The sequence below is a fragment of the Laribacter hongkongensis DSM 14985 genome (assembly GCF_000423285.1).
Lineage (GTDB): Bacteria > Pseudomonadota > Gammaproteobacteria > Burkholderiales > Aquaspirillaceae > Laribacter > Laribacter hongkongensis.
The window spans coordinates 1-53,454 of record NZ_AUHR01000018.1 but is presented as its reverse complement, the minus strand read 5'-3'; the positions used below and the strand labels follow the sequence as shown (position 1 = coordinate 53,454).

General features: G+C 63.3%; 60 protein-coding genes and 3 pseudogenes. 28 read left to right on the top strand and 35 right to left on the bottom strand.

The features are described 5' to 3' along the window. From G542_RS0112690 to G542_RS16875, 8 genes and pseudogenes are all read right to left on the bottom strand, one after another. Window positions 1–386 (bottom strand): annotated as a pseudogene (locus G542_RS0112690) (phage late control D family protein); the annotation flags it as partial. Beyond that, window positions 368–835 carry a phage tail protein gene (locus tag G542_RS0112685; RefSeq protein ID WP_012695878.1) on the bottom strand — a complete coding sequence of 156 codons (468 nt, stop codon included), beginning with the start codon at window positions 833–835 and terminating at the stop codon, window positions 368–370. The pseudogene G542_RS0112690 and the gene G542_RS0112685, both read right to left, overlap by 19 nt. A 4-nt stretch (window positions 836–839) precedes the next feature. Continuing rightward, complete coding sequence (locus G542_RS0112680) at window positions 840–3,428, bottom strand: phage tail tape measure protein (RefSeq protein ID WP_034985831.1); 2,589 nt, start codon at window positions 3,426–3,428, stop codon at window positions 840–842. Then, window positions 3,429–3,542 carry a GpE family phage tail protein gene (locus tag G542_RS18120; protein ID WP_012695880.1) on the bottom strand — a complete coding sequence of 38 codons (114 nt, stop codon included), beginning with the start codon at window positions 3,540–3,542 and terminating at the stop codon, window positions 3,429–3,431. It abuts the gene before it with no gap. A gap of 8 nt (window positions 3,543–3,550) precedes the next feature. Beyond that, window positions 3,551–3,844 carry a phage tail assembly protein gene (locus G542_RS0112670; RefSeq protein WP_027824303.1) on the bottom strand — a complete coding sequence of 98 codons (294 nt, stop codon included), beginning with the start codon at window positions 3,842–3,844 and terminating at the stop codon, window positions 3,551–3,553. 14 nt (window positions 3,845–3,858) lie between these two features. Then, window positions 3,859–4,368, bottom strand: coding sequence for a phage major tail tube protein (locus tag G542_RS0112665; protein WP_027824302.1), 510 nt, complete (start codon window positions 4,366–4,368; stop codon window positions 3,859–3,861). A 13-nt stretch (window positions 4,369–4,381) separates the two neighbouring features. Continuing rightward, the gene (locus tag G542_RS0112660; RefSeq protein ID WP_027824301.1) at window positions 4,382–5,557 is read right to left on the bottom strand and encodes a phage tail sheath protein; all 1,176 of its coding nucleotides are present in this window, start codon (window positions 5,555–5,557) and stop codon (window positions 4,382–4,384) included. A 54-nt stretch (window positions 5,558–5,611) separates the two neighbouring features. Continuing rightward, complete coding sequence (locus G542_RS16875) at window positions 5,612–5,932, bottom strand: hypothetical protein (RefSeq protein WP_034985829.1); 321 nt, start codon at window positions 5,930–5,932, stop codon at window positions 5,612–5,614. Window positions 5,933–5,936: 4 nt separating this feature from the next. Here G542_RS16875 and G542_RS0112655 point away from each other — a divergent pair, with 4 nt between their 5' ends. Further along, entirely contained in the window at window positions 5,937–6,374 is a 438-nt protein-coding gene (locus tag G542_RS0112655) for a hypothetical protein (protein WP_034985853.1), read from the top strand. Window positions 6,375–6,450: 76 nt separating this feature from the next. On the opposite strand, the gene G542_RS0112650 is transcribed toward G542_RS0112655, so the two are convergent. The 6 genes from G542_RS0112650 to G542_RS0112625 are packed head-to-tail and all read right to left on the bottom strand — an operon-like array spanning window position 6,451 to window position 11,088. After that, entirely contained in the window at window positions 6,451–6,990 is a 540-nt protein-coding gene (locus G542_RS0112650) for a DUF4376 domain-containing protein (protein ID WP_027824299.1), read from the bottom strand. A 17-nt stretch (window positions 6,991–7,007) separates the two neighbouring features. Continuing rightward, entirely contained in the window at window positions 7,008–8,546 is a 1,539-nt protein-coding gene (locus tag G542_RS19305; RefSeq protein ID WP_051190055.1) for a phage tail protein, read from the bottom strand. Further along, the gene (locus G542_RS0112640; protein WP_027824298.1) at window positions 8,546–9,172 is read right to left on the bottom strand and encodes a phage tail protein I; all 627 of its coding nucleotides are present in this window, start codon (window positions 9,170–9,172) and stop codon (window positions 8,546–8,548) included. Before G542_RS0112640 ends, G542_RS19305 begins: the two co-directional genes overlap by 1 nt. Continuing rightward, window positions 9,165–10,079: a baseplate assembly protein gene (locus G542_RS0112635; RefSeq protein WP_373279786.1), complete on the bottom strand. Its 915-nt coding sequence runs from the start codon at window positions 10,077–10,079 to the stop codon at window positions 9,165–9,167. The genes G542_RS0112640 and G542_RS0112635 overlap by 8 nt, the downstream gene beginning before the upstream one ends. Beyond that, entirely contained in the window at window positions 10,076–10,426 is a 351-nt protein-coding gene (locus G542_RS0112630; protein WP_027824296.1) for a GPW/gp25 family protein, read from the bottom strand. The genes G542_RS0112635 and G542_RS0112630 overlap by 4 nt, the downstream gene beginning before the upstream one ends. Beyond that, on the bottom strand, window positions 10,423–11,088 hold the full coding sequence (locus G542_RS0112625) for a phage baseplate assembly protein V (protein WP_027824295.1): 666 nt from the start codon (window positions 11,086–11,088) through the stop codon (window positions 10,423–10,425). The genes G542_RS0112630 and G542_RS0112625 overlap by 4 nt, the downstream gene beginning before the upstream one ends. Window positions 11,089–11,281: 193 nt before the next feature. Here G542_RS0112625 and G542_RS0112620 point away from each other — a divergent pair, with 193 nt between their 5' ends. Continuing rightward, a complete protein-coding gene (locus G542_RS0112620; RefSeq protein ID WP_027824294.1) occupies window positions 11,282–12,409 on the top strand; it encodes a porin in 1,128 nt (375 codons plus the stop codon). 72 nt (window positions 12,410–12,481) lie between these two features. Here G542_RS0112620 and G542_RS0112615 read toward each other — a convergent pair whose 3' ends face one another. The 13 genes and pseudogenes from G542_RS0112615 to G542_RS0112560 form a co-directional block, all read right to left on the bottom strand. Then, the gene (locus G542_RS0112615) at window positions 12,482–12,922 is read right to left on the bottom strand and encodes a phage virion morphogenesis protein (RefSeq protein ID WP_027824293.1); all 441 of its coding nucleotides are present in this window, start codon (window positions 12,920–12,922) and stop codon (window positions 12,482–12,484) included. Continuing rightward, entirely contained in the window at window positions 12,919–13,368 is a 450-nt protein-coding gene (locus G542_RS0112610; protein WP_027824292.1) for a phage tail protein, read from the bottom strand. The genes G542_RS0112615 and G542_RS0112610 overlap by 4 nt, the downstream gene beginning before the upstream one ends. After that, entirely contained in the window at window positions 13,361–13,567 is a 207-nt protein-coding gene (locus tag G542_RS0112605; RefSeq protein WP_027824291.1) for a TraR/DksA family transcriptional regulator, read from the bottom strand. Before G542_RS0112605 ends, G542_RS0112610 begins: the two co-directional genes overlap by 8 nt. Further along, window positions 13,564–13,806 (bottom strand): Rz1-like lysis system protein LysC, encoded by a 243-nt coding sequence (lysC, locus tag G542_RS19655; RefSeq protein WP_373279785.1) that lies wholly within the window; start codon window positions 13,804–13,806, stop codon window positions 13,564–13,566. Before lysC ends, G542_RS0112605 begins: the two co-directional genes overlap by 4 nt. Continuing rightward, window positions 13,697–14,080: pseudogene (locus G542_RS17615) on the bottom strand (Rz-like lysis system protein LysB); the annotation flags it as partial. The pseudogene G542_RS17615 and the gene lysC, both read right to left, overlap by 110 nt. Continuing rightward, window positions 14,077–14,880, bottom strand: a complete 804-nt coding sequence (locus G542_RS0112595; protein WP_027824290.1) for an N-acetylmuramidase domain-containing protein — start codon at window positions 14,878–14,880, stop codon at window positions 14,077–14,079. The gene G542_RS0112595 and the pseudogene G542_RS17615, both read right to left, overlap by 4 nt. Beyond that, a complete protein-coding gene (locus G542_RS16860) occupies window positions 14,868–15,152 on the bottom strand; it encodes a phage holin family protein (RefSeq protein ID WP_034985827.1) in 285 nt (94 codons plus the stop codon). The genes G542_RS0112595 and G542_RS16860 overlap by 13 nt, the downstream gene beginning before the upstream one ends. Next, window positions 15,149–15,517: a phage holin family protein gene (locus G542_RS0112585; RefSeq protein WP_012698049.1), complete on the bottom strand. Its 369-nt coding sequence runs from the start codon at window positions 15,515–15,517 to the stop codon at window positions 15,149–15,151. The genes G542_RS16860 and G542_RS0112585 overlap by 4 nt, the downstream gene beginning before the upstream one ends. 6 nt (window positions 15,518–15,523) lie before the next feature. Then, complete coding sequence (locus G542_RS0112580) at window positions 15,524–15,721, bottom strand: tail protein X (RefSeq protein WP_373279784.1); 198 nt, start codon at window positions 15,719–15,721, stop codon at window positions 15,524–15,526. Between the two features lie 8 nt (window positions 15,722–15,729). Continuing rightward, window positions 15,730–16,197 carry a head completion/stabilization protein gene (locus tag G542_RS0112575; protein ID WP_027824288.1) on the bottom strand — a complete coding sequence of 156 codons (468 nt, stop codon included), beginning with the start codon at window positions 16,195–16,197 and terminating at the stop codon, window positions 15,730–15,732. A gap of 92 nt (window positions 16,198–16,289) precedes the next feature. Beyond that, window positions 16,290–16,982: a phage terminase small subunit gene (gene gpM, locus G542_RS0112570; RefSeq protein ID WP_027824287.1), complete on the bottom strand. Its 693-nt coding sequence runs from the start codon at window positions 16,980–16,982 to the stop codon at window positions 16,290–16,292. Then, window positions 16,979–18,007, bottom strand: a complete 1,029-nt coding sequence (locus G542_RS0112565) for a phage major capsid protein, P2 family (RefSeq protein WP_027824286.1) — start codon at window positions 18,005–18,007, stop codon at window positions 16,979–16,981. The genes gpM and G542_RS0112565 overlap by 4 nt, the downstream gene beginning before the upstream one ends. Before the next feature lie 12 nt (window positions 18,008–18,019). Then, a complete protein-coding gene (locus G542_RS0112560) occupies window positions 18,020–18,841 on the bottom strand; it encodes a GPO family capsid scaffolding protein (RefSeq protein WP_027824285.1) in 822 nt (273 codons plus the stop codon). 143 nt (window positions 18,842–18,984) lie between these two features. Between G542_RS0112560 and G542_RS0112555 the strand changes: the two genes are divergently transcribed. Next, window positions 18,985–20,715, top strand: a complete 1,731-nt coding sequence (locus G542_RS0112555) for a terminase large subunit domain-containing protein (protein WP_444542968.1) — start codon at window positions 18,985–18,987, stop codon at window positions 20,713–20,715. Further along, complete coding sequence (locus G542_RS0112550; RefSeq protein ID WP_012695907.1) at window positions 20,712–21,746, top strand: phage portal protein; 1,035 nt, start codon at window positions 20,712–20,714, stop codon at window positions 21,744–21,746. The genes G542_RS0112555 and G542_RS0112550 overlap by 4 nt, the downstream gene beginning before the upstream one ends. A 49-nt stretch (window positions 21,747–21,795) precedes the next feature. On the opposite strand, the gene yjjJ is transcribed toward G542_RS0112550, so the two are convergent. Continuing rightward, window positions 21,796–23,139 carry a type II toxin-antitoxin system HipA family toxin YjjJ gene (yjjJ, locus tag G542_RS0112545; protein ID WP_027824283.1) on the bottom strand — a complete coding sequence of 448 codons (1,344 nt, stop codon included), beginning with the start codon at window positions 23,137–23,139 and terminating at the stop codon, window positions 21,796–21,798. 801 nt (window positions 23,140–23,940) lie between these two features. On the opposite strand from yjjJ, the gene G542_RS0112540 reads away from it, so the two are divergent. The 4 genes from G542_RS0112540 to clpX all read left to right on the top strand — a co-directional run bounded on the left by G542_RS0112540 (window position 23,941) and on the right by clpX (window position 28,419). Next, the gene (locus G542_RS0112540; protein WP_027824282.1) at window positions 23,941–24,966 is read left to right on the top strand and encodes a GGDEF domain-containing protein; all 1,026 of its coding nucleotides are present in this window, start codon (window positions 23,941–23,943) and stop codon (window positions 24,964–24,966) included. Between the two features lie 223 nt (window positions 24,967–25,189). Beyond that, window positions 25,190–26,500 carry a trigger factor gene (gene tig, locus G542_RS0112535; protein WP_012696347.1) on the top strand — a complete coding sequence of 437 codons (1,311 nt, stop codon included), beginning with the start codon at window positions 25,190–25,192 and terminating at the stop codon, window positions 26,498–26,500. Window positions 26,501–26,504: 4 nt separating this feature from the next. Continuing rightward, on the top strand, window positions 26,505–27,143 hold the full coding sequence (clpP, locus tag G542_RS0112530; RefSeq protein ID WP_012696348.1) for an ATP-dependent Clp endopeptidase proteolytic subunit ClpP: 639 nt from the start codon (window positions 26,505–26,507) through the stop codon (window positions 27,141–27,143). A 7-nt stretch (window positions 27,144–27,150) separates the two neighbouring features. Then, complete coding sequence (gene clpX, locus G542_RS0112525) at window positions 27,151–28,419, top strand: ATP-dependent Clp protease ATP-binding subunit ClpX (RefSeq protein ID WP_012696349.1); 1,269 nt, start codon at window positions 27,151–27,153, stop codon at window positions 28,417–28,419. 70 nt (window positions 28,420–28,489) lie between these two features. Here the strand turns inward: clpX and G542_RS16855 are convergent, their stop codons facing one another. The 3 genes from G542_RS16855 to aroA all read right to left on the bottom strand — a co-directional run bounded on the left by G542_RS16855 (window position 28,490) and on the right by aroA (window position 31,158). Next, window positions 28,490–29,125 (bottom strand): DUF2076 domain-containing protein, encoded by a 636-nt coding sequence (locus tag G542_RS16855; RefSeq protein ID WP_012696350.1) that lies wholly within the window; start codon window positions 29,123–29,125, stop codon window positions 28,490–28,492. 315 nt (window positions 29,126–29,440) lie between these two features. Next, the gene (locus G542_RS0112515; protein WP_012696351.1) at window positions 29,441–29,875 is read right to left on the bottom strand and encodes a nucleoside triphosphate pyrophosphohydrolase family protein; all 435 of its coding nucleotides are present in this window, start codon (window positions 29,873–29,875) and stop codon (window positions 29,441–29,443) included. Then, on the bottom strand, window positions 29,872–31,158 hold the full coding sequence (gene aroA / locus G542_RS0112510; protein WP_012696352.1) for a 3-phosphoshikimate 1-carboxyvinyltransferase: 1,287 nt from the start codon (window positions 31,156–31,158) through the stop codon (window positions 29,872–29,874). The genes G542_RS0112515 and aroA overlap by 4 nt, the downstream gene beginning before the upstream one ends. Window positions 31,159–31,320: 162 nt before the next feature. On the opposite strand from aroA, the gene cmk reads away from it, so the two are divergent. The 9 genes from cmk (at window position 31,321) to G542_RS0112465 (ending at window position 39,125) form a co-directional block, all read left to right on the top strand. Next, window positions 31,321–31,986 (top strand): (d)CMP kinase, encoded by a 666-nt coding sequence (gene cmk / locus G542_RS0112505; RefSeq protein WP_012696353.1) that lies wholly within the window; start codon window positions 31,321–31,323, stop codon window positions 31,984–31,986. Between the two features lie 108 nt (window positions 31,987–32,094). Continuing rightward, window positions 32,095–33,774 (top strand): 30S ribosomal protein S1, encoded by a 1,680-nt coding sequence (rpsA, locus tag G542_RS0112500; RefSeq protein ID WP_012696354.1) that lies wholly within the window; start codon window positions 32,095–32,097, stop codon window positions 33,772–33,774. Between the two features lie 11 nt (window positions 33,775–33,785). Beyond that, window positions 33,786–34,085 (top strand): integration host factor subunit beta, encoded by a 300-nt coding sequence (locus G542_RS0112495; RefSeq protein WP_012696355.1) that lies wholly within the window; start codon window positions 33,786–33,788, stop codon window positions 34,083–34,085. Between the two features lie 125 nt (window positions 34,086–34,210). Continuing rightward, window positions 34,211–34,507: a LapA family protein gene (locus G542_RS0112490; RefSeq protein ID WP_012696356.1), complete on the top strand. Its 297-nt coding sequence runs from the start codon at window positions 34,211–34,213 to the stop codon at window positions 34,505–34,507. A gap of 67 nt (window positions 34,508–34,574) precedes the next feature. Continuing rightward, a complete protein-coding gene (gene lapB, locus G542_RS0112485; RefSeq protein ID WP_051190053.1) occupies window positions 34,575–35,747 on the top strand; it encodes a lipopolysaccharide assembly protein LapB in 1,173 nt (390 codons plus the stop codon). Between the two features lie 11 nt (window positions 35,748–35,758). Continuing rightward, a complete protein-coding gene (pyrF, locus tag G542_RS0112480) occupies window positions 35,759–36,487 on the top strand; it encodes an orotidine-5'-phosphate decarboxylase (RefSeq protein ID WP_027824279.1) in 729 nt (242 codons plus the stop codon). A gap of 9 nt (window positions 36,488–36,496) precedes the next feature. Beyond that, window positions 36,497–37,489: a D-glycero-beta-D-manno-heptose-7-phosphate kinase gene (rfaE1, locus tag G542_RS16850; protein WP_012696359.1), complete on the top strand. Its 993-nt coding sequence runs from the start codon at window positions 36,497–36,499 to the stop codon at window positions 37,487–37,489. Then, window positions 37,486–38,481: an ADP-glyceromanno-heptose 6-epimerase gene (gene rfaD, locus G542_RS0112470; RefSeq protein WP_012696360.1), complete on the top strand. Its 996-nt coding sequence runs from the start codon at window positions 37,486–37,488 to the stop codon at window positions 38,479–38,481. The genes rfaE1 and rfaD overlap by 4 nt, the downstream gene beginning before the upstream one ends. Further along, window positions 38,481–39,125 (top strand): MBL fold metallo-hydrolase, encoded by a 645-nt coding sequence (locus G542_RS0112465; protein ID WP_034985825.1) that lies wholly within the window; start codon window positions 38,481–38,483, stop codon window positions 39,123–39,125. Before rfaD ends, G542_RS0112465 begins: the two co-directional genes overlap by 1 nt. 66 nt (window positions 39,126–39,191) lie before the next feature. On the opposite strand, the gene G542_RS0112460 is transcribed toward G542_RS0112465, so the two are convergent. Both G542_RS0112460 and gloB read right to left on the bottom strand, forming a co-directional pair. Continuing rightward, the gene (locus tag G542_RS0112460; RefSeq protein WP_027824277.1) at window positions 39,192–41,069 is read right to left on the bottom strand and encodes a lytic transglycosylase; all 1,878 of its coding nucleotides are present in this window, start codon (window positions 41,067–41,069) and stop codon (window positions 39,192–39,194) included. Window positions 41,070–41,264: 195 nt separating this feature from the next. Continuing rightward, window positions 41,265–42,044, bottom strand: a complete 780-nt coding sequence (gene gloB, locus G542_RS0112455; RefSeq protein ID WP_211218831.1) for a hydroxyacylglutathione hydrolase — start codon at window positions 42,042–42,044, stop codon at window positions 41,265–41,267. Window positions 42,045–42,182: 138 nt separating this feature from the next. Here gloB and G542_RS16845 point away from each other — a divergent pair, with 138 nt between their 5' ends. From G542_RS16845 to ppx, 8 genes are all read left to right on the top strand, one after another. Next, entirely contained in the window at window positions 42,183–42,950 is a 768-nt protein-coding gene (locus G542_RS16845; RefSeq protein WP_012696364.1) for a class I SAM-dependent methyltransferase, read from the top strand. After that, a complete protein-coding gene (rnhA, locus tag G542_RS0112445; protein WP_012696365.1) occupies window positions 42,934–43,383 on the top strand; it encodes a ribonuclease HI in 450 nt (149 codons plus the stop codon). Before G542_RS16845 ends, rnhA begins: the two co-directional genes overlap by 17 nt. A gap of 45 nt (window positions 43,384–43,428) precedes the next feature. Continuing rightward, window positions 43,429–44,151, top strand: a complete 723-nt coding sequence (gene dnaQ / locus G542_RS0112440; protein ID WP_012696366.1) for a DNA polymerase III subunit epsilon — start codon at window positions 43,429–43,431, stop codon at window positions 44,149–44,151. Then, window positions 44,148–44,840, top strand: a complete 693-nt coding sequence (ispD, locus tag G542_RS0112435) for a 2-C-methyl-D-erythritol 4-phosphate cytidylyltransferase (RefSeq protein WP_012696367.1) — start codon at window positions 44,148–44,150, stop codon at window positions 44,838–44,840. Before dnaQ ends, ispD begins: the two co-directional genes overlap by 4 nt. 15 nt (window positions 44,841–44,855) lie before the next feature. Continuing rightward, a complete protein-coding gene (gene ispF, locus G542_RS0112430; RefSeq protein WP_012696368.1) occupies window positions 44,856–45,344 on the top strand; it encodes a 2-C-methyl-D-erythritol 2,4-cyclodiphosphate synthase in 489 nt (162 codons plus the stop codon). A 73-nt stretch (window positions 45,345–45,417) separates the two neighbouring features. Continuing rightward, the gene (rpiA, locus tag G542_RS0112425; protein ID WP_012696369.1) at window positions 45,418–46,080 is read left to right on the top strand and encodes a ribose-5-phosphate isomerase RpiA; all 663 of its coding nucleotides are present in this window, start codon (window positions 45,418–45,420) and stop codon (window positions 46,078–46,080) included. A gap of 142 nt (window positions 46,081–46,222) precedes the next feature. Further along, window positions 46,223–46,924, top strand: a complete 702-nt coding sequence (gene phoU / locus G542_RS0112420) for a phosphate signaling complex protein PhoU (protein ID WP_012696370.1) — start codon at window positions 46,223–46,225, stop codon at window positions 46,922–46,924. A 90-nt stretch (window positions 46,925–47,014) separates the two neighbouring features. Then, window positions 47,015–48,538 (top strand): exopolyphosphatase, encoded by a 1,524-nt coding sequence (ppx, locus tag G542_RS0112415; RefSeq protein ID WP_012696371.1) that lies wholly within the window; start codon window positions 47,015–47,017, stop codon window positions 48,536–48,538. Between the two features lie 201 nt (window positions 48,539–48,739). Here the strand turns inward: ppx and G542_RS17610 are convergent, their stop codons facing one another. Continuing rightward, window positions 48,740–49,480, bottom strand: a complete 741-nt coding sequence (locus G542_RS17610; protein ID WP_012696372.1) for a response regulator transcription factor — start codon at window positions 49,478–49,480, stop codon at window positions 48,740–48,742. A gap of 126 nt (window positions 49,481–49,606) precedes the next feature. On the opposite strand from G542_RS17610, the gene G542_RS0112405 reads away from it, so the two are divergent. Beyond that, the gene (locus G542_RS0112405) at window positions 49,607–51,673 is read left to right on the top strand and encodes a sensor histidine kinase (RefSeq protein WP_162142364.1); all 2,067 of its coding nucleotides are present in this window, start codon (window positions 49,607–49,609) and stop codon (window positions 51,671–51,673) included. Between the two features lie 170 nt (window positions 51,674–51,843). On the opposite strand, the gene G542_RS0112400 is transcribed toward G542_RS0112405, so the two are convergent. Further along, window positions 51,844–52,734 carry a universal stress protein gene (locus G542_RS0112400; RefSeq protein WP_027824274.1) on the bottom strand — a complete coding sequence of 297 codons (891 nt, stop codon included), beginning with the start codon at window positions 52,732–52,734 and terminating at the stop codon, window positions 51,844–51,846. Window positions 52,735–52,895: 161 nt separating this feature from the next. Between G542_RS0112400 and G542_RS19300 the strand changes: the two genes are divergently transcribed. Next, window positions 52,896–53,087, top strand: a complete 192-nt coding sequence (locus tag G542_RS19300; RefSeq protein WP_244878712.1) for a hypothetical protein — start codon at window positions 52,896–52,898, stop codon at window positions 53,085–53,087. Next, a pseudogene (locus tag G542_RS16835) lies at window positions 53,069–53,454 on the top strand (phage late control D family protein); the annotation flags it as partial. The gene G542_RS19300 and the pseudogene G542_RS16835, both read left to right, overlap by 19 nt.

The following is a 53,454-nucleotide window of genomic DNA, read 5'->3' as shown; positions in this document are numbered from 1 at the left end:
CGGATGGACAGGGTGTCCGGGCTGCCGCTGTGCTCAACCTCGTCGACGGTGTATACGCCCTTGTCCACCAGGGGCTGCCCCTTCCAGCCGATGGCCACACGCAGGCGGGCACCCCGGTTGGGGATGTCCAGCAGGCCGTCGCTGTCATCCAGTGACAGGTCCAGCATGTCGGCCTCGAGGCTGCGGTTGTCGGTCAGTGTGAGCGAGACCAGCCGGCCGGCAAACACCGGCGTCAGGTCGGTGCTGTTGCCGTCCTTGTCCTCGATGGTGATGCGGTAGTCCGGCTGCAATACCGGCTGGCCGTGCAGCGCCTGGCTGGCCAGCGTCTGCATGTCGAGGCCCGTCTGCGTGTTGAGCAGGGCATCGATCACGGCATGGCCTCCCATGCCATGTTCAGCAGCTGCTCTGAGAGATTGCCGAGCTTTGCCAACCGGTCGGCGGCATCGTCCTCGACCCGGGCCAGACTGACGGTGAACTCGATGCGGCGGGCGGCACCGTCCTGAAAGAACAGGGTCCGGCTGGTTTCCAGACCGGTAACGACAAACAGGCCGTGGACCTTGCCGTCTGCCCCGTCGATCAGCGGCCATGCCCTGGCCTGGTCCGCCATGCTGCGCAGCATGTCCAGCGACTTGTCTCCTCCGGTCAGCTCGGGCAGCAGCACGCCGGTCAGCGTGATGGTTTCATCGTCCGGCCCCGTGTACTGCCGGGCCGGTCGGCGGCCGACGCGGCTGGTGGTCGGGTACCGCCAGCCGAGCTTCTGCTTGAGGTCCTGATACGGCAGGGTGTCGAGGGTAAAGACGAACAGGCCCAGGGCCATCATGACGGGCATGATCATGCGCTTACTCCCGGTCCTTGAGGCTCGAGCGTCCGCGCGCGGCCTGTGCCCGTGCTGCCGCCTCGACCTCACGCCGTACCATGGCCGCCAGGGTGCGTTCGTCCATGCCTGGCGCGGCGTAGATGTTGAACACCTGCTGGACGATGGCGCCGCTGCCCGATGCTGCCGGTGCGGCCATGGCCACCGGTGGCCGGTTGTCGATGCGGATGGCGTCAGCCTGCGCCAGTCCACCGCCGACCAGCACCCCGGCGCCGATGGCGGTCAGCTTGCCGGCGAGGCTTTGCACGGCCCCCAGCGGGCCGGCCTGCCCTTGTTCCAGACCCTGAGCAAGGCCGGCCATGGTGAAGCCGCCCAAGGCAGCAAATACGCGACTTGGCGAGTGGATGCCGAGCTTCTGCTTGAACCAGCCTATCGTGGCTTCGCCGGCGTGGATGATCGCGTTTTTGACGTTGGCAAGGCCGCTGGTGATGCCATTGACGAGGCCGGCCATCAGGAATTCGCCAATCTGCGCAAACACGCGGCTGGGACTGTTGATTCCAAGGATATTCATGACGAGGCTGATGACACCGCTGATGATGCGCTTGAGGGTGCCGTAGAGCCCCATCGTCATCGCATTCAGACCGGCTTCCAGCCCTTGCAGGATAAAAATGCCAATCCCCCGCCAGTCGCCCTGGGTCCACATTTGCCGGAGGCGGCCCCAGTGGGTGATGAAGTGCGTGACGAAGCCGGCGAGGAACGTGGCAAGTGCAAAAAACGGGTTGGCTCGCAGCAGGGTGAAAAAGCCCTTCAGCAGACCGCCACAAAAACGGATGGCACTGCCCAGGCGGCCAAGGATGCCGATGCCGCTGGCGAGTTTGATACCGAGTGTGGACATGCTCAGCTTGACCAGTGCCATGGGGCCGATCACGGCAGCAAGCGCCATGGAAAGCCCGCCGATTGTCGTAACGATCACGGCTACGACAGCCAGCACCTTGATGAGCGTAGAGACCAGCTCCGGGTTGGCCTTGATCCAGTTCCCGGTTTTCCTGATCATGTCTGTCATTCCTTGGGTTACCGCACGCAGACCACTGTTGCCGCTGTCAAAAATCTCGATGCCGACGTCTTCCCATGCTGACTTGAGATTGCTGATGTCTCCGGTCAGGTTGTCCCCCATGGTTTTGGCTACCTTGGCCGCGGTACCGTTGGCTTGTTGCAACTGGCCAATCAGCGCTTGCAGCTCCCCGCTGCCTGCATTCTTGACCAGCACTTCCAGTCCGGCGAAAGCCTCTTCTCCGGCAATGGCCTTGAAGTAATCGGCACGAGCTGTATTGCCGAGTTTGCTGGTTTTCTGGTGTAACTCGCTCAGGATGTCGACTACCGGCCGCAGGTTGCCTTTTGCATCTTTACTCTTGATCCCCAGCTCTTTCATGGCCAGCGCTGCGGCTTTGGGAGGAGCGGCAAGCCTGCCGAGTATGGCCCGCATCGCCGTGCCGGCCATACTGCCCTGAATACCGGCATCCCCGAGCTTGCCTGCCATGGCCGAGGCCACCTCGATCTGCGTTCCCATGGCGGCTGCCACAGGCCCGACATATTTCATGGTCTCACCCAGCATGCGAAGGTCGGTGTTTGAACGGGTAAACGTGGCAGTCAGCACATCCCCTACACGGGTCATTTCTCCAGCCTTCAGGTTGAATCCGGTCAGGATGTTGGAACTGATATCTGAAACCTCGCCCAGTTCTTCCATGCCTGCTGCTTTGGCCACGTCCAGCATGCCCGGCATGGCTGCCCGGATAGCATCCGGCGTAAAACCGGCCATGGCCAGAAATCCTTGCCCCTGCCCGACCTGGTTGGCCGAGAACGAAGTACTGGCCCCCAGCTCACGGGCCTGTTGCCGTAGCTTATGCATGGCATCACCGTTTTTATCGAGTCTGGCCAATGCCTGCACTTTGGACATCTGGGTATCAAATTCGACACCGGGCTGGACCAGCCGCTGTCCTGCCAGCAGCATGCCCCCTCCTGCGGCACCGGTTGCCACACCGGCCCCGGCCACCTTGTCGCGTACGGCAAGGGTCTTGTCGTAGCGGCCTTTGGCGGCATGCAGCGCCTTTTGCCGGTCACTGACCCGCTTGAGCTGTTCGGACTGGCGGGCCAGTGCCTGGCTGGTGGTGTCGATCTGCCGGCCGAGGCGCTGTTCGTGGCTGGCCAGCTTGCTCACGCTCAGCCCCTGCGCTTCCAGTTCGGTCCGGTTGTGACGCAGGGTGGCCAGCTGCATCTTGTGCGCGGACGAGAGTTTGCTGACCGCGGCCTGGGCCGTGGCCAGCTTGCGGGTCATGCTGCTGGTGACCGTCCCGGCGCTGGCCATCTGCTGTTGCAGCCCGGCCAGAGTCTGGCGGGCAGCCTTGAGCTTGAGGGCGGTGTCCTTTGTTTCGCGGCTGAGATCACGGAAGGCGGTCAGGCGCTGCTGCTGGCCTTGCAGCTCCTTGAGTCCGGTCTGCGATGCGCGAACGGCCGCAGCCAGCCCCTTGCTGCCGGCCATGGCCTTTTTGAGCGGGCCGGTCAGTTTGTCGGTGGCGGCAAGGATGACTTCCAGCCGCAGGTTTTTGGACAGGGCCATTTACTCCACCTCGGTACGTACCCGTGCGCGTTCGCGCCATGCCGCCAGTTCGGACAGGGACATGCCGTCCATGTCGGACGGCCGCCAGTGAAACGTCACGGCCAGATCGGCCATGGCGTCTTCTACTCGCCCGGGGAGAGCGAGGCCCGCTCGGCTTTCTTCAGCAAAAAACCGGCGACCTCGCTGGCGAGTTCCGTGAGGTCAGCCAGATCCATGCTGCTGACTTCGTGCTCGGTCAGCGACGGGGTGCTGATGCGCGGGATGACCCGCACGAGGGTGGCGACGTCCATGCGGGCCAGATCGGAAATGGCGCAGCCGCGCAGTTCGCCGGCACCCGGCTTGCGCAGGGTCAGGCTGTCGATCAGGGTGTCACCGCGCTTGATCGGGGTGTCGAGAGTGAGGGTCTTGCTGGTCATGGCTGGACTCCTGGTTAGCGGCCGATGGCGGCGCGGTGGGCTGCGAGGCGATCGACACCGTTGACGGTGTAAATCTGGTTGAGGGTGTCGACCTCGAACAGGGTGCTGCCGTTGACGGTCAGCTTGTAGTAGGCGATGTTGGTCTTGACCTTGAATTCGGTGTCGTCACCGGCCTTGGCGCTACCGGGATCGATTTCGACGTGGCGGCCACGGACGGTGATTTCCACGGCGTCGACTTCGCCGGTGTCCTCGCGCTGGTAGCTGCCCATGAAGCGCAGCAGGGTGCCGTCCATTTGCGTGATGCCGAAGTCCTTGAAGATGTCGTACATCAGTCCGCCGTAGCTGTGTTCCAGTTCGAGCTTTTCCAGACCGAGGTCGATGTCGACTTCGGCCACCATGCCGCCACCCCGATAGGCTTCGGTCTTGACCGCCAGTTTGGGCAGGGTCAGTTCGGTGGCTTCGCCAAGGAACTGGTCACCGTTATGGAACACGCTGAAGAATTTGAGCTTGCGTGGCAGTGCCATGAGTGGTCCCCCTTTACAGGCCGGTCTGGCCGGCGAAGTTCATCAGGTAGCGGTCGGTGATGCGCTGGCGGAAGGTCAGGTCCTCGAGCGGCGGGACCGGGGTGTAGTCGTAGTCGATGGTCAGCTTGCCGGCCTTGAGCGTGTCCTTGCTGTTGGCAGCGTCATCGATCCAGGCATTGAAGCCCATGAGGTAGCCGGCATTGACCCATGCACGGCCCTTGGCCAGCAGCCCTTCGACAATGTCGCGGGCCAGCGTCGGGTGCAGCGGCTTGTCGACTGCCCACATGTGCGCCTCTGCCATTGTGTCGGCGATGATCTGCGCGGTGCGGGTGTAATTCTCGAACTGGAACAGGGGGTCGTCAGAACAGGTGCGGCTGCCCCAGTAGCGGTAGCCATCGCACTGCACCAGCGTGGTGATGTCGTTTTTGTTGAGATAGCCGGCATCGGTGTCGGGGTCTTGCAGGTCCCACGTCACGTCACGGCTCATGCCCAGCACGCCGTTGACGCCGACGTTTGAGAGCGTCTTGTGCCAGCCGGTGTCCTGGTCGATCTTCGCGCGCAGACCGAGTGCCCTGGCCGTGGCAAAGGCGGTGGCTTCCTTGTTGGCAACCGTGTCCCAGCTGATGAAGTCCGGCCACATGACCATCGCCTCGCGCTGGCTGAAATTCTCGCGGTAGGCGACGGCCGCTTCCTTGTTGTCGCACTCGTAGGCCGACAGGTAGGCAAAGCCTCGCAGCTGCTGGGCAATGGCCGCGAGTTCGGTGGCCACCGGCAGGCTGTCGAGGCCGGGTACACCGAGGATGCGCGGTTTGACCTTCAGGGTGTTGTTGGCGGTCAGCAGTGCTTTCATGCCTGTCAGCCGCCCTTGGGCATTGGTGGTGCCGATAAGGTTGGACGTGGTGGCTTCGTCAGACTCGCCCTTGGCCACGCGCACGACCACCACGACGGGTTTGCACTGGTCGGCGATGGCATCCAGGCTGGCGGCCAGCGTGTCCTTGCTGCCGGCCTTGCCGATGGCGGCATCGATGTCGGTAATCAGGACCGGCTTGTCGAGGGGAAAAGTAACGGCGTCGGCATCGTCGGCCACTGCCACCAGTCCGATCACCGCCGAGCTGGCTGTGCGGATGGTGCGGGTGCCTTCGTTGATTTCGAGGACGCGGACGCCGTGGTGGTAATCGGACTGGGCCATACCAAACTCCGGAGATAACGTATCTCCGCAGATTGCCGCCAGCCCGCGCGCGGGTCATGCGCTTTGCGGCGGGGTGGTGGCTGGCCCGACTGAAACCCTTGAATGAGGGGTGTCATTCACGATCCGGATGACGATTTCCGGCGTGTTTGCGGCTATTGCCCGGCATGCCGGACGGCAGCGCTCCTGATAGGCTCCCGAACACAAGGCCCGGATCAGTGCCTCGGTCAGGATGTCCGGCGGCGTACTGGCGATGACATGATCCCAGTAGCGTTTTGCGGTGAGGTGGTCAAAGTCCCGGCGGATGAATCCCCCGATAGTCTGGACGATGCCGGTTATGGCTTGGTCTCTTTCTTCCCTGTTCATTCCGGAGTTCATGCTTATGCCCTCTTCAAACATTGAACGATTTGATGAAATCACCGCGCAATTGTTCAGCACCCTGTACCAGAACTTTCCTGTCCCTGTTTTTTTGGCGGCTGGAAATTTTGTTTCGCCTGCGACGCAGTACAGCAAAGTCAGGGGATATGACGTTGCCAGTGATGAAGCAGAGTTCTGGGCTGCCTGTGTGATCTGGCTACAAGAAGCTGGCTACATCCGGTATGAAAGCCACGAATCTTTAACAGCCAGCTTTTGGGAGGTCGTACTTTCACCCAAAGGGCTGGAAGTGCTGAAGTCCATCCCTGACAGCCTGAGCGGAAAAGACACCATCGGTGACCAACTGGTGGATGCCGCCAGAACCGGAGCAACCGATCTCCTGAAAGAAGGCGTTAAAACGGCATTGGCCAAAGGGGCCATGCTGATGGGAGCGGCATTCAGTTAACATGACGTTGCGCGATACACCACGCCCGGTGCATCGCGCTCTCCTCACATGGCCCGTTATCGGGCCATGTTCCATTTCATGGCGCCGGTTCTGGTGCTGGCCAGCCGGGCTGGAAAGCTTCCAGCTGCTCGCGGTCCATCCCGGCAATCTGTCGCTCCATTTCCAGCCGGTGCTGGTAGATGGCTGCCCCACGCGCCGTGATGGCCTGCCACAGCGATTGCAGGCCAACAAAAGTCATCGGCACGATCTGGCGGTCTGCCGTCACCCACTGCTCACCCGGCACCGCTCCGGCCAGCAACACGTCGCGGATGTCCTGCAATGCTGCCGATGTCGTCAGCCAGCGCTGGCCAGCGTGTTCGATTCCGGCTGCGCGCTCGGATTTTTCCCATGCCGGGAGATGGTCCAGCGCACGGTCGCGCAGGGCGTCGAGAGAAATGGTCGGCGGATCGGCGAGAACGGGATGGCCATGCTCATCTGCGGTGATAATCCTGCCGGCTGATTGGCCTGCCAACAGTGCGGCATGCTGTTCGGCGGTGATTTCGACTGCATCATCCGGAACGCCATTGCCATGGATTTCACGGGTGTAAAAGCCGCCGGCGAATCTTGAGTAAAACATGGAATCCCCTCAGTATCTCAGTATCCGAACGCAATCCAGCGGGTGTTTATGGTTCCGCTGCCGTTGTTGCAACTGGCTTGATAATTAGACACACCCGCGGGCCCGAACCCGTGAATGTTTATGTCAGCAAACATCGCGGTACCGACTGATGCCCATCCCTTTGAAACAACCCCAAGGCATGCGACGGGAAATACAATCGGAAAGGTGAATGACTGGGCAGTAGCGTTGTATGCAATACCTGAAATTGTTCCCCACTGTATGATCAATCCTCCGGGAAGCTTCTGGTATCCATTCCCGGCCAGAAGCTGGTTTGACCCGGTAAACGACGCCAGCTCGACTTTTTGCGCCCACAGCCGGGCAACTTCGGTCGCCAGTTGGGCGGCATCAGCAGACCCCGGATTTGTCACTGCGCCGAAAAGACGGCAGACCCATACGCCCGTTACATTAAGCGGGCGGGTTTCTGCTCCGCCAGTGGTTGATGTGTTTGTAGATCCAGAGCCGTAAGCAAGCGTTGTGCCGCTGGATGATGCAACCGGAAACTGTAGGTTTGAGTAAGGAATCGTGTGCGCATGACTCCGAATCTCATCTGGTTGCATCAGCCCCGGCGTTCCTGCCGACAGCACCCCGTCACCCCGGACAAACACCGCCCCTTTCGAGCCTGCCGACTTGCCGTTCCAGTCCGGCATGCGGAACGTGGTTGTACCGTTGCCATATGTCCATGCACCCCGCTTGAGCGGGTCAGCTTGCCATTCGGCTTCGGTCACGACTGGCACGGCCCCGGCCTGAATAGCGGCCCAAGCATCCGGATACAGCGCACGGCTCAGCTCTTGTCCGTCGAGCGGCGCATAGCCGGCCTGAATGTGGGTGCGGGATGGTGAGGTACGTGGCCACAGCAGCGGGTCGCCGCCGACTTTTGCCAGATCATCTGCCTTGGCAAAATAACTGGCCGGGTGACCCTCCAGTTTTGCCGAGTCTGCGGCCGTTTCGGTCTTGCCGAGCTTGCTGGCCAGTCCTTGCGTCAGGGCCTCGTCCGTCGCGTACTGCGGGTGCGGATCAGGTTGCTTCAGGTGGTCGCTGACGGCTTTGGCCACGGTTTCGGTGACATGCTGTTTTGTTGCCAGTACCACCGACGGGTCGATTTTCAGGGTGACGGCATCGGTCGAGCTGACGATCAGCACCATCCGGATGATCTGTGTACGTCCACTTCCTTCTGCGAGCACCGGCTTGTAGGACTCCGGGCAGTTGCCGACTGCGATCAGGTCGCCGTCCGCGTCAAAGGCTCCCACCTCCCTGATCCACCAGCCTCCCGCCTCTTCCGGAATCACCTGCTCGATGATGATCTGGTTCGCGTTGAGCGGATCGACCTTCAGTTCGTTGACAAGGCCGCGGCGGACTTCGTGCTTCAATGCGGTCTGGTCCGGCTCCGGCTGTGGTACCGAGCCGCCGCCGTCCCCGACGGCCAGATGGGTGATGGCCAGCCGGGTGCCGAGTGCGGTGGCCTTGGCCAGTTTGGCTTCCCCGATACGGGTCAGCAGGCAGTAATAGGTGGCAGGCATCAGGTGCTCTCCTGCAGTGAAAGGGTGAGGGTGTCGATCAGGTGGAGGCCGGCGCCGGCACCGGGTTGGCCGATGGTCGTGACGGCATCCGGCATGTAGGGATAAACGGTCGTGACGTCGCCACCGAAACCGGATGCCGCCACGTGGATGTTTCCGTGGCAGGCCAGGCTGACGGCCAGTCCGGTGAGGTGGCGCGATACCGGTCTGGCGTCATCGATCAGGCGTTCCAGCTCGCGGAAGGTGGCTTCGCTGATGCCGGCATCCTGCACGCCGATCTTGAGGCGGAAGGTGCCCCGGCGGCCCGGTGGCTGTTCCTGCCACCATTCGATCACCTCGATCAGGTAGCCGAACGGCTCGACCACCCGGCGCACGGCATCAATGGTGCCTTTGCGCTGGTGGACGGCGAAGGCATCGGCTACCACCTTGCGGCGGGTGGCCACGGGCCAGCGGCTGTCCCAGCGGTCCACCGACCACGCCCAGGCGAGGTACGGCAGCAGCGGTTCCGGGCAGCGGTCCGGACTCCACAGGTCGCGCAGCGGGACCGGCAGTACCATTGCGACCGCCAGCGTGCCGGCCACGGCATGTTCAAGGCGGCTGGCATTGGGGGGCAGCAGCGAGTCAGGCATCTTCCGTCCCCGTGCCCAGTTCGATGGCCGTGCAGTGCCCGGCCTGGTGGCGTTCCAGCCGCATGTCGGCAGCCGGCTGCCGCAGCTCGACCCGCTTCACACCCTCGACATGAAGGGCGGCAAACAGGGCCGAGCGGTCAATGTCCCGTCCGATGCGCCGCTGGCGGCGGGCGTAGGCTTCGGCCTGCTGGCGGGCAGCCTTGATGACCGGTTCGCTTTCCGGGCCGGATTCCAGCAGCAGGGTGGCGTCGATCCGGTAGTCCACGATGGTGGCACCCTGTACGGTCAGCCGGTCACCGATCGGGCGCACGGTCTCGGCACTGAGCGCCGTCCTGACGATCGCCAGCAGGTCCTCGCCGGCGGCACCGTTTCCGGCCTGGGCCAGTACGGTCACCACTACCTCGCACGGATCCGGGCTGTGTACGTCCACGTCGGCCACCCGGCCATCGGCCGACAAGGCATGCCAGACATAGGCTGCCCGTGGTCCGGCCACCGACAATCCCTCGAACGCCATCTGGGCACGGGTGCGCAGGCTGTCGTCGGTCTCCCGTGCTGGTGGTACCGGCGGCCAGGCGTCGGGCTTGCCCGGATCGATCAGCAGGCGTGCGACATTGACATTGGCAGCGAGCTGCTCAAGATCAGCGCCCCCGGCATATGGCAGCATCACGGCTCTGGCGGCTTCGTTGATGCGTTGGCGCAGCAGCAGTTCGCGGTAGGCGTTCTCCTCGAGCAGCTTGGTCAGCGGCTCGGATTCGAGCGAGAGCGTATTGGCCACGCTCTCGCGCATGTCCTCTGGCAGGCTGGCCAGCAGGGCAGCCTTGCGCCGGTCCAGCAGGGTTTCAAGGTCGACTGCTTCCACCACGTCCGGTGGCGGCAGCATCGACAGATCGATCAGGCTGCGGGTCACAGGGCGGTCCTCACGGTATCGGCGGTGCCGGCCAGCGGGCCGGTCAGGTACTCGACCGACAGGTCACAGGTCCAGCGGCCGTGCTGTTCGTCCTGGCTGAAGCTGACTGCCGTGATGCGGATGCGGGGTTCGTGCCGGGTCAGGGCCATGTGCGCGGCGGCCATCAGCTGCATGCGCAGGTGGGCATTGGCCGGCCAGTCGATCATCGAGGCCACGGCCGAGCCGTAGTCGCGGCGCGCAATGCGTGAACCGACCGGCGTCAGCAGTACGTCACGGACGGATTGCCGCACATGGTCGCGGTCGGTAACGGCCCGACCGGTGGCGGCGTGCATGCCTTGCCACTTCATGCGTTCGGCTTCCCGGTGGTGCCGCCCGAGTCGCCCGGATGAGTGTGATCGTCTACGCCAACGCCGTTGGATTCGATGCGGCCGGTATTGCTCAGGGTGCCGAGGTGCCGGATGTCGCCCTCGATGACGGTCTGCCCGCCCGCGCCGTTCTGACCGGACAGTCCGGCCATGTACGAGAGCAGCGATTTCACCAGCGCCTCGCCGTCCACCGTCAGGTTGCCCCTGATCTGCACGTCACCGGTGAACTCGGTCAGCGGGCAGTCAACGGTGCATTTGTCCGCTGCCTGCACCAGTGCAGTGTTGATGCCGGTGGCCGACAGGGCGCCGGCGGCATGGTTGTAGGTGAGGCGGGCACCGTCCGGCCAGACGCGCACGCACAGGTCAGGACTGCCGGATGGAGGGGGAAATGCGTCAGAGTAGAGCCCGGTCAGCACAAAGGCGGTGGTCAGCTCGCCGCTCGGGCACAGCAGGATGCACTGCTCGCCCGCGACCGGCGGGTCCCAGTCGCGGGTGGTGCCGGCGCGCGGCACCCAATAGCGCAGCCAGTCGGTCGTGTTGCCTCCGGTTTGTACGCGCACGCGCGGTGGTGCGTGCTGCACCCCGGTCACGGTGCCGTGGCGGATCAGGTTGGCCAGCCGGCGGTTGAGTTCTGCAATGTCCATGGCCGCAAGCGTGCCGGGCCTGCGTGCGCGGGTCAGCTGGTTTGCGGCGGGGTGATGGCTGGCCCGACTTGAAGGTCGGAAGGTTCAGGCAGGAATCACATGAGCATGACTTTTTTGTAACAAAAGGCCGGGCATAAACGTCAAATTGATAGACTCGGTTTTATACCTAATCCATAACCATCCGGTTCTTTTCATGAAAAAAAGCCTCATTCTTGCCCTTGCCGCCCTGCCTGCCAGTGCCTTTGCCTCAGAGGTGGAGATCTACGGCAAACTGACCGCTGCCGTCCAGAGTACCCGCAGCACCTATTCTGACGCCGATCCTGGCACTACCACCAAAGTGGACAGCTATGACTCCTATCTGGGCTTCCGGGGCACGGAAAATCTCGGTAACGGGCTGAAAGCCATCTGGCAGGTCGAACAGGCCATTGCGCTGGATGGCGATACACCAGCCGATGTCTGGACCATGTATCACATAAGGTCTGTCAATACGTTTGCCTCTCGCGATACTTTTGTCGGCCTGAGTGGCCCGTGGGGCACCCTCCAGGCAGGCTATCTGAGCAACTTCCAGAACAAGTATTCGCGGCTGAATCCGCAGAAGGCTACCGGCTGGATAGGGTTGTCACACATGGACAGCAGGTACCCATTCCAGACTGCCGCCAGCACCCAGACACGCATTGCCAATGCGCTGGCGTATACCTCACCGGAATGGAACGGCCTGACGGGGCGGGTCATGTATTCGGCAGCGGGTGAGAAGCACTCTGTCCATGGAGACCGTGAAAGCCTGTATGAGATCGGCCTGCGCTATGCCCGGGCCGGGTTCTACGGACAATATGCCTATACCCGCTCCAATAACGGCCTGCCTTTCCCGATACTTATGGGAGATGATCAGCCTTATACGACCAGGATTCACTATGCAGAGGCGGGTTACGAAGCCAATGGCTGGCTGGTCGCCCTGACGTATGTCACCCAGCGGCATGACGGTGATGCCTATACCGATCCGGGTTCGGGTTTTCTGAGCCGGGCCTCCGAGAACAGATCTCGGGCCATGGGGGTCAATCTGGCCTATACCCTCGGGCGCTGGACGCCGCATTTCCAGTATCAGCACGGCTGGGAGCCCACTCAGTGGATAGAGGGCAGCGGAAATAGCGACTTCTCAGGGCAGACTTTCAACCAGTATGTGCTGGGGGTGGACTATGCTCTCTCCAAACGCACCGAACTTCAGGCGGCCGCCGGCTATGTCAAGACCGGCAATGATCCGCGGGTAAACAAGCCTCACCTGAAAGGCCACACCCTGTCGCTGGGACTGAGTCACCGCTTCTGATACTCAGCCCGCATCCATCCGCACAAGGCAGCTTCGGCTGCCTTTTTGCATGAGGCCATCTACGGCGCCGGTTTACGCCCCGGCCAGATGCCTGAGCACCGCCGCCTCTATCCGTCCGATGTCTTCCTCTGTCAGCCCGAGCAGTTCGCGCGCCGGGTAGCGGGCGGTGAGGCCAGGCCGCACTTCGTCCTCTTCACCGAACTGGTGGACTTTCGCAATCCGGGCCACCGACGACACAAAGGCAAGGGCAACGGCTTCCGGCGTGGTCTCGAGCTGCAGGTAACGGGCCGTGCGCAGGCGGGTGAACATCTGCCGGCGCACCGGGGGGCGCTGCCGCAGCTGTGGTTTCCTCGGCGCAAAGCGGCTGCCGTCCGGATTCTGCTGCGCGGCGATGCGTTTCTGCTGTGACCGGCGCAGCTCGCGCCCGATTTCGCGGGCGAGCTGCCGGCGGGCCGCCGGGCCGGTCTGCTGCAACAGGCCGGCCAGCTCGCTTTCCAGTACCGCGAGGCTCATGCCGGCACCATCGGCCAGTCATCAGACGCGGCCGGCGGCACCGGCACCAGCTCGGGCGGGTGGCTCAGGATGCGGCGCTGCTGTTCCGGGTCGACCGTGACGATGACCCGTTCGCTCAGCTTGAGTTTGACCTGCAGGTCGACACAGCCGTGTTTGAGGATGTCGACGTCGAACCGCAGGCCGTCCTGCAGCCGCTCGCGGTTCTGCAGCAGCTCCGGCTGATGCTGTCGCAACCAGGTGAGCAGGGTCAGCATGACCGGGTCAGGGCTGCCGGTGTAGTCGGTGACCAGCACCACCAGCGTGTAGCGGTATTCCCACGACAGCGAGGCGCCGGCGGTGGCGGCGAGCTGGCCGGATTCCACGAACAGCTGCAACGCATCCGGCCGGTTGGCCAGTTCCGGCAGGGCGGCCTTGAGGGCGGCACGCAGGCGGGCGGGCTTATCCATGGCGCTCGGCCTCTTCCTGGCAATCCCGGCAGCGGCGGCAGCCCGGCACGATGCGCCGGCGGGCTTCAAGGATCGGCTCGCCGCAGTCCTCGCAGTGACTGAGGCCGGGGCCGGCCTGCTGGCGGGCGACGTGGCGGGCCAGTGCCTCGTCACGCTGCCGGGCCTCGAGTTGCTGGGCGCGGTCGTACAGGTCGGTCATCGGTTCAGCTCCTGCTGGCAGCGGTGGATCAGGTCGACCTGGGCCGCACAGGCATGCCAGGCCGCTTCGGTGCGGGCAAGTTCATTCAGCAGGTCGCGGTTCGTCTGCGGCCGGCTGTCCGGCAGCCGGCACGGCGTCACGCCCGGACAGCCACTGACGGTAATCACCGGCGCCGGCGAGGGCGGGACGCTCGAGCAGGCGCCCAAGGTCAGCAGGCAGGCGGGTATCAGCCCACGCACGCAGGTCGGCATGTTCATGTTCGAGGTCTTTCAGTCGGGCGGCCCGGCGGGCCGCAAGGGTTTCGGCGTGGGCCAGATCCACCTGCAATTGCCGGCGGGCCTCGTCGTGCTGGCGGATCTGGCCGGCCAGCCGGTCCCGGTCGGCTTGCAGGGTCCGGACATTGACCTGCAGGCTGCTGATCCGATCCTGCAGATCGTCCCGCTCGCGGGCGAGCCAGAACAGGCACACGGCCATCACGCCGTAGAGCAGCAGGGCGGGTATCACCCGGCTCATGCCGCCACCTCGCCGGCGGCGTAGCGGGCATGGGCGCGGGCCAGCTTCACGTCGTACAGGTTGTCCTGGTACGCCGGGCCGTTGTAGCGGCGGGCAAAAGCGGCCCACTGGTGGCCCTTGAGCGCCTTGAGCAGGGCCGGGTCCAGCCGGATGAAGCGCACGAAGGCATCCAGCTGCTGCGCGCTGCTTTCAGCCATCGCACCGGCAAAGCCGGCGGCCGACGGGTAGCCCAGTGCCTGCCAGTGAAAGCCCATGATCTGGAAGAGACCCCAGCTCGCCGCCTCGACGGCGCAGTCCGGATGCAGGCGGCCGGCATGCCGGTACCGGCTCCACTCGGCCGGGCCACCGGCATAGCCGCCCCGGCGGGTGCTGCACAGGTTCGGATAGCGGCTGGCCAGTGCCTCGGCATCCAGCCCGGCCGCCTTGGCCTGCCGGTAGAACACATGGCGCTCGAACAGGATGACCGGGTGGCCGGTCGCCTCGAAGCCGCTGCCCCGGCTCTCGACCTCGATCACCGCCTTGACGGCAGCCAGGTCCACGCCGAGCGCGTCGGCGGCGGCCTGCAGGTCGGCGTCATTCAGCCGGCGCGGGACCGGCAGGATGCCCTGCAGGGCCTCACGGGTGACCGGCCCGACCTTGCCGTCATCCAGCAGGCCGGCCTGGCGCTGGAAAGCGCGGACGGCGGCACGGGTTGCCTCTCCGAACCAGCCGTCCGGCTCCAGTGCGAAGCCCAGCCGGTTGAGTTGCTGCTGCAGCACGGTGACCGCACTGCCGGTACTGCCTTGCTTCAGGATTTGCATGATCCCCTCCGGTTGAAGAGTTGGCCCAGATTGCCGCGACGGACCGCCACGGCCACCAGCAGCACCCACAGCAGCAGGACCGAGCCGGCATCCACCTCGCGGATCTGGCCGGACAGGATGCGCACCGGCAGTGAAACGGCGGCACAGGCCGTCAGCCAGGCCAGCAGGCTGATCCACGGCCGGTGGCGGTGTTCATGGCGCCGGAACAGGGTCAGGCAGGCCGCCATCAGCAGGCCGGCAACGGCATGCAGGAAGAGCAGGACGGTGGTCATTGCCGGCCTCCCCGGATGCGGGCCAGCAGGCCCAGCGGATCGGCCGCCATGTCGATCAGCCATTGCAGCAGGCGCACGGCCAGTGCCGAGGCAAACAGCGCGCCGACGTGGTCGTTGACCGTGGCCGGCAGCAGGGTGTTCATCAGCGCCGCCACCGGCCCGGCGGCAAAGAGGCCGATCAGGAAGCTGGCAGCAAAGAAGCCCACCCGGCTCAGGCGGCCGGGGTCCCGGCTCGAGAGCACAAAGACCGTCGAGCCGGCAAAGGCACCCAGCACCACCGAGGCATCAATGCCCGGAAACAGGGTCAGGAGGGCGACGGCCAGCAGGCTGGCCGAAGCAGTTGAAGGGGTGATCGGTTCCAGCATGGTGTTTCAGTCCCAGAGTTGGATCAGGTGAAGGGCCGGCGGTGCCACCGGCGCGTCAGGCAGTTCGACCATGAGGCCGGCCGGCAGGACGGGGCCGTGGTCGGCCAGTCCCGGATTGAGGGCCAGCACCGCTTCGACCATGCCCTGCGTGCGGCCGGTATGCCGCCAGACCAGGGCGTCGACGGTGTCGTGCTGTTGCGTCATGACCTGCATCAGACCGCCACCACGACCCACGTCCCCCGGCGGCCCTTGATGCGGTTGATGGCGGCACGGGCATCCCGCATCAGGTCGTCGATGTCGGCTTCCATGGCGTCCGCCCGCTGCTGGCCGTCGCGCGTGGCATCAAAGTCGCGGTAGCGGCGGGTCAGCTCGCTCTTGGCGTGGCAGCCGACCGCCCGGCGGTAGTGGTAGAGGTGTTCGCACTCACCGTCGAGCAGCTCGCCCGGCACCTCGGCCAGCGTGGCGAATCCGTCCTGCTGCCGCTCTTGCCGCCAGCCGGCCAGCTCGCCATTGACGGTGCTGACCGCCTCGATCACGGCCAGCCGCAGCCGGGCCGTAGTGACGGTGCCGTCTATCCGCCATTCGGCCTGCACGTCAGCGAGATCGATGACGGGCCAGAAGGCGCTGCTGCTGACAGTGCCCGGCGACGGGTTTTCTGGTTCGTTGGCGGTGAATCCCATGAGGACATCCTGAGTGGTGGCGGTGGAGAGGGCGTGGCAGGCGGGCAATCCGCTGCCGGCCCCCTGCCGCCAGCTCGCGGGGTGCGAGAGGGTCAGCCGTCAGCGTCATCGTCCGCTGTGCTGACGGCCCGGGGACTGCCGGTCTGGCGGGCCAGCCGGTCCAGCTGCTTTTTGACGCCGGCGGCCGGGTTGAGCCGGGTGGCCTGCTGCAGGTAGCCGAGGGCAGCCGGCGGGTCGCTCTCCGTCAGCAAAAGGCCCAACTCTTTCAGGAGGCGCGAGCGGCTCTGGTCCGGCGTGTCGATGCCGGTCACGAGGGCCAGCGTGCGCCTGAGCAGGGCCGCGTCAAACGGCTGCCCGCCGTCCCGTGCACGCTTGGCCGCATCGGCCATTTCCTCGGTCAGCGTGGTGGCGGCATCCCGGTTGAAGCGTTTGGGCATCGCCAGCCGGTAGGCCAGCGCGTAGTCGCCGATGTCGAGCGCCCCGGCGTAGTCGCCGGCGTCGATGCGCCAGACCATGACGGTCATCAGCACGTCGTCCTGCGCCCCCTTGCCGTGGGCCAGCACGCCCTGCACCCACGGCAGGTACTCAGGCAGGATTTCGCGCTTGACCTCGGCCTTGCGCTCGTTCGACTGCACCTGCTTCAGGCGCCGGCTGTGCCGGGCCAGCATGGCCAGCATCAGTTCGTATTGCGACAGCCCTTCCAGTGACTGGCCCGGTCCGGCCGCTTCTGCGATCCGGGCCGCCGAGGCACGCTGGAAGTGGGCTCGGGCCGGGCTCGTCGTCATGCCGGCACCAGTTCGATGTTTTCGATCAGGCAACCGGCCTCGTAGCGCTCGACCACGTAGGCGTCGTTGCTCGATTCGTAGTTGGCGATCCGGTCGTAATCCGGCTCCTCGCGCACATGCCGGCGGCGGCCGCCTTCCTGCCAGTAGATCGACAGGTTCGACAGCGGCGTGACCAGCATGCTGCCGGCCTTCATGAACGGGGCCCGCACCGCCGGCAGGTTGCCGATGCGCTTCTGGCTGATCACCATGTCGGCCGCCAGCTGCTCGGTCGGCGGGTTGTCCTTGTTGATGATCGGGAAATACTTGTCGGCCAGCAGGCTGCGCCCGACGATCACCACGAGGTCCGGATGTTCGGCAAACGCCTCGTCGATCAGGTTTTCGACCGCATCGAACACCAGTGCGTCGAGGTTCCTGTAGCCTTCGGCCTCGGTAACGGCCGGCCCGATCTTCACCTTGCCGGAACTCTCGGCCACCTCGGACATGACCCGTTCCGGTGCATGCTCACGGTACTGCTGCAGCCAGCCCTTGTTGACGTCCTGCAGCAGCGGGTTGCTGTCCCGGTCGGTATCCTCGGCCACCGAAGTACCGTTGAAGCCGATCATGATGCGGTCCAGCGCCTGCTGCTTCAGGATGGCGTCGCGCAGGCGGGTCTGGAAGTCCGGGAACTTCGCCCACACGTCGAGCTGCTGGTACGGGATGGCGGTGTCGAAGTTGGTCTTGGCGCACTGGTACTTGTGCGAATCGAGGTCGGCCACCGACCGGGCCACACGCGGCTTGCCCGGCCCGGTTTGGGTGCGGCCGGCGATGGTGCCGGTGACGCCGAGGCCGATTTTTTCACCGGCCATTTCGGGCACACCGATCACGTTGATGCGCGACAGGAATTCGCTCGACTGCTGGATGCGGCTCTCCAGCGTCTGCTGGATGCTCGGGGCGACCGTGAAGGATTTTTCAGCGGACGGGACGCTGTTGAGTCGGGCCAGTTGGGTGACAAACTGGGTGTACTGCAGGCGGGTGTCATTGCGCATGGGGCGGGGTCCTCAGCAATCGGTTTCGGTCTTGCCGGCGCCGCCGGTGGCCGGCTGGCGGGTGAAGCCCGGCTGCGGCTGGCTGTCGAGCCTGGCCTTGAGGTCGGCCAGTTCGGCCGTCAGGGACTGCAGGCGGGCATCCAGCGCCTGTCCGCTGTGCCGCAAGGCACTGACCGCGCCCTGCAGGGTTGGTACGGCCTGCTGGCTTTCGGCCAGCGCCTCGATGGCCGCGGCATGGTCGGCAAAGCGGGCGTCGTCGGTCTTGCCCTTGCCGGCCAGCAGCGACTTGACCGTGGCAAACAATCCCTTTCCGGCATCGACCGGTGCAGCGGCCTCTACGAACTCCAGCTCGACCGGCACGGCGGCGGTAAAGAGGCTGCCGGGCTGGCTCTTGCGGCCGGCCAGCGGGTTGTGTTCGGCGCGGGCGCAGAACTGCAACATCTCGGTTCCGAGGCTCGCCGGGTCGTCGGTCACCGCCAGTCCGACCAGATAGGCCTCACCACTGTCGGCGAACTTCTCGACCACCTCGATGGAGCTGTAAATCTTCTGGCGGGCACGGGTCAGGGCCACCAGTTCGTCGGTCGGGTCGATGGTGGCAAAGAGGGCGAGCTTGCCGTCCTCGACCTCGCGGGCCTCCAGCGCGGTCACGTCGCCGTAGCGCCTGAACGGGCTGTCCGGCAGGATGCCTTTTATGTGGTCGATGTTGACGCGGGCACCGAAGACGGCCGGGTCGTAATTCCGGGCCATCTGCTCGATCCACTCACGCCTGATTTCTCGTCCGTCGGTGGTGGCCCCTTCTGTGGCCACCCGGAACGCCTTGCTTTTTTTAGCCATGCGGCCGGCTCCCTGTTCGTTTCGTGAAGCCATGTTGGCGCGCTGTCGCGCGGGGGGCACGGGGTTTGCGGCGGCCTGCGCCCTGGCCCGACCGGATGTCGGTGTGACCGCCTGCGCGAGCCGTCACCATCGCCGGCATGAGCATGCAAGACACCCCTTTCGACCCGCGTCACCAGGCCCGCGCCCTCTACTGGCAGGGCTGGCGGATCGCCCGCATTGCCGAAGAGCTTGGTATCCGGCCGGCCACTGTCCACAGCTGGAAGCGCCGCGAGGACTGGGACGCGGTCAGCCCGGTCGACCGGGTGAACGCCACCCTGGAAGCCCGCCTGCAGGTCCTGATCGGCAAGGACAAGAAGGAAGGTTGCGACTACAAGGAGATCGATCTCCTCGGCCGCCAGCTGGAACGGCTGGAGAAACTGCGCCACCGCCAGCGCGAGGGCGGGCGCCGCGAAGGCGGCCAGCGCCAGAAGAAGTCCGCCAGCAAGAACCTGCTGACTGACGAGCAGGTGGCCCGCCTGAAAGCAGCCTTCCGTGAACGCCTGTTCGGCTATCAGAAACACTGGCTGCGGGCCGGTCACCTCGCCCGCATCCGCAACATCCTCAAGAGCCGTCAGATCGGTGCCACGTACTACTTTGCGCTGGAAGCCCTGCTCGATGCGCTGGAGACCGGCCGCAACCAGATTTTCCTGTCCGCCAGCAAGCGCCAGGCGTTGCAGTTCCAGAGCTACCAGAAGGCCTTTGTCAGCGAGGTGTGCGACATCGAGCTGAAAGGCAGCGACAAGATCCTGTTCGGCAACGGCGCCGAGCTGATTTTCCTGGGGACCAGCAGCCGCACCGCCCAGTCGTACCACGGCAACCTCTACATGGACGAGTATTTCTGGACGCCGAAGTTCGCCGAGCTGCGCAAGGTCGCCGCCGGCATGGCCAGCCAGAAACGCTGGCGGCAGACCTACTTCAGCACCCCCTCGACCCTTGCCCACGAGGCGTATCCGTTCTGGTCCGGCAAGCGCTACAACGCCGGCCGCCCGGCCAGTGAACAGATCGCCTTCGACCTGAGCCACAAGGCCCTGGCCGGCGGACTGGACCAAGGGGACGGCCAGTGGCGGCAGATCGTCACCATCCACGACGCCCTTCGGCAGGGTTGTGACCTCTTCGACCTCGATGCCCTGCGGCTGGAGAACTCGCCTGACGAGTTCCGCCAGCTCTTCGAGTGCGAGTTCATCGACGACGGCAAGAGCGTGTTCCCGCTGTCGATGCTGCATCGCTGCATGGTCGATTCCATGGAGGCCTGGCCGGACTACAACCCGTTCACCCTGCGCCCGCTCGGTCACCGCGAGGTGTGGATCGGCTACGACCCGAGCGAGAGCGGCGACAGTGCGGCCATGGTGGTGGTCGCGCCGCCGGCCGTGCCGGACGGTCCGTTCCGCCTGCTCGAGTGCCGGCAGTTCCGTGGTCTCGACTACAGCGCCCAGGCGCAGGCGATCCGGGAGGCTACCGACCGCTACCGCGTCACCCACATCGCTATCGACCGCACCGGTCTCGGGTCGGCCGTGCACCAGCTGGTGACGCAGTTCTTCCCGGCCGCCATGGGCTACCAGTACTCGCTGGACCTCAAGACCCGCATGGTCCTCAAGGGGCTGGACGTGATCCGCCACGGCCGCCTGCAGTTCGATGCCGGCGCGAAGGAAATCGCCGCCAGCTTCATGGCCATCCACCGCAGTACCACCGGCAGCGGGCTGGTGACCTTTGTCGCCGACCGCTCCGAAGCCGTGAGCCATGCCGACATTGCCTGGGCCACGCTGCAGACCCTGTACAACGAGCCCCTCGAGGGGCGCAACGCCGGCAATGCCGGATTTGTGGAGATCTACTCATGACCCGACGCCGTCGCCGCCCCGCTGCAGACCATGCCGCCACTCCCGCCGCCCCTGCCGGTACCGGATGCATCACGTTCACCTTCGGCGATCCCGAATCGGTCCTCGACCGGCGCGAGATCCTCGACTACGCCGAATGCCTGACCAACGGCAAATGGTACGAACCGCCCCTGAGCTGGGACGGCCTGTCACGTTCCTGGCGGGCAGCGGTACACCACGCCTCGGCCATTGCCGTGAAGCGCAACCTGCTGGCCCGCACCTTTGTGCCGCACCCGCTCATGGACCGCGCTACCTTCGGCCGCTGGGTGCTGGACTACCTGATCTTCGGTAACGGCTACCTTGAGGCACCGCGCAGCCGGCTCGGCAGCCGGATGCCGGTCCGGCACGCGCTGGCCAAGTACGTCCGGCGCGGCATCGACATGGAATCCTTCTGGTGGGTGACCGGTTACGGGCAGGAGCAGGCGTTCCCGGCCGGCAGCGTGTTCCAGCTGATGGAGCCGGACATCCATCAGGAAGTGTACGGCCTGCCGGAGTACCTGGCAGCGCTGAACTCGGCCTGGCTCAACGAGTCGGCCACGCTGTTCCGCCGCCGCTACTACGCCAACGGCAGCCATGCCGGGTTCATCCTGTACCTGAGCGATCCGGCTGCAAAGGAAGAAGACGTCAACGCCATGCGCAAGGCGCTGCAGTCCAGCAAGGGGCTGGGCAACTTCAAGAACCTGTTCATGCACTCACCCAACGGCAAGAAGGATGGCCTGCAACTGATCCCGATCAGCGAGGTGGCGGCCAAGGATGAGTTCTTCAACATCAAGAACGTGACCCGCGACGACGTGCTGGCCGCGCACCGTGTCCCGCCCCAACTGATGGGCATCATCCCGACCAACACCGGCGGCTTCGGTGACGCCAGTACGGCCGCGCAGGTGTTCTACCGCAACGAGATCGAACCCCTGCAGTCCCGGCTGATGGAGCTGAACGACTGGCTGGGCATCGAGGTGGTGCGGTTCAGCCCGTACCTGCCCGAGGCCGCCGCGTAGTCCTCGGACTGCAGGGGCAAAAGCGGAAACGCCACTGTCCTGCCTTGATCTACTCCAGTCTGGCAATTCTGCTCGAGGCGGTTTCCATATGAGCACTCAAGGCATCAATGCATGGCAAGAATGCCGGTGAAAAGCCTCGCTCATTCCGTAAGCGCTCCAGATAGCGCCTTGCAACCTCATTGGCACGTATCCATGTTTCGGCTGGAATGTCCGGATGAAGAGTGGCTTCAGGCAGGGTGGATGGAATGCCTCCGCCTGACTTTGGGGCAAACCCCATCGGGAGCATGTCATAGGCAGGAGAGATGTCGTATGGTCGGCCATGCTCAGTAACGAAAGACAGGTTTCCGGTGTGCATGTCCGTATTGCCGATCAGCTTTCCGATGGCTTGCAGTAACGAGGCAACCGCTGCCGCTTCCCGGGTAATGCACTCCTTTTTTGCCAGCGCATTGGCAATAGTGGGCCATTCGGCAGCTCCTGCACCGACAAACTCGGCATCAAGTGCCTTCATGCTGATCAGTCCCTTGCGTCCTGAAACCCCGACGCGGTCGAAACGCTCTATTTCAAGAAAACGCTGAAATCCGGAGTCGACGATCCGTGTACGGACAGCCGGGATACCAGATTCATTGAGTGTTTCAAGAGCAAGATGCTCTGCAAGCAGAAGGTCACGCCATCTCCCGGTTACCGGATTGTGGTCATCCAAAGTGAACTTGACGATCACGTGCCGAGGCCCGTCCGGCGTCTGGACGTAAGAGACAAACTTCGGCTGTTCCCCTCCTGCCGATGATCCTGGTACTTCCCCGCGCGCAGCCTGTTCCGCGAGCCTGACATACTCGCTTGCCTTGTCATGCAGCTCTACAGGGTGGACTGGCGTGGAAGTCAAAAAAGCGTCCTTGGCATGATCCCCCAGTAACAGATTACCTGCTGCGTCTACCCCGTCCGCAAGTAATGCCCGAAGGGCGTGAGCATCACTCCATTCACTCAACTGACTTGGCAATCCAAGCTGCGTGGCCCGGAGAGAGGCATAGTTCCGTCCGAGGTAGCCCTGTGGACGCATGTCATCCAGCCACCATGGCAACGAATCACTGAACAGCGACTTGCCGTCACTCTGCACCATCACGAATCCTTCCGGCCGTACTGGAATCAAGATACCGAGTTGTCGGATGGTTCCTTCTGTTGAAACCCGGTACACCGGAACATTTCCCACACCTCTTCCTGCGTCACGCAGAGCGTACTGAATAGATGGTCCTGTCCCGATGCGCACGACCTCATCCCCCAGGGCATTGATGGCTCTTGAGATGGTCGGCTGGCTTAAGCCAAGGCTTTCCGCGAGTTGTCTTGCTGGACGGGGACCTCTTCCCAGCAGGATTCTGATCGGATCGGAGTGAGTGGTCACGGCTGTTGTCAGTTCTGTGAATAGCTTTGTGAATAGCTTTGTGAATAGATAAGTGAATAGGTAGTGTATGGCAGTCATGCCCGTTTGGGTAGGTCACTTTGGCACAGTGACACGGGCCTTTCCCTGGTGGCTTGCACGGTTCTGTACTTGCTTCCGTTTTTGTTTCTGCGCCTTGCCCGGACCCTGGCGCGCGCCCTCGTGACCCCGCCACGCCCCCGCAGTTCAGAGGGCAGTTTTTATGCAGGTGCAGGAGAAGCGGAAAGCCCCGCCAGTAGCGGGGCAGGGCAATGGATGATGATGGCGTGCAGTCATGCGGTTTTATGCGGGATGTTGCATATTTATGCACCATCCCGACTCTGCCATGCAGCCGAATAGCCTAGACGATTCCATATATATAAATAGTGGGGCATAGCTGACCCAAAAAAGACCCAAAACTTTTGAAATCCTTGCCTGCCGTGGACTCTCGAGTCCCTTCCTTCGCACCAGAATACAAGGGTCTGACGACCGAAAAGCCGTGAAATCAGGTGCTTGCCTTGTTTCACGGCTTTTTTGTTTGTCTGCTTTGTGTTGTTTCCGGACTCTGCTGCCCCAAAGCTGACCCGCCGAATGATCCGGAATCCGGCTGTATCGAAGGAGTATCTGCCAGAAATACTGGTCAGCTGATGGATGATTTGAATGCCTGTATGCATAAACAGTGTCAAATTCTGATCTGTTTGCGGTAGATGTTGATCTGGATGTCCAGAGAAGAGACTGCGTCTGTGGCAGCCTGCTGGACATGATGACCAAATGCCGGGGGGTGCAATGTCTCGACGCCAACTGATGCAGATGCTGTTTGACGAGTATGCCGAGCTTTATCTGGGACGGGATCCGAGGCTTCTGGAGCATTTCAGCCACGATTTCTCCGGTTATACCGGTTGCGGTGATTTCCTGGTCCAGGACGTGTCGCAGTGGCACGAGATTACCCGGCTGGATTTTTCCCAGGTGCCCGAGCCCATCCACTGGGAAATGCAGGACATTGCCTTCCAGGATCTGGCCGACACTGTTATCGCCGTCACCGCCTTCTTCCAAATCCATCTGCCAGTGCCGGATGCCATTCTGGCAAGCGAAACCGCGCGGCTGGTGCTGATCTTCCGGCAAGAAGCTGATGGCTGGAAGGTGGCGCACAGCGGCATTTCCCTGCCTTATCGCGTGGCAGCCCAGGTCGGCGAGGTCTACCCGCTGGAAGACCTGCACAATCGTAATCTCCGGCTGGAGGCATTAATCGAATCCCGTACGCGGGAACTGGAGGAGGCCAACCGGCGGCTGGAAAAGCTGAGCCGGATGGACGGGCTGACCGGCATTGCCAACCGGCGTACTTTTGACCTCACCCTCAAGCAGGAATGGCGGCGGGCGCAGCGCAGACAGAGACCGCTGTCGCTGGTCATGCTCGATGTCGACCACTTCAAGTCCTACAACGACGGCTACGGACACCTGGCTGGTGACGAGGTACTGATAACGCTGGCCCGGATCCTGGCGCAGCAGGCCCGCCGGGCTGGTGATCTGGCGGCCCGTTATGGCGGTGAAGAGTTTGTCCTGCTGCTGCCCGACTGCCTGGAGCCTGCCGCCCGGCAGGTGACGGAAAATGTCCGTACGGCGCTGCACGAACAGGTATTGCCGCACCATGGCAGTCCATGGGGCATCGTCACGGTCAGTCTGGGGGTTGCCGGTTGCGTGCCGCAGGCCGGGCAGACCAGTACTTCCCTCTTGCAAGCTGCTGATGCTGCGCTTTATCAGGCCAAGCAGGCCGGGCGTGACAGCATCCGGCAAGTGGCGGTGGGGGAGGGCTGAACAGCCCCGGCATCCTTGGGTGCCAACGCCCCGCAACGATGACGGCCGCGCATTTTTTGACGCGGCTTCGGCTTCGGTTACAATCGGCTACTTTGAATTTCCCACATGCCGCAGAGCCGCGTACCGCAAGGCGGACGGTTGTCGCCGGAGCCGCCGGTACGGTTGCTCTGTGCAAGCCTCCATTAGACTACCGTCACCGGTTCACGAATTTTAAGGAACAGACATGCAAGTTCAGCTGGAAACGCTCGGCAACCTCGAACGCCGCCTCGATATCGCACTGCCGCTTACCGACATCGACGCCGAGGTGCAAAAGCGTCTGGCCCGCGTGGCCCGCACGGCCAAGATCGCCGGCTTCCGCCCGGGCAAGGCCCCGCTGAAGATGGTCGAGCGCAACTACGGTGCTTCCGTGCGCGAAGACGTGCTGGGCGAACAGGTCCAGCTTGGTTTCTCCAAGGCTGTGGCCGAGCAGAAACTGCGCGTGGCCGGCTATCCGCGTTTCGAACCGGCTGCCGACAATGATCCGGCCGCTGGCGAATTCAAGTTCAGCGCCACTTTTGAAGTCTACCCCGAGCTGACCCTGGGCAGCCTTGACGGCAAGGAAGTCGAAAAGGCCGTGTGCGAAGTCACTGACGCCGAAATCGACAAGACCATCGACGTGCTGCGCAAGCAGCGCACCCGCTTCAACCGTGTCGAGCGCGCTGCTGCCGATACCGACCGCGTGATCATCGACTTTGCCGGCAAGATCGACGGCGAAGCTTTCGCTGGCGGTTCGAGCGAAAACTTCCCGTTCGTGCTGGGTCAGGGTCAGATGCTGCCGGAATTCGAAGCCGGCGTCATCGGCATGAAGGAAGGCGAATCCAAGGACGTGGAAGTCAGCTTCCCGGCTGATTACCACGGCAAGGACGTGGCCGGCAAAACCGCCGTGTTCACCATCACCGTCAAGAACGTGGCCGAAGCCATCCTGCCGGAAATCGATGCCGATTTTGCCAAGGCCCTGGGCATCACTGACGGCGACGTGAGCAAGCTGCGCGCCGAGATCGAAAAGAACGTCAAGCGCGAAATCGCCCGCCGTCTGGCTGCCCGCAACAAGGAAGCCGTCATGCAGGTGCTGATCGATGCCAACCCGCTGGAGCTGCCGCAGTCGCTGGTGATGATGGAAATCAGCCGCCTGATGCACCAGGCCAAGCAGGACCTGGCCCAGCGCGGCATGGACGTCAAGAGCCTGCCGGACCTGCCGGCCGACCTGTTCCGTGACCAGGCTGCCCGCCGTGTGGCCCTGGGCCTGATCCTGGCCGAACTCGTCAAGGCCAACGAACTCAAGGCCTCGCCGGAACAGATCAAGGCCCGCGTTGAAGAATGGGCCGACAGCTACGAGCATCCGGAAGAAGTGATCAAGTGGTACTACGAGAGCCCGGAACGCCTCGAAGGTCCGGAAAATCTGGTGCTGGAAGACAATGTGGTTGAATTTGTGCTGTCACAAGCCAAAGTTAACGAAAAGGCAGTGTCTTTCGATGAACTGATGGGGAACGCATAACATCATGCAAAACGTACGGGATTGGCAGTGGTCGCAACCGGCTCCGCAAGCGCTGGGCCTTGTGCCGATGGTGGTCGAGCAGAGCGGACGGGGCGAACGCGCCTACGACATCTACTCGCGGCTTCTCAAGGAGCGCATCGTGTTCATGGTCGGGCCGGTGACGGATGAGACCGCCAATCTCGTCGTGGCCCAGATGTTGTTCCTTGAGTCGGAAAACCCGGACAAGGACATCCATCTCTACATCAATTCGCCGGGCGGCTCGGTAACGGCCGGCCTGTCGATCTACGACACGATGAACTTCATCAAGCCCAGCGTGTCGACCCTGTGCATCGGCCAGGCGGCCAGCATGGGGGCTTTCCTGCTGTCGGCAGGGGCCAAGGGCAAACGTTTTGCCCTGCCCAATTCGCGCGTGATGATTCACCAGCCGCTGGGTGGCTTTCAGGGGCAGGCATCGGATTTCGAAATCCATGCCCGGGAAATCCTGACCCTCAAGCGCAAGCTCAACGAGTTGATGGCAGCACACTGCGGTCGTCCGCTGGAAGACCTTGAGCGCGATACCGACCGCGACAATTTCATGAATGCCGCGCAGGCGCTGGAGTACGGTCTGATCGACCAGGTGCTCGAAAACCGCGCGGCCGTGTGATTTTCCAATGTCCGAAAAACACGATACCTCCTCGCTGGCCTGCTCGTTCTGCGGACGCAAAAAGCAGGAGGTCCGGCACCTAATTGCCGGGCCTCAGGCATTTATCTGCGACGAGTGCGTGCGCGATTGCGAAAAACTGGTGGAAGACCTCGACGGGACGGAGCCGGCCGGTGCTGCACCGGCTGCTCCGAGCGAGCATCTGCCCAGTCCGCGGGAAATCCGCGAAGCGCTTGACCAATACGTGATCGGGCAGGAACAGGCCAAAAAGGCGCTATCGGTAGCGGTGTACAACCACTACAAGCGCCTGAACGCCAAATCCGACGACAAAAACGAAGTCGAGCTTTCCAAGAGCAACATCCTGCTGATCGGTCCGACCGGGTCCGGCAAGACCCTGCTGGCGCAGACGCTGGCACGGGTACTGGACGTGCCGTTTGCGATTGCCGATGCCACCACGCTGACCGAAGCGGGCTACGTTGGCGAAGATGTCGAGTCGATCATCACCAAGCTGCTGCAAAAATGCGATTACGACGCACAAAAAGCACAGCGTGGCATCATCTACATCGATGAAATCGACAAGATTTCCCGCAAGAGCGACAACCCGTCCATCACGCGCGACGTGTCGGGCGAGGGTGTGCAGCAGGCACTCCTGAAACTGGTTGAAGGGACTGTGGCCAATGTGCCGCCGCAGGGCGGACGCAAGAATCCCAATGCCGAATTCATCCAGGTCGATACCACCAACATCCTCTTCATCTGCGGCGGAGCGTTCGACGGACTGGAAAAAATCATCCGTCAGCGTACCGAAAAAGGCGGGATCGGCTTTGGTGCCGAAGTGGCATCGAAGAATGACCAGAAGGCCGTAGGCGAACTGCTGCGCGATACCGAACCGGAAGACCTGATCAAGTTCGGGCTGATTCCGGAGTTCATCGGTCGCCTGCCGGTCGTGGCACTGCTTGAGCCGCTGGACGAAGAAGCGCTGATGACCATCCTGACCGAACCGAAGAACGCGCTGGCCAAGCAGTACCGCAAGCTCTTCGAAATGGAAGGGGTAGAGCTCGACCTCAAGCCATCGGCCCTGCTGGCAATCGCCAAACAGGCACTGGCCCGTCGCACCGGTGCCCGCGGTCTGCGTTCCATTGTCGAGCGAGCCCTGCTGGATACCATGTACGAGCTGCCGTCACTTGAAAACGTCGCTACCGTAGTGGTTGACGAAAAAGTGATCGACAACGGCGAGGCACCGCGAATTACCTACCGCGAAACCAGCCAGAGCGCAGCCTGACGGCTCGGTCCTGCCTGGTCATGTCAAAAAGGGATGCATTTGCATCCCTTTTGTTTTTCCCTGTCCCGGATCAGATGAAATTGTCGTCTTGGCCGTCATCGAAATCGTCATCGTTACCGGTGTCCGGCACTGCCGTATCGTCATCCGGGACCGGCAGAAAGCCATCATCAGAAGCCGGGTTGTCGTTTCCCGGAACCTGGCTGTCATCCACAGGCAGCATGTCAGGGTCAAGGAAATTGTTTTCGGTAATGTTTTCCACGACTTCCGGTGTGCTGCCGTTACCGGACCAGCTGCTGCTGCCGTCCCGGTCAAACAGGCCGCCAACAGCATCGGCCAGCAGGCTGCCGGCAGCCACGCCGGCTGCAATGGTGCCTGCCGAGCGCAGAAAGCCGCCGAATGCTGACGGCTGATACTCGGGCGCTGGCGGTGGCGGGGGTATGTCGGGGCGGCTGCCGAACATGCGCCCCATCACACCCTGCTGCTGGTAACCCTGTAATTGCTGCTGCAAATCCGCCAGCTTGCGCTGCGCAGCTTCCAGCGTCATTTGCTGGATGATCTGTACCTGGGTCATGCGGTAAAGCGCATCGGGCTGGCTGCCGATCTGCTCCCGGATCAGGGTATCGGCATCAGCGTCCTTGTGGGACAGCGGATGGGCTGCCAGTTGTCCGGCAACCTGTTCGATCAGGCTGCGTTCCTGTGGGGTCATGTCATCTCCTGCCAAATCATGCTCAATCAGGCTGGCCGGTCGGCCATGTCCCTATCGAGTGTAGACAGCCGGCATCGTTTGGCCGGCAGGGCTGACAGGAGGAACCGGTTGCACCCGGTCCGGGTTGTTTTGCTGGCTGTCTGCCGGATTCCGGCTGGAGGTGGTTGCAACCGCAGCGGTGTATCTGGTCAGTGCGATCGTCCGGCTTATCGCTGTCCGGACGATCGTGCGCGGGCGGAAAAGATCCTCTGGCGGGCATGCTTGCCATGTCCGGGAGGTGTCGCGCAAAACGGATGCCCGGCAACCCCGGTTTGGTCATTCCGGCGCCTGCCCGCAGGCTTCGCGGATCACGGCCAGTTTGTCGGCAGGTTGCCAGCCCTCCGGCTTCAGTACCTTGCCGTCCTCACGGCGCAGGACACCTCCGGCCAGCTTGTCGAGATTGGCCCGGTGAATGGCATCAGCCATGGCGCTGACGGGCAGTCCTTGCGAAAGCAGCAGGCCGACGATGACGTTGATCAGGTCGCAGCCCTCGGCGCACAGTTCGGCCTGCGCTGCTGTCAGAGCCTGCGGGTCGGCCGGATTGACGGTTCGGTAGTGTGCCAGTGCCTCGGCCAGTTCAGCGGTTTCCTCTGCGATCATGGTTTCCCACATGGCGAGCTTGTGCGGGCGGAATACCGGGTGAACCGGCTGGACTTCGCCGGCCGCGGCCATGAAGGCGCGGCGGTCGGCGACAAAGCGGTCTTCGTTCATGCGCGCAGGCTGGCAAAGGCGTCGAAATAACCGGGGAAGGTTTTGGCCACGCAACGCGGGTCGTTGATGCGGACCGGAACGGCGAGGCTCGCCAGGCTGAAGCACATGGCCATGCGGTGGTCATCGTAGGTATCGATGGCGGCACCGGGTGTCAGTTGGTCTGGCGGAGTGATGCGGATGAAATCATGACCCGTTTCCACTAGGGCGCCCAGCTTGCCCAGCTCGGTGGCCATGGCGGCAATCCGGTCGGTTTCCTTGACGCGCCAGCTGGCGATGTTGGTGAGGGTGGTGGTGCCATTGGCAAACAGGGCGGCGACGGCCAGGGTCATGGCCGCATCCGGAATATGGTTGCAGTCGAGGGTGACGGCGCGCAGGCGTCCCGATGCCGGGGCTTGCGCCTCGATCCAGTCGTCCCCCATGTCGATGCCGGCTCCCATGGCCGCGAGGGCGTCGGCAAAGCGGATGTCACCCTGGATGCTGTTGCGTCCGACGCCGGTGACGCGCACCGGCCCGCCACCCAGTGCGCCTGCCGCAAGGAAATAGCTGGCGCTGGAAGCGTCACCTTCGACATGGATGGCCCCGGGGCTGCGGTAGTGGCTGCCGGCTTCTGCGGTGAAGCGGGAGTAGCCATCGCGCCCGACCGTGACGCCAAAGCGTTCGATCAGCCGCAGTGTCAGGTCAACATAGGGTTTGGAGATCAGTTCTCCTTCGACTTCGACCGTACCGCCACCGGCCAGCGGCAATGCCATCAGCAATGCTGACAGGAACTGGCTGGACACGTTGCCCTTGACCCGGGTGGTGCTGCCCGGCGTGACATGGCCCGGATGAATGTGCAGTGGCGGATAACCCGGTGTGCCTGCGTATTCGATGACGGCGCCCAGGCCTTGCAGGGCTTCGACCAGGTCGCCGATCGGACGTTCGTGCATGCGGGCGATGCCGTGCAGGTGATAGTCGCCGCCAGCCAGTGCCAGTGCGGCGGTCAGCGGCCGGAATGCGGTACCGGCATTGCCGAGGAAAAGGTCGGCCTGCCGGACCGGCCAGCGGCCGTCACAGCCTTCGATGCAGAAAGTCCGGCTGTGTGCCTGTTGCGCAAGGCGGATGCCCAGCTGTTGCAGGGCCTCCAGCATGCGGTCGGTATCGTCGGCCTCAAGCACGCCATGAACCTGGGTCTTGCCGGTGGCGAGGGCGGCGAGCAGCAGCATGCGGTTGGAAATGCTTTTGGAGCCGGGCAGGGCAACCGTGCCGCGCAGGGTGGCGCACGGGGCGAGATCGAGGAATTCCATGACGAATACAGGTTGAGGGCACAGGAGGGCGAAGCTAGCACAGCCTGCGGCGCCAGTGCGAGCCGGATTGTGTGGCATGTAAAGGTTCGCTAGGATGCCCGGTTTGCAGAAGAGCCGGATGATGTGTCCGGCTTTCGCTTTTCAATGGGTTGGACCGAACGTATGTTGATTCCTGTCATTACCGTGGATGGGCCGTCGGCCTCTGGCAAGGGAACCGTGGCCGGACGGGTGGCGCGGGAGCTGGGCTTTGCCTATCTGGATTCCGGTGCGCTGTACCGGGTGACGGCCCTGTTCGCCCGGCGCCAGGGCGTTGACCTCGACAACGAGGCCCGGCTGGCGCTGGCTGCCGTGCGTCTGCCGGTGGCGTTTCGTGACGAGCGGATCTGGCTGGAACAGGAAGATGTCACCGAAGCCATCCGGACCGAGGAAACCGGCATGGGCGCTTCCCGGATTGCTGCGCTGCCTGCCGTGCGCAGTGCGCTTTTGCAACGCCAGCGCGATTTCCGGCAGGCTCCGGGGCTGGTGACCGACGGGCGTGACATGGGGTCGGTGGTTTTTCCGGATGCCGCTCTCAAGGTGTTTCTGACCGCCAGTGCCGAAGAGCGGGCACAAAGACGCTATAAGCAGTTGATCGCAAAGGGGGAGTCTGCTAACCTCCCGCAGATTAAGCAGGACATTCTTGATCGTGATGCGCGCGATGCGTCGCGACCGGTTGCTCCGCTGAAACAGGAGCCCGACGCGAAACTGCTCGATACCACTTCCATGACGATCGACGAGGCTGTTGCCCGGATTGTCGGCTGGTATCGCGCCTTGTCGCTACGGGCCTGATTTTTTTGCCCGGCACCCGCCACGATGGCAGGGCTGCCTTTTTTCATCAACCTAACCCCGCGGGCCGTTCGCGACTCGCAACCGAGTCTGATCTCAATGACTAACACCATGGAAAGCTTTGCCTCCCTGTTCGAAGAAAGCCTGAGCCGTCAGGTCATGAAGGCAGGTGAAGTGATCACCGCCGAAGTTGTCGGCATCGACCCGAACTTCGTGATCGTCAACGCCGGTCTCAAGTCGGAATCCCTGATCCCGACCGAAGAATTCAAGAACGACAAGGGCGAACTCGAAGTCAGCATCGGCGACTTCGTGACCGTGGCACTCGAAAGCCTGGAAAACGGCTTCGGCGAAACCAAGCTGTCGCGCGACAAGGCCAAGCGCATGGCTGCCTGGCTGGAGCTGGAAGAAGCCCTAGAAGCCGGCAAGATCCTGTCCGGCGTCATCAGCGGCAAGGTCAAGGGCGGCCTGACCGTCATGGTCAACAGCATCCGCGCCTTCCTGCCGGGTTCGCTGGTTGACGTGCGTCCGGTCAAGGACACCACCCCGTTCGAAGGCAAGCAGATCGAATTCAAGGTCATCAAGCTCGACCGCAAGCGCAACAACGTCGTTGTGTCGCGCCGTGCCGTGCTGGAAGAAACCCTGGGTGAAGAGCGCAAGGCCCTGCTGGAAAGCCTCAAGGAAGGCGCCATCGTCAAGGGTATCGTCAAGAACATCACCGACTACGGTGCATTCGTTGACCTCGGCGGCATCGACGGCCTGCTGCACATCACCGACCTGGCATGGCGCCGCGTCAAGCACCCGAGCGAAGTGCTCGCCGTGGGTGACGAAGTCGAAGCCAAGGTCCTCAAGTTCGACCAGGAAAAGAACCGCGTCTCGCTGGGTCTCAAGCAGCTGGGCGAAGATCCGTGGGTGGGCCTGTCCCGCCGTTATCCGTCGGGCACCCGCCTGTTCGGCCGCGTGACCAACCTGACCGACTACGGTGCATTCGTCGAAATCGAACAGGGCATCGAAGGTCTGGTGCACGTGTCCGAAATGGACTGGACCAACAAGAACGTCCACCCGTCCAAGGTCGTGAGCCTGGGTGACGAAGTCGAAGTCATGATTCTCGAGATCGACGAAGACCGCCGCCGCATCTCCCTGGGCATGAAGCAGTGCATGCCGAACCCGTGGGACGACTTCTCGGCCAACTACAAGAAGGGCGACAAGATCCGCGGCGCCATCAAGTCGATCACCGACTTCGGCGTGTTCATCGGCCTGCCGGGCGGCATCGACGGTCTGGTTCACCTTTCCGACCTCTCCTGGAGCGTGGCTGGCGAAGAAGCCATCCGCAACTTCAAGAAGGGTGACGAAGTTGAAGCCATGGTCCTGTCGATCGACACCGACAAGGAACGCATCTCCATGGGCATCAAGCAGCTCGAAGGCGATCCGTTCAGCAACTTCCTGTCGGTCAACGACAAGAACAGTCTGGTGAAGGGCGTGATCAAGTCGGTGGACGCACGTGGTGCCGTCGTGATGCTCGAAGGCGACATCGAAGCCTACCTGCCGGCCTCCGAACTGGCCCGCGACCGCGTGGAAGACGCACGCAGTCTGCTGAAGGAAGGCGAAGAGATCGAAGCCCTGATCATCAACGTCGACCGCAAGTCGCGTTCGGTCAAGCTGTCGATCAAGGCGAAGGACGTGGCCGAAGAGCAGGGTGCCATCACCCGCTTCCAGGCTGAAGCCAATGCCAACACCGGCACCACCAACCTGGGCGCACTGCTCAAGGCCAAGCTGTCGGGCGGCAACGAGTAATTCGGGAGCGTATGACCAAGTCTGAGCTCATCGCCAGGCTCGCGGAACGCTACCCACATCTGGTCGCCAAAGATACCGAACTCGCCGTCAAGACCATCCTTGATGCCATGGCGGTGAGTTTGGCCAGCGGCCAGCGCATTGAGATCCGGGGCTTTGGCAGCTTCGATCTCAATTACCGTCCGCCGCGAACCGGGCGCAATCCCAAGTCAGGTAGCAGTGTGCACGTACCGGAAAAGTTCGTGCCGCATTTCAAGGCCGGCAAGGAACTGCGCGAACGCGTCGACACCAGTTCGATGCTTCAAGAAGCGTAAGACGGCATGGCTGTACAGAACGCCGCAGGAACACTCCTGCGGCGTTTTTGTTTGCCCGTCGCAGGGCGCTGCGCCGGACGGCGACTTCGTTTAAACTCGCAGCTTTCGCTCAGGTGGGGACGCTCATGCGCTATCTAGGCTGGCTCATCAAGTTTCTGGTATTCGTGCTGCTGCTGACGCTGGCCATGCAGAACAGCGCCGTGACGCAGTTCCATCTGTTCATGGGGCAGAGTGTCGAGGCGCCGCTGATCCTGATCCTGCTGGTATTTTTCGCCATCGGCGTGGCAACGGGCCTGTCGGCCGGTTTCTTCTATTCGCTTCGTCTGCGTCGCGAGCTGACTGCCCTGAAAAAAGAGCTGCGCGCGCGCCAGCAGGCGGCCTCCGGTGTGGTGCACGACCCCAGTGACGCACTGGCTGACTGACGCCCCCAGTCCCGACCGGGCCGCGCAAGCGGCCGTTTTTCCGTATCCCTTTGCATAGGTTGGTTTCGTGCTGGAATTTGAACTCTGGTGGCTTCTGGTCATCCCGCTGTTTTTCGGTCTGGGCTGGCTGGCGGCACGCATCGACATGCGGGCCGTCATCCTCAGTGCCCGCAAGCTGCCGACCGACTATTTCAAGGGCCTGTCCGCGCTGGTTGACGGTGACAGTGCCGAAGCCAGCCGGCGCCTGACCGAAGTCGCCCGCCAGGAACCGGATGTGCTGGAACTGCAGGTTTCGGTTGGCAAGCTCTATCGCCGGCGCGGTGAAAACGACCTTGCCATCCGTCTGCACCAGCAACTGCTGGCTAGCGCCGACCTGCCCGAGCAGCATCGTGACCTGATCCAGCTGGAACTTGCCGAGGACTTCCAGCGTGCCGGACTGGTCGACCGGGCTGAGGAAATCCTGCTGCCGCTGTCGCAACGGGCCGGCGTGGCCGACCGCGCCCGCTCGCGCCTGCTGGACCTTTTCCAGCAGGAACGTGACTGGGCGCGGGCCATCCAGATTGCCGGCGAGTTGCGCAACGACATCACCCACTACCAGCGCGAGCTGGCTCAGTTCCACTGCGAACTGGCCCAGACCGCCCTGATCAAGTCCGACCTGGCCTCGGCCGGTCAGGAAGTCGCAGCCGCGCTGGCGGCCAACCGCCGCTGCCCGCGGGCCTACCTGCTGCAAGGCGATGTGGCGCTGGCGAGTGGTGACACCCAGGCTGCGATTGCTGCCTGGCAAAGCCTCGAAATCCACCAGCCCGACTATCTCGCCCATGTGGCCGAGCGGCTGGTGGATGCTTACGAGCGTGAGCAGCGCCCGGCCGAGGTGGTCAAGCTGCTGCGCGGCTGGCTGGCTACCTATCCGCAGCTCGACATGGTCGATCTGGTGTATTCAAGCGTGGCGCAGTTGCAGGGTGACCAGGAAGGTCTGGCCTTCCTGCGTGACGCGGTGCATGGCGCACCGTCGCTGGCCGGTATGGCCAAGCTGATCGACGCCCAGTTCGCCACCCTGAATCCTGCCGCACGGCAGGATGCCGAGCTGGCCCGCGAACTGATGCTGAACCACGCCCGCCGCCTGCGGGTCTATCGCTGCCAGCATTGCAACTTCCGTTCCAAAACCTTTTTCTGGCGCTGCCCAGCGTGTGGTGAATGGGAAAGCTTTACCCCCAACCGCTCCGAGGCGCTCGCCGTCTGATTGAATCCGTCATGAATCCTTTTGCTCCCTCCGCGCCCTCGGGCGGCTGCCTGTCGCCCGTCATCGTGGCGCTTGATTTCCCGACCGACGCCGACACCCTGGAATTTGTAGCCCGGCTTGAACCGTCGCAGTGCCGGCTCAAGGTCGGCAAGGAACTCTTTACTGCTTCGGGGCGCAAGCTGGTCGACCAGCTGGTGGCCCGCGGCTTTGACGTGTTCCTGGACCTGAAATACCACGACATTCCCAACACCGTGGCCAGCGCCTGCCGGGTAGCCGCCGATCTGGGCGTGTGGATGGTGGACATGCACGCCTCGGGTGGCCGGCGCATGATGGAGGCCGCCCGCGAAGCCGTCGCCAACTGCTCGGTCCGTCCGCTGCTGATCGGTGTCACCGTGCTGACCAGCATGACCGACGAAGAGCTGGCCGAACTGGGGCTGCCCGCTGCCGCCGTGCAGGTGGAACGGCTGGCCCGTCTGGCGCAGTCCAGCGGGCTGGACGGCGTGGTGTGCTCAGCGCAGGAAGCTGCAGCACTCAAGAACCTGCTCGGCGCCTCTTTCAAGCTGGTGACACCGGGCATCCGGCTGGCTGACAGTGCGGCCGATGACCAGCGGCGGGTGATGACGCCCGCCGCCGCCATGGCGGCCGGCAGCGACTATCTGGTGATCGGCCGGCCGATCACCAAGGCTGCCGATCCGCTGGCGACCCTGACTGCCATCAATGCCGGACTGGCTGCACGTTAAGGCCCGATCATGACGAATACCGTCTTGCAGTCGGTCCGTGAGCGTCCCGACCTGTCTGACCGGCTGGCGCAAGCCAGGGTGCTGGTAGTCGGCGACGTGATGCTGGACCGCTACTGGTTTGGTGATTGCGAGCGCATCTCGCCGGAGGCACCGGTGCCGGTGGCCAAGATCAGCCGCATGGAAGAACGGGCCGGCGGAGCCGCTAACGTGGCGCGCAACATCGCCAGTCTGGGCGGACAGGCCACGCTGCTGTCCGTAGCCGGACAGGACGAGGCTGCCGATGCGCTGACACGTTTGCTGGAGGGGGATGGCGTCCGGGTTTCGCTCAAGCGGGACGCGGCCATTTCCACCACCATCAAGCTGCGGGTGGTCGCCCGCCAGCAGCAACTGATCCGGCTGGATTTCGAGGATCAACCCAGCCATGAAGTGCTGGCCGACAAGCTGGATGACTATCAGCGGCTGGTGGATGCGCACGACGTGGTCATCCTGTCCGACTACGGCAAGGGTGGCCTGACCCATGTGGCCCGCATGATCGAGCTGGCCCGCCAGGCCGGCAAGCCGGTGCTGGTCGACCCGAAAGGGGATGACTGGGACAAATACGCCAGAGCCAGCGTGATTACCCCCAACCGCAGCGAGCTGCGTGCGGTGACCGGCGCCTGGAAGGATGAGGCTGATCTGGTCCGGCGCGCTGCCGGTGTGCGGCAGGCGCTGGACATTGATGCCTTGCTGGTGACTCGCAGCGAGGACGGCATGAGCCTGTTTCGTGCCGGCGGCACCGAGCACGTACCGACCGTGGCGCGCGAGGTGTTCGATGTGTCGGGCGCCGGCGACACCGTGATCGGCACGCTGGGCCTGATGTGCGCGGCCGGCTTTGACCTGCCGGCAGCCATGCAGGTTGCCAATGCGGCGGCCGGCATCGTGGTGGGCAAGCTGGGTACGGCAGTGGTGACTTTTACCGAACTCTTTGGCGAGCGGCGAGCCGCCTCGGGAGATGCAGCATGAGCAAATACATTGTGGTGACCGGTGCGTCCGGTTTTATCGGTTCCAACCTGGTCAAGGCGCTGAACAAGTGCGGCGAGAAGAACATCATCGCCGTGGATGACCTGACCGACGGGCCGAAATTCCGCAATCTGGTCGACTGCGACATTGCCCATTATGTCGACAAGGACCATTTCATCGAAATGCTGCTGGACGGCGTCTGGGATGGCGAAATCCGTGCCGTGCTGCACCAAGGGGCGTGTTCCGACACCATGGAGCACAACGGCAAGTTCATGATGGAGAACAACTACCAGTACTCCGTCAGCCTGCTCGAGTACTGCCAGCAGGATGCCATTCCCTTCCTGTATGCCTCCAGTGCTGCGGTGTATGGCGGCGGCTCGGTGTTCCGCGAAGAGCGCGGCCATGAGTCCCCGCTCAATGTCTACGGCTATTCCAAATTCCTGTTCGACCAGGTGGTGCGCCGCCGCATGGCGTCCGGCCTGACTGCCCAGGTGGCCGGCTTCCGCTATTTCAACGTCTACGGCCCGCGCGAGCAGCACAAGGGTCGCATGGCCTCGGTGGCGTTCCACCACTTCAACCAGTTCCGCGAGACCGGCAAGGTGCGCCTGTTCGGTCCGTACGACGGCTACGCTGCCGGCACCCAGAGCCGCGATTTCGTGTCGGTCGAGGACGTGGTCAAGGTCAACCTGTTTTTCCTCGGCCGTCCGGAGCTCTCGGGCATCTTCAACCTGGGCACCGGCCGGGCCGAACCGTTCAACAATGTTGCGGTGGCCGCCGTCAATGCCTGCCGCCAGCAGGCCGGCGAAGCGCCCCTGTCGCTGGAGCAGATGGTGGCAGACGGCATGGTCGAATACATCGATTTCCCCGATGCGCTCAAGGGCAAATACCAGAGCTACACTTGCGCCGACATCAGCCTGTTGCGCGAGGCCGGCTACGACGAGCCGTTCCTGACCGTCGCCGAGGGCGTGGCGCGCTACGCCGAAAAGGTCCTGTGATGGGTTACCGTGTCGTGCCGGTGACGGCGTTTGCCCAGAACTGCTCGATTGTCTGGTGCGATGCGACCCGGGAAGCCGCCGTGATTGATCCGGGCGGTGATGTCGACCATATCCTGTCGATCATCGACGAACTGGGTGTGTCGGTGCGTCAGGTGTTGTTGACGCATGGCCATCTTGATCATGTCGGCGGTGCCGCCAGTCTGGCGGCGCGTCTGGGGGTGCCGGTGGCGGGTCCGCACCAGGCCGATGACTACTGGCTCAAGGGATTGCCGCAGCAGTCGCAGATGTTCGGTTTCCCGCCAGCTGAGGTACTGGTGCCGGATCGCTGGCTCAAGGCCGGTGACTGCCTGAGCGTGGGGGAGTGCGAGCTGGAGGTGCTGCATTGTCCGGGGCATACGCCGGGACATGTGGTGTTCGTTGATCGCCAGGCCGGGCTGGCCTGGGTCGGGGATGTACTGTTTGCCGGTTCGATCGGGCGCACCGATTTCCCCGGTGGCAACCATGCTGAACTGATTCGCTCGATCCGCGAAACCCTGTTCGCGCTGGGCGACGATGTACGCTTCATTCCTGGTCACGGGCCGGAATCCACGCTGGGTGAGGAGCGTCGCTACAATCCGTTTGTAGCTGATCCACGCTTTGGATGACGACCGGTTTGATCCGGTAAAAAAGCCGATGCAGTTGCATCGGCTTTTTTGTTGGCCGGGCCGTATTCAGCTGCCGACGATCAGCACCTTGTGACCGGGTTGCAGGCGTTGCAGCTGGCGGGCGTCATTCCAGCGGGCAAGGTCGCGGTAGGCGACGCCGAACTTGCGGGCGATGCTGTAGGCGGTATCGCCGGTCTGCACGACGTACTGCTGGCTGCCGGCATCCTGCGATACGCGGATGATGCCGTTACCGGCCGGGCGGGTGTCATCCATGGCTTGCGCGGCAGATACCGTGGCGATCATGGACGGAGCCACGGGCGGTATTGCTGCCGGCTGGGCGGCTGCCACCTTGAGCGGCTGGCCGGTACGTACCGTGTTGCTGTCAAGGCTGTTCAGGGCGCGCAGCTCGTCCGGCTTCATGTTGTGGCGCTGGGCAATGCTGTACAGGGTGTCCCCCCGGGCGACGATATACCGGGCCTCGTGCATCTGGCTGGCTGGCTTGGCTGTGGCGATGCCACGAGGTGATGACGTACCCGAAACCTCGGCCGGTGCCACGGCTTCTGCGACCGTCTGGCGGGTGGATACCGAGGGTGTATCCGTAGTGGCGGAGGCGATATCGGCAAACGGCGTGCCGGTAGCCGCCACGGTCTTGGGTGATGCAATCACCGGCTTCTGTGCGTCGGCAGTGGCAATGTCGGCAAACGGTGTGGCTGTCTTGTCTGTGGCCGCAGTCTTGAGCGGAGCTGCCGGCGATTCTGTCGGGCTGGACATGGCCAGCCTGACCGGCTGCGTTGCTGCCTGGGCAACCTGCGGCGCGTCATCCGGTGTGGTTGTCTGGACGGAGCCGGCTGCCACCAGCAGCGGTTGGCCAGCCCGGATGCTGCTGATACGGTTGACCTGCTTGAGTTCGCGCTCGCTCATGTTGTAGCGCGTGGCGAGGTCAGCCAAGGTTTCGTCTTCCTGCACCACGACTGCTTGCCAGCGGGTCAGGGATTCCTGATGGGCCGCCAGATTGCGTTCGAAATGGTCAATCTGCTGTGCCGGCACCAGAAGCTGGCGACCGGATTTGTAGGCCAGCAGCGGGCGGTTGTAGCCCGGGTTCAGCTGGCGCAGGTCTTCTTGGGCAATGCCGGCCAGCCGGGCTGCAACATCCAGGTCCATGTGACGGCTGGTGGTGACGGCGACAAAGTAGGGCCGGTTGGGGAGCTTGCCCATCTGCACGCCAAAACGGCCGGGCTCGCGCAGGACGTTGCGCACGGCCAGCAGCTTGGGAACGTATTGCCGGGTTTCATTGGGCAGGCGCAGGTTTTCAAAGTCGGTCGGCAGGCCCCGGGCGCGGTTGCGTTCGATGGCACGGCTGACATTGCCCTCGCCCCAGTTGTAGGCGGCCAGTGCCAGTGACCAGTCACCGAAGAGCCCGTAGAGGTTTTCCAGGTAATCAAGGGCAGCACGGGTGGCGGCAGTGACATCGCGACGGCCGTCGTACCACCAGGTCTGCTCCAGGCCGTACTGGCGACCGGTAGCGGGCATGAACTGCCACAGGCCGGCAGCACCGACCGGTGATTCGGCGGTGGCGACAAAAGCGCTTTCCACCATGGGCAAGAGGGCGATTTCGGTGGGCATGCCACGCCGTTCCACTTCGTTGATGATGTGGAACAGGTATTTGTTGCCGCGGTTGAAGGTGCGCTCGAATCCGGCCGGGTTGGCAGCGTAGGTGCGCTCGAAGCGGCGGACCAGTTCGCTGTTCACCTCATCAAACTGGAACCCGTCACGGATGCGTTGCAGGACGTCGTCGCCGTTGCGCAGCAGGATGTTGTTCTGCCGCATCATGGCAAAACCCGCTGAAGATTCCGGATCGGTGCGGCCGAAAAAATCGGCATGGGCGGGAAGGGAAATCGATCCGGACAAAGCCAGTGCAAACGCCAGTTTGACAGGGGTTTTCATGATGGGGCGGGCAGAGGGCAAAAAATTGCGTTGATGCTATGGCGAGCCTTGCCCGAGCGTCAAGTCGAAATGCCAATGATTTCAGATGTTTTACTGCGGTATTTTTGCTGGCCGGACGAATGGAATCCTCTTTTTCCACAAGGTGATACGTGAATATACGTAACGAAAGGGTGGTTTAGCGGCAAACAGACATTTTTATGCTGACGGGAAGTTGTTTTTCCAGTTGCGCAGGGCGGCAAACAGGCCGACATCGTCAGCGACAGGGGGCGGGCCGGCATGACGGATGACCGCTTGCCGTACGACCGGCTGGCGGATGCGCAAAAACGGGTTGGTCAGGCGCTCTTCCGACAGGAGAGCCGGCAGGCTGGGCTTGCCGTCCTGCCTGATCTGCCGGGTCCGTTGCTGGCGTGCCGTGATGTCCGGGTTGCCGGGTTCGACGGCATTGGCGAAGGCCAGGTTGGCTTCGGTGTATTCGTGGGCACAGGCAATCCGGGTATCGTCAGGCAGGGTGGCCAGCCGGTCCAGCGAAGCCAGCATCTGGGTGGCCGTGCCCTCGAACAGGCGGCCGCAGCCACCGGCGAACAGGGTGTCGCCGGAAAGCAGCCAACCCGGCGTGTAGTAGCACAGGTGGTCCAGCGTATGCCCTGGCGTGGCCATGGCTTCAAATGCCGGGAAGCCGATCGCCGGCACAAAGCGGGCATGATCGTCCACCGGGTGGGTGACTGCGGACAAGGTGCGCGGACCGAATACCGGTACGTGGGGTGCGCTGGCTGTCAGCGCCGACACGCCACCGGTATGGTCGGCATGATGATGGGTCAACAGGATGGCGGCCAGTTGCAGGCCGTTGTCGCGCAAGGCATGCAGGACGGGCTCCGCTTCGCCCGGATCGACCACGACGGCCTGGCGGCCAAGGCTGATCAGCCAGATGTAGTTGTCGCGCAGTGCGGGCAGCGGTCGGATGGTCAGGTCGGGCATGGCATGTCGGTCACGGGCAGGAGGAACTGGGCTGAAGCCTAGCAGAGATGCGCCGGGCCGGGCGGACCGGAAGGACCGGGCTTTTCGGATACAATGAACCCTGACTCCCGCCAGCCCGATAAAGAACCGCATTCCATCATGAATCACGCCTCGTCCTCATCCGGTGGCGCTTCGCCGCTGGCGCTGAGCCAGTGGCTGGCATCCCCGCTCGGTCGCTACGTGCTGGCGCGCGAGCAGGCGTTTTACGACAAGGCGGTGGCCGACTGTTTCGGCTACCGGGCCGTCCAGCTTGGCTGGACCGGAGTGCCGCTGATGCGCTGCAACCGGATTCCGTGGCAATGCCTGGTCGGCCAGACCGGCCTGGCCGGTGTGCAGGCCTTGCCCTACCAGCTGCCGTTTGCCACGCGCAGCCTTGACCTGCTCCTGATGCCGCACACGCTGGATTTCAGCGCGCATCCCCGGGAAACCCTGCGTGAGGCCGAACGCGTGCTGGCACCGGAAGGCCGGCTGGTGCTGACCGGATTCAACCCGGTTTCGCTTTTCGGTCTGCGACGGGTCTGGAGCCGGCAGCAGGCACCGTGGAATGCCCATTTCCTCAGCCTGCGCCGTCTCAAGGACTGGCTGGAGTTGCTGGATTTCGACCTCGCCAGTGGTGCCTTCCTGTGTTACGCCCCGCCCACCGGCAGTGAAGAATGGCGCAGCCGCTTCCGCTTCATGGAGTCGGCCGGCGACCGCTGGTGGCCGGCTGCCAGCGGCGTCTATGCCTTACATGCCATCAAACGGGTGCGCGGCATGCGGCTGATCCGGCCCGGCTGGTCGCTGCGCCGCCCTATCATCGCCGTCCCGCAACCCGAACAACCCGCCGTCACCTCGCGTGAGGGCCAGCAGAATGAACCAAAAGCCTGACACTATGGTCGAGATCTATACCGACGGCGCCTGCAAGGGCAACCCCGGCCCCGGTGGCTGGGGTGCCTTGCTGCGCTGTCAGGGGCAGGAAAAAGAACTGTTCGGCGGCGCGCCGGACACCACCAACAACCGCATGGAACTGCAAGCCGTGATCGAAGCGCTGCGCTGCCTCAAGCGTCCGTGCGACATCGACATCTACACCGACTCGCAGTACGTGCAAAAAGGCATCAGCGAGTGGATCACAGGCTGGAAAGCCCGCGGCTGGCGCACGGCCAGCAAGGCCCCGGTCAAGAATGCCGACCTGTGGCAGATGCTGGATGCCGAAGTGGCCCGTCACCGCATCCAGTGGCACTGGGTCAAGGGCCATGCCGGGCACGAATTCAACGAACGGGCCGACGAGCTGGCCAACCGCGGCGTCGATCTGGTCCGTTAACCCTTTTTTAGCGCAGGCCCCGGGCCTGCCGTTTTACTGAAGCATATGCGTCAAATCATCCTTGATACCGAAACCACCGGGCTGGACCCGCAGTCGCACCGGCTGATCGAAGTCGCCGGTCTGGAAATGGTCAACCGCAAGCTGACCGGGCGACACCTGCACCTGTACATCCACCCGCAACGCGACATTGATCCCGATGCCCAGCGCGTGCACGGCATCAGTCTTGACATGCTCGAAGGCAAGCCGGTGTTCAAGGCCGTTGCCGGCGAGATCGCCGATTTTCTGCGCGATGCCGAGCTGATCATCCACAATGCCGCGTTTGACATCGGCTTTCTCAACGCCGAATTTGCCCGGGTTGGCTTGCCCGCCACCCAGAAAGTCGCCGGCAATGTCATCGACACGCTGGCGATGGCGCGGGAGATTTTTCCCGGCAAGCGCAACAACCTTGATGCCCTGTGCGACCGCTTTGACATCGACCGCAGCAACCGTACCCTGCACGGCGCCCTGATCGACTGCGAACTGCTGGCCGATGTCTACCTGGCCATGACCCGCGGACAGGAAAGCCTGGAAATGGCCATCGAGCCGGACCAGGGTGAAGGCGGGACACTCCGGCTGGGCAACCGCAAGCCGCTAGTGGTCCAGAAAGCCAGCGAGGCCGAATGTGCCGTCCACAGCCGTTATCTCGAACTGCTGGACAAAAAGGCCGGCGGGCCATGCGTGTGGCGTGACTACGAACCGTTGCCGCCGGCTGCCGGGACAGAGGCATGAGCCGCTGTCTGGCACTGGTGCCCGCGGCTGGTGGCGGCAGCCGCATGGGAGCCGACCGGCCCAAGCAGTATCTTGACCTTGCTGGCGCCCCCCTGCTGGCCCATACCCTGCGCCGCCTGCTGGCCGAGCCGCGTCTGGCCCGGGTGCTGGTGGTGCTGGCCCCGGACGATGTCTGGTTTGACCGCTTTGACTGGCCGCGGGACGTACGGCTGGAAATCCTGCGGGTCGGCGGGGCGACACGGGCCGAAAGCGTACGCAACGGCCTGCTGCATGCCGGTGCGGCAGCGGATGACTGGGTGCTGGTGCACGATGCTGCCCGCTGTTGCCTGCCGCCCGATGCGCTGGACCGGCTGATCGACACGTTGCAGGCCGACCCGGTCGGCGGGCTGCTGGCTCTGCCGGTGGCCGATACGCTGAAGCGGGAAACGTCCGGGCAACGGGTGGCGCAGACGGTGTCGCGCGAAGGATTGTGGCTGGCGCAGACCCCGCAGATGTTCCGGGCCGGCATGCTGGCGCTGGCGCTGGACCGTCCGCTGGACCGGGCGGTCACCGATGAGGCCAGCGCCATCGAACGTCTGGGCCTGGTGCCGCGCCTGGTGACGGGGGATGCGCTGAATTTCAAGGTGACCTGGCCTCACGATCTGGTGCTGGCACGGGCCGTGCTCGGTCTGGACAACGCCGGGAAATAACAAGGAGAACAAGGGATGAATCTGCGAATCGGGCAGGGATGGGACGTGCACCGGCTGGTGGAGGGGCGGCCTCTGGTACTGGGCGGGGTGACGATCCCGTTTGACAAGGGGCTGGACGGGCATTCGGATGCTGATGCGCTGTGCCACGCCATTACCGACGCACTGTTTGGCGCAGCAGCGCTGGGCGACATTGGCCGGCACTTTCCTGACACTGACCTAGAGTTCAAGGGAGCAGACAGCCGTGTGCTGCTGCGGGAAGCGGTGCGCCGGGTGCGGGAAGCCGGTTTTGACATCGTGAACGTCGACAGCACGGTGATTGCCCAGGCGCCCAGGCTGGCACCGTACGTCGAAGCCATGCGCAGTCATCTGGCGGCTGATCTGGGGCTGTCTCCGGACCGGGTCAACGTCAAGGCCAAGACCAGTGAACGCCTCGGGCATCTGGGCCGGGGCGAAGGCATTGCCGCCGACGCCGTGTGCCTGCTGCAATCACGCCTGCAGGAATGAAAACCTGTCTGCTGCCATGTCAGCGTCACCATGCTGTGGGATAATGGCGGCGGTTACTGTGGAGAACGTCAGCATGAACGAACAAGACAAAATGAAAGCAGCGGCTGCCAGAAAAGCGATCGACTACGTGCCGGAAGGCGCCATTATCGGCGTGGGCACCGGATCGACTGCCAACTTTTTCATCGATGAACTGGCCAGGATCAAGGACCGCATCGAAGGCGCCGTGGCGAGCTCCCAGGCGACTGCCGACCGCCTGAAGGCGATCGGCATCCAGGTGTTCGACCTGAACGGCGTGGGTGAATTGCCGGTGTATGTGGATGGTTGCGACGAGATCAACCATTACCTGCACATGATCAAGGGCGGTGGCGGTGCGCTGACCCGTGAAAAGATCGTGGCCACCTCGTCCCGCCAGTTCATCTGCATTGCGGACGAAAGCAAGCTGGTCAAGCGGCTGGGGGCGTTCCCGCTGCCGGTCGAGGTCATCCCGATGGCGCGCAGCCTGGTGGCCCGCAAGCTTGTCAAGCTGGGCGGTCATCCGGAATGGCGCGAAAATTTCGTGACCGACAACGGCAACCTGATCCTGGACGTGCATGACCTGGCCATCGACCAGCCGCTGGAGATGGAAGAAACCATCAACCGCATGGCCGGCGTGGTGACCTGCGGCCTGTTTGCACGCCGCCGTGCCGACGTGCTGCTGCTGGGTCGCAGCGACGGTACCGTCCAGACCATTGAATGATCCCTGTCATCAAGCGGTAACAGGGAAACGACTAGACTGCCTGCTTTAGTCTGGTACCGTGATTGCCGGTGGCGTGTGTCACCGGCAATTTCCGCAGGGGGATGCCTGCATTCCCTTGGCAGTTGAATGGAAGAGCGACAGCATGCCCAACGAACATATCTCCAAGCAGTTTGACGTAGAACTCGAAACCATCCGCACCCGCGTGTTGCAGATGGGCGGTCTGGTCGAACAGCAGATCGGCAATGCCGTCCAGGCTCTGCTCGACGGCGATACGGACCGTTTGTCCCAGGTCATGGCCGACGATGTGCAGGTCAACGCGATGGAAGTGCGGCTGGACGAGGAATGCCAGCTCATCATTGCCCGCCGCCAGCCCGCTGCCCGTGACCTGCGCATGGTCATGACTGTCATCAAGACGATCACCGATCTCGAGCGCATCGGTGACGAAGCGGAAAAGATCGCCCGGGTCGGCAAGAGCATGCTCGAAGGTGACCGCGTCTTTGTGCCGCGCCTGCGTGAAATCGAGAAAATGGCCGAGGTGGCCACGTCGATGCTGCGCCGGGCACTGGATGCCTTCGCCCGTCTTGATGCCCAAGGGGCTCTGGACGTGGCCCGTCAGGACCGCCTGCTGGACGAAGAGTTCAGCGCCAACCTGCGCCAGCTCATCACTTTCATGATGGAAGATCCGCGGACCATCTCCATGTCGCTGGACACCATTTTCATCGCCAAGGCCATCGAGCGCATTGGCGACCACGCCAAAAACCTGGCCGAATACGTGGTGTATTTGGTCAAGGGCAAAGACATCCGCCACGTTTCGCTGGAAGATGTCGAACGTCAGGGGCTGTAAGCCCTGACTGGCCGACGGGACGGTAACGCCGTCCCGTTGTTGTTTTCCTGCGCGGCAACCATGGCGTTGCCGCTTCGAGTGTGCAGTACCATGACCGTCCCTTTTGAAACGCTGGCCGCTGTCGATCTTGGTTCCAACAGTTTCCGGCTCCAGATTGTCCGCGTAACCGAAGGCGGACTGTTCCCGATCGACTCGCTGAAAGACACCGTCAGGCTCGGAGCCGGCCTGTTGCCCAACGGCAACCTGGATGACGCCGTGGCCGCGCGCGCGCTGGCCTGTCTGGCGCGCTTCGGCGAACGCCTGCGCGGCTTCAAGCCGGACCGCGTCCGTGTGGTCGGCACCAATACTCTGCGGGTGGCCAACCACGCCGAGGCATTCATTGCCCAGGCCGAGGCACTGCTTGGATTTCCGATCGAAATCATCGCCGGCCGTGAAGAGGCCCGCCTGATCTATCTGGGTGCAGCGCACAGCCTGCCGCTGTCACCGGAAAAGCGGCTGGTGGTCGATATTGGCGGCGGCTCCACCGAGTTCATCATCGGCCAGGGCATGCAGGCCCTGCGTACCGAGAGCCTGACCATGGGCTGTGTCAGTTACAGCTTGCGGTTCTTCCCGGACGGGCGCATGACCCGCAGCCGTTTCCGTGATGCCGAACTGGCTGCACGAGACCAGGTGCAGCGGATCGCCCGCGACTTTTCGCCGGAGCACTGGCAATGTGCCATCGGCACCTCGGGCACGGCACGTTCGCTGCGTGACATTCTGGAGCAATCGGATTTCAGCGAAGAAGGCATCACGCTGGACGGCATGGAGCGCCTGCGCCACGAACTGATCAAGATCGGGCAGATGCAGGACGTGACCCTCAAAGGCTTGCGCGAAGACCGCGCTCCGGTCCTGCCGGGCGGGCTGGCCATCATGCTGGCAGTCTTTGAAGAATTGCAGGTCCAGGGCATGGGGCTGACGCTGGGCGCCTTGCGTGACGGCGTGCTTTACGATCTGCTCGGACGGGAAGAAGCCTGCGATCCGCGGGCCAAGACGGTGGATTTCATGATGCGCCGCTACCATGTCGAAGCGGCGCAGGCGAAGCGGGTGGCTAGGCTGGCACAGCGGTTTTACGCCGCACTGGCACCTTATCCGGCTGACGGCGAGCATGAGCGCGAGCTGGCATGGGCCGCGCAGCTGCACGAGGTGGGGCTCGACATTTCCCACTCGGGTTTTCACAAGCATGCCGCGTACATCGTGGAAAACAGCGACATGCCGGGCTTTTCCCGGCGCGAGCAGCAGCGGCTGGCCACCCTGATCATGGCGCAGCGCGGTTCGCTGACCAAGCTGGCCAATCGTGTCGGGATCGACGAATCGCTCTGGCCGGCCATCCTGTCGTTGCGGCTGGCCGCGCTGTTGAGCCGCAGCCGCCGCGATCCGGCTTTTCCGGCCACCTTCATGGCCAGCAGTGATTCCGGACACGTATTCCGGCTGGTTTTCGAACCTGACTGGCTCAGGCAGCACCCGCTGACTGCCACGGCACTTGCCGAAGAGGCGGTACGCTGGAAGGACATCGGCTTTGAGCTGCTGATTCCGCAGCTCTTGGCAGAGCCGGAACGTACACGCAAAAGCAGCTGAGAAGGCTCGGGCAGCCAACAAAACCGCAGGCAAGCATTGGCAAGGTCTTGATCAGGCCGCCTTGGCTTGCAGAGAAAACAGATTTTGTTGGCAACTCCTGGTCAGCCCGGCCAGGTGTTGCTCCGGTGTCCTGCCGTCCAGACTTGCATCTGATGACCCTGCTGCCTGGTACTGTTGCCGGCAGGGAGGGGGCAACAATATTCAGCGGTCCCGGGCTGCCGGGTGTGGCGGCAAATGCTCGCCGTCGATGTGCAGGGGCTCGGTCAGGGCGTAGCCACGGGCGTATACCGATTCGATCGGCAGGGTCTTGCCGCACTGTCGCAGGGGCTTGTCGCGCAGCCGATGGATCTGGGTTGCCAGCCGGCGGGGATCGAAATAGTCCGGCTGGTGGCCGATTGCCCGGATCAGCTGGGCATGTCCGACCGGTATGCCGGTTTGCCGGGCCATTTCCTGCAGCAACAGGGTCTCGCTGACGCTGAGCTGGATTTCTTCTCCCTCCGGCGTGACCAAGAGCCAGCTCTGTGGCTTGAGTTGCCAGCGCAGCTGCGTGCGGGCCGGGGTCTGCCGGCGTTCACACTGCCGCTGGATCAGGGCTGCCAGCTCCTGATAGTCGACCGGCTTGACGAGATACACGTCCGCACCTGCGGCATAGCCCTCCAGGCGCTGTTCGCGCTGGCTGCGGGCCGTCACCATCAGGATGCACGGAGGCTGTGGCAGTTCGCGCAGCTGGGCGGCCAGCGTCAGACCATCCGAACCGGGCAGGCCCAGATCCAGGATCACGAGGTCGGGCAGATTGCCGGCATGCTGGCGCCAGAATGCCTCGGCAGAAGGGCTGGCGCTGACGAAATGGCCATACGACGACAGGAAGTCCGCCATATCGTCACGCAGCGTCGGTTCGTCTTCGACCACGGCGATGCGGAAAAAACGATATGATTCAGGCATTTTTATCAATCTGTTTGATGTTGAATGGGATTATATGGCGCAAGCGGGCTGGAGAGTAGCGGTCGTGTACCGTTCCGCTGGCTGGCATGGTTTGTGGCAGGATGGCTGTGCTTGGCCGGTGTATCCGTGCATGCTGCCCAACCGGCCCTGCTCCAGCTGACAGGTACCCGGGATCAACTGCCCATAGCCGGCTACATGGTCGTGCTACGGGATCCGACCCGGCTTCTGAGTGTCACGGAAGCCGCCAGCCGGCTGGCGGCGGACGAGTTTTCCCCGCTGGCCGGCAATGTTTCCCTGGGATATACCGGCGACGATGTCTGGCTGGCTTTCCGCTTGCGCGCACCTGCCGATCCGGTATTGGCACACTGGCTGGAGGTTCCGCCGGCCGTACTGGACCGTGTCAGCCTGTTTGCCAGACATGCCGGTGACTGGAAGGAAGAAAGCATCGGCGACACCCTGCCGTTTTCCGGACGAAGGATGCTGGTACCGATGGCGACATTCCGGCTGGCTCCGGTCGGAGAGTCGCTGTACCTGTTGCGGATCCGCACAAGCAGCGCCATGCAGGCTGATCCGGTGATCTATGGCGAAACCGCCTATCTCGTGCACATGCAGCATGCCCTGCTCGGGCAAGGGTTGTTTTTTGGTGCATTGCTGCTGGTCGGGCTGCTGTCGCTGGTGTGGTGGCGGGCCTCCAGGGAAACGGTCTATCTGCTTTACGCCGCATACCTCGTTTGCAGCGGTGTGGCGCTGGCGGCTCCCATGGGGCTGACGGTACGTTACCTGCACCCCGAGAACCCGGCCTGGTCGTTCTATACGACGGGGCTGTCGTTCCTGCTGGCCATCATGCTGTCCAACCTGTGCTTTGCCCGGATCCTGAAAACCCGGCGACGTGCACCATGGGCGCACCGGACCATTGTGCTGACCAACCTTCTGGCAGGACTGGGCTGCCTTGTCATGCCGTTTGGCGGTTACGGCATGCTGATGCCGCTGGTCCTGCTGCTGTCGCTGGTACTGATCCACTGGTTGCCGTGGGTGTGCTGGCGGCAGATCCGCCAGCGCCGGCTGCAACTGGGCTACTGGTTTCTGGCCGGTTTGTCGGTGTACAGCATCGGCATCGACATGAATTTCCTGCGTTTGCTGGGCGTACTGGAGCCGGGGGAGCTGAACCACATGCTGGCTGTCGGGGCGCACCTGTTGCAGATGGTGTTCATGGGTACCGGCCTTGCATTCCGGACCCTCAGCCGGCAACAGAAAAAGACACTGGCACAGGTCGCCAGACTGTCCCGTGCCCGGGCATTGAGCCGGCGGCTGGACGCGCAGGTGGACGAGCGGACCCGGTTGTTGCGCGAGGAAATCAGCGAACGGCAGCGTACCGAGAGACTGTTGTTGCAGCGTGAGGCGCAGCTCAAGCTGTCGCTGACCGACAAGCAGCGGGATCTGGACGAGCAGCGCCGCTTTGTTGCCATGTTGTCGCATGAGCTGCGTACGCCGATGGCCGTGATCGACAGTGCTTCGCAGATGCTGTCGCTGCGGCTGCCGGCGTCTGATCGCAGCAGCCAGTCGCGTCTGGCCCGCATCCGGCAGGAAGTACGCCGGCTGACGGCCCTGTGCGACAACTGGCTGGCAGATGACCGGCTGGGACAGCAGTCGCAGCGCCTGCAACCGGTTTGCTGCACGCTGGCGGTCTGGTTGCAGGAGGTGGTTGCCGGTATCCAGTGCGAATCCGGCGACATTCATTTGCATGAACTTCCGGTGGCCGAGGTGGTGATTGATCCTTTCCTGCTGCGTGTGGCGCTGCACAACCTGATCGACAATGCCCGCAAGTACTCGCCGGCCGGGCTGCCGGTTGAACTGCATGCCGGATGCCGACCTGACGGCATGCTGGTGCTGGTTGTGGCAGACCGGGGCAGTGGCGTGCCCGACGCTCTCAAGGAAACGATTTTCGAGCGCTACGAGCGCGGGCGCGAACACGTCGCCAGCATTCGCGGACTGGGGCTCGGACTGTCCATCGTGCGCCGCATTGTCGAGCAGCACCAGGGACAGATACATGTACGGGACCGGGCCGGTGGTGGCAGCGAGTTTGTCGTGCAGCTGCCGGTTGTCGTATCGACGGTACCGTTGTCCGGGCCTCGATTGCTGCCTGCGCCCTTGATGCAGGAGGTACCGGCTCGTCAGCCGGACAGGACGGGCTGAAACCGGCAGCGGACTGGCTGGTGGTTTCGTCTGGAAAAGGTCTGCCAGGCGGGCGCAGGGTCAGGGAAGTGATGGCCGGTCTGGCACGAAGGTTGCGGTAATGCCCGGCTGGATCAGGTATGGCAGCGTTCCGGTTTTTGTCGCCAGCACCGAGGGTGCCAGCCGGGTTTTCAGACCGAAACCAGGATGTCGCCCTGCGATTCTGCCAGGACATGCTTGGTGACACTGCCCAGCAACAGGGTTTCAATCATGCTTTCTCCCTGCTTGCCCATGACGATCAGGTCGCAATCCTGGATCTGTTCCTGCTCAAGGATGTGGAAGGCCGGATGCCCGTGCAGAATGACCGATTCGCAGCGATCAGCGGACAGACCGGTTGTTTTGCGCAATTCCTGGAGCTTTTCGGTAGCCTGTTGCTTCATCTGCGAGCGGTAGTGCCGGAGCATCTGGTCGTCAACGCCGGCATAGCGCAACTGGCCTTCGAAGGGGACTTCAAAGGCATGCAGCAGCACGATTTCGGCTTGGGGCGCCAGGGCAAGGGCGTGCCGGATGGCGCGACTGGAGGCCGGAGAAAAATCTACCGGTACCAGCAGGCGGCGATAGGGTTCATGCGCGGTCTGTTTGACGACCAGTACAGGACAGGTGGCGGTGCTGATCATGCGGTGTGCCGTGGTACCCAGCAAATGGTGCCGGACCAGGCTTTCGCCTTTGGCCCCGCAGACCAGCAGGTCGGCGGTAATCGCGCTGATCATCCGCCTCAGGGTCGGCAGGAGCGGACCGGCCTCGACATGCGTGACGGGGCATGTACCAAAACGCTGGTCAAGCGCAGTGGCCAGTACGTCGAGTCGTTGTTGTGCCTGAGCCTGTATGTGTATGCGGGTTTCCATGCGCTCTTCACCGGGAACGGCAAGTTGTTGCAGGCGCTCAAGGCTGGCGAGATGGGGAATGTGCAGCAGGTGGAGGGTCGCCATGATTTCCTGGCTGACCAGTGCAGCCCGTTCTGCGGCATGACGTGCAGGGGCCGAGAGGTCGGTGGCGGCGAGAATCCGGTGAAAATCAGTCATGCTGGCTGCTCCTGTGGAAGGGCGGAAGACAGGGCTGTTTTGCAGATTGTTCTTGCCGGACGGGGCTTGTCACGATTGTCTGACTGCATGCAGCCCGGTCGTGGATGACAATTCTCCTGTCATTTGTCGGGGGCGAACTGGTTACTTGCCGATACTACGCCATGGATGTGCAACCTCACCAGAACCATGACCGGTTCCGGTTGCAGATGCGTGAGTTGATGCCATGGCTAGGCTCGGTTGGCCTGTTCACCGTCAGTCTGGCCCGGGTCGAGGACGATGCCGCCGACCGGTTGGCAAAGCTCGGCAATCTCTCAGAGCAGCTGCTGAACATGGCATGGGAGGCCATGCCGTGATCGATGCCCTGCTCAACACGCAGACGGGCCTCGACATGCAGACGCTGGCCAGCCAGGCGCTGCACGGCCAGCCGGTATTGCAGCCGGACTACCGCATCACCATCGAGGACAAGGACGGCAACAGCACCGACCTGACGCCGGTGTTTGCCGGCCGGCTGGTCTCGCTCACACTGACCGACAACCGCAGCCTCGAGGCCGACATGCTGGACCTGTCACTGGATGACAGCGACGGCCTGCTGGACATCCCCAACCGGGGTGCCCGCCTGCGTGTGGCCATCGGCTGGAAGGGGCAGCCCCTGGTGGACAAGGGCGTATACACCGTCGACGAGGTTGAGCACAGCGGCAGCCCGGACACCCTGTCCATCCG

What these genes read in the sequence shown, in the direction of transcription:
- G542_RS0112685 (WP_012695878.1), bottom strand. Translation starts at nt 835, where the DNA reads ATGATCATGCCCGTCATGATGGCCCTGGGCCTGTTCGTCTTTACCCTC.
- G542_RS0112680 (WP_034985831.1), bottom strand. Translation starts at nt 3,428, where the DNA reads ATGGCCCTGTCCAAAAACCTGCGGCTGGAAGTCATCCTTGCCGCCACC.
- G542_RS18120 (WP_012695880.1), bottom strand. Translation starts at nt 3,542, where the DNA reads ATGGCCGATCTGGCCGTGACGTTTCACTGGCGGCCGTCCGACATGGAC.
- G542_RS0112670 (WP_027824303.1), bottom strand. Translation starts at nt 3,844, where the DNA reads ATGACCAGCAAGACCCTCACTCTCGACACCCCGATCAAGCGCGGTGAC.
- G542_RS0112665 (WP_027824302.1), bottom strand. Translation starts at nt 4,368, where the DNA reads ATGGCACTGCCACGCAAGCTCAAATTCTTCAGCGTGTTCCATAACGGT.
- G542_RS0112660 (WP_027824301.1), bottom strand. Translation starts at nt 5,557, where the DNA reads ATGGCCCAGTCCGATTACCACCACGGCGTCCGCGTCCTCGAAATCAAC.
- G542_RS16875 (WP_034985829.1), bottom strand. Translation starts at nt 5,932, where the DNA reads ATGAACTCCGGAATGAACAGGGAAGAAAGAGACCAAGCCATAACCGGC.
- G542_RS0112655 (WP_034985853.1), top strand. Translation starts at nt 5,937, where the DNA reads ATGCCCTCTTCAAACATTGAACGATTTGATGAAATCACCGCGCAATTG.
- G542_RS0112650 (WP_027824299.1), bottom strand. Translation starts at nt 6,990, where the DNA reads ATGTTTTACTCAAGATTCGCCGGCGGCTTTTACACCCGTGAAATCCAT.
- G542_RS19305 (WP_051190055.1), bottom strand. Translation starts at nt 8,546, where the DNA reads ATGCCTGCCACCTATTACTGCCTGCTGACCCGTATCGGGGAAGCCAAA.
- G542_RS0112640 (WP_027824298.1), bottom strand. Translation starts at nt 9,172, where the DNA reads ATGCCTGACTCGCTGCTGCCCCCCAATGCCAGCCGCCTTGAACATGCC.
- G542_RS0112630 (WP_027824296.1), bottom strand. Translation starts at nt 10,426, where the DNA reads ATGAAGTGGCAAGGCATGCACGCCGCCACCGGTCGGGCCGTTACCGAC.
- G542_RS0112625 (WP_027824295.1), bottom strand. Translation starts at nt 11,088, where the DNA reads ATGGACATTGCAGAACTCAACCGCCGGCTGGCCAACCTGATCCGCCAC.
- G542_RS0112620 (WP_027824294.1), top strand. Translation starts at nt 11,282, where the DNA reads ATGAAAAAAAGCCTCATTCTTGCCCTTGCCGCCCTGCCTGCCAGTGCC.
- G542_RS0112615 (WP_027824293.1), bottom strand. Translation starts at nt 12,922, where the DNA reads ATGAGCCTCGCGGTACTGGAAAGCGAGCTGGCCGGCCTGTTGCAGCAG.
- G542_RS0112610 (WP_027824292.1), bottom strand. Translation starts at nt 13,368, where the DNA reads ATGGATAAGCCCGCCCGCCTGCGTGCCGCCCTCAAGGCCGCCCTGCCG.
- G542_RS0112605 (WP_027824291.1), bottom strand. Translation starts at nt 13,567, where the DNA reads ATGACCGACCTGTACGACCGCGCCCAGCAACTCGAGGCCCGGCAGCGT.
- G542_RS0112595 (WP_027824290.1), bottom strand. Translation starts at nt 14,880, where the DNA reads ATGCAAATCCTGAAGCAAGGCAGTACCGGCAGTGCGGTCACCGTGCTG.
- G542_RS16860 (WP_034985827.1), bottom strand. Translation starts at nt 15,152, where the DNA reads ATGACCACCGTCCTGCTCTTCCTGCATGCCGTTGCCGGCCTGCTGATG.
- G542_RS0112585 (WP_012698049.1), bottom strand. Translation starts at nt 15,517, where the DNA reads ATGCTGGAACCGATCACCCCTTCAACTGCTTCGGCCAGCCTGCTGGCC.
- G542_RS0112580 (WP_373279784.1), bottom strand. Translation starts at nt 15,721, where the DNA reads ATGACGCAACAGCACGACACCGTCGACGCCCTGGTCTGGCGGCATACC.
- G542_RS0112575 (WP_027824288.1), bottom strand. Translation starts at nt 16,197, where the DNA reads ATGGGATTCACCGCCAACGAACCAGAAAACCCGTCGCCGGGCACTGTC.
- gpM (WP_027824287.1), bottom strand. Translation starts at nt 16,982, where the DNA reads ATGACGACGAGCCCGGCCCGAGCCCACTTCCAGCGTGCCTCGGCGGCC.
- G542_RS0112565 (WP_027824286.1), bottom strand. Translation starts at nt 18,007, where the DNA reads ATGCGCAATGACACCCGCCTGCAGTACACCCAGTTTGTCACCCAACTG.
- G542_RS0112560 (WP_027824285.1), bottom strand. Translation starts at nt 18,841, where the DNA reads ATGGCTAAAAAAAGCAAGGCGTTCCGGGTGGCCACAGAAGGGGCCACC.
- G542_RS0112555 (WP_444542968.1), top strand. Translation starts at nt 18,985, where the DNA reads ATGCAAGACACCCCTTTCGACCCGCGTCACCAGGCCCGCGCCCTCTAC.
- G542_RS0112550 (WP_012695907.1), top strand. Translation starts at nt 20,712, where the DNA reads ATGACCCGACGCCGTCGCCGCCCCGCTGCAGACCATGCCGCCACTCCC.
- G542_RS0112540 (WP_027824282.1), top strand. Translation starts at nt 23,941, where the DNA reads ATGTCTCGACGCCAACTGATGCAGATGCTGTTTGACGAGTATGCCGAG.
- tig (WP_012696347.1), top strand. Translation starts at nt 25,190, where the DNA reads ATGCAAGTTCAGCTGGAAACGCTCGGCAACCTCGAACGCCGCCTCGAT.
- clpP (WP_012696348.1), top strand. Translation starts at nt 26,505, where the DNA reads ATGCAAAACGTACGGGATTGGCAGTGGTCGCAACCGGCTCCGCAAGCG.
- clpX (WP_012696349.1), top strand. Translation starts at nt 27,151, where the DNA reads ATGTCCGAAAAACACGATACCTCCTCGCTGGCCTGCTCGTTCTGCGGA.
- G542_RS16855 (WP_012696350.1), bottom strand. Translation starts at nt 29,125, where the DNA reads ATGACCCCACAGGAACGCAGCCTGATCGAACAGGTTGCCGGACAACTG.
- G542_RS0112515 (WP_012696351.1), bottom strand. Translation starts at nt 29,875, where the DNA reads ATGAACGAAGACCGCTTTGTCGCCGACCGCCGCGCCTTCATGGCCGCG.
- aroA (WP_012696352.1), bottom strand. Translation starts at nt 31,158, where the DNA reads ATGGAATTCCTCGATCTCGCCCCGTGCGCCACCCTGCGCGGCACGGTT.
- cmk (WP_012696353.1), top strand. Translation starts at nt 31,321, where the DNA reads ATGTTGATTCCTGTCATTACCGTGGATGGGCCGTCGGCCTCTGGCAAG.
- rpsA (WP_012696354.1), top strand. Translation starts at nt 32,095, where the DNA reads ATGGAAAGCTTTGCCTCCCTGTTCGAAGAAAGCCTGAGCCGTCAGGTC.
- G542_RS0112495 (WP_012696355.1), top strand. Translation starts at nt 33,786, where the DNA reads ATGACCAAGTCTGAGCTCATCGCCAGGCTCGCGGAACGCTACCCACAT.
- G542_RS0112490 (WP_012696356.1), top strand. Translation starts at nt 34,211, where the DNA reads ATGCGCTATCTAGGCTGGCTCATCAAGTTTCTGGTATTCGTGCTGCTG.
- pyrF (WP_027824279.1), top strand. Translation starts at nt 35,759, where the DNA reads ATGAATCCTTTTGCTCCCTCCGCGCCCTCGGGCGGCTGCCTGTCGCCC.
- rfaE1 (WP_012696359.1), top strand. Translation starts at nt 36,497, where the DNA reads ATGACGAATACCGTCTTGCAGTCGGTCCGTGAGCGTCCCGACCTGTCT.
- rfaD (WP_012696360.1), top strand. Translation starts at nt 37,486, where the DNA reads ATGAGCAAATACATTGTGGTGACCGGTGCGTCCGGTTTTATCGGTTCC.
- G542_RS0112465 (WP_034985825.1), top strand. Translation starts at nt 38,481, where the DNA reads ATGGGTTACCGTGTCGTGCCGGTGACGGCGTTTGCCCAGAACTGCTCG.
- G542_RS0112460 (WP_027824277.1), bottom strand. Translation starts at nt 41,069, where the DNA reads ATGAAAACCCCTGTCAAACTGGCGTTTGCACTGGCTTTGTCCGGATCG.
- gloB (WP_211218831.1), bottom strand. Translation starts at nt 42,044, where the DNA reads ATGCCCGACCTGACCATCCGACCGCTGCCCGCACTGCGCGACAACTAC.
- G542_RS16845 (WP_012696364.1), top strand. Translation starts at nt 42,183, where the DNA reads ATGAATCACGCCTCGTCCTCATCCGGTGGCGCTTCGCCGCTGGCGCTG.
- rnhA (WP_012696365.1), top strand. Translation starts at nt 42,934, where the DNA reads ATGAACCAAAAGCCTGACACTATGGTCGAGATCTATACCGACGGCGCC.
- dnaQ (WP_012696366.1), top strand. Translation starts at nt 43,429, where the DNA reads ATGCGTCAAATCATCCTTGATACCGAAACCACCGGGCTGGACCCGCAG.
- ispD (WP_012696367.1), top strand. Translation starts at nt 44,148, where the DNA reads ATGAGCCGCTGTCTGGCACTGGTGCCCGCGGCTGGTGGCGGCAGCCGC.
- ispF (WP_012696368.1), top strand. Translation starts at nt 44,856, where the DNA reads ATGAATCTGCGAATCGGGCAGGGATGGGACGTGCACCGGCTGGTGGAG.
- rpiA (WP_012696369.1), top strand. Translation starts at nt 45,418, where the DNA reads ATGAACGAACAAGACAAAATGAAAGCAGCGGCTGCCAGAAAAGCGATC.
- phoU (WP_012696370.1), top strand. Translation starts at nt 46,223, where the DNA reads ATGCCCAACGAACATATCTCCAAGCAGTTTGACGTAGAACTCGAAACC.
- ppx (WP_012696371.1), top strand. Translation starts at nt 47,015, where the DNA reads ATGACCGTCCCTTTTGAAACGCTGGCCGCTGTCGATCTTGGTTCCAAC.
- G542_RS17610 (WP_012696372.1), bottom strand. Translation starts at nt 49,480, where the DNA reads ATGCCTGAATCATATCGTTTTTTCCGCATCGCCGTGGTCGAAGACGAA.
- G542_RS0112400 (WP_027824274.1), bottom strand. Translation starts at nt 52,734, where the DNA reads ATGACTGATTTTCACCGGATTCTCGCCGCCACCGACCTCTCGGCCCCT.
- G542_RS19300 (WP_244878712.1), top strand. Translation starts at nt 52,896, where the DNA reads ATGGATGTGCAACCTCACCAGAACCATGACCGGTTCCGGTTGCAGATG.